Below are 56543 nucleotides of genomic sequence, written 5' to 3'. Positions count from 1 at the left end.
TGAGGTTGGGGCTGTTTTGTTGTGTAAATCCGCTTAACCAAAGCAATACTATAGCTAACCAACATAGGGGAAAAGAGGGATGGACATGATATCGGCCAAAGATCGAGGACGAATTCAGGCGCAGATGCAGCGCGACGAAAGCAAGATCGTCAATATCGTATTAAGCGATGCCCAACAGGTGGCGGGAGAAATCGAAAAAGCCACCCACGAGGGCATTTTCATGGTGGATGGCCGTTATTACGGTTATGACAGTATAAAAGAAATCAACGGGCTGTAAAGAGAAACAACCATACTAGAGTCTGGGGGCAGGGAAGAAGTGGCGAAGACTGTCTGGCAGTTCCTTTTGCCACAGCCCCCAGACATGATTACCGGGCTTTTCCCGGTAGGACAGCTCAGCATACTTGGACTCCAGGATTTGCTTGGCTTCCCGGTTCCATTGAACAAAGTCGAAGGTGCCCATATGCGTTTCTACAGCGAGCTCATCCAAGCCCACCACCATCCATATTCGCAGCCAGGACAGGCTGGGTGCATTTTGGAGCTGATCCAGGGTTGGCTGGAAGAAGGCACCGGATAAAGCCAGTACCCGCGTAAATACTTCAGGGTGGTCCAAAGCGAGATGGAGAGAAACCGTGCCGCCTAAAGAGTCGCCGGCCAATATGCGTGAGGCGGGATCACGACGAACAGGATAACGCTCTTCGATAAAAGGAACGAGTTCCTCTGTGAAAAATCGTTTGTACGCAGCGTTGCGCGAGCCCACCGGGGAGTATTCGCTGGTACGCTTGCTTCGCTCAACGGAGACGCCTACGATCAGGAAGGGCTCGATGCCTTCCTCTAGGATTAACTGGTTTGCGATCGTCGCGATCCGCCCCATTGTAAAGAAGTCATTTCCATCCTGGCAATACACAACCGGATAGGAAAGCAGCTCATTATAGCCGGGCGGCAGATAGACTTTCACAGAGCGTGGAGTGTCCACATGGATGCTGGGCACTTCTTCTTTTATGATCGTTCGCTTAACATATTCGGACATGAATTCCACCACCAAAATTTACTTTTTCAAAAAGAAAGTCCTTGAAATAAACTGATACAGCTACTATAGTAAATGATAACAGAACGGAAATAAACCCTGTAATATCAATACTATAACACATTGAACAGACATTTTGTCTGCAGTATAACAGGGTGTGCAGGAATATCTGGAAACGGATTTTCTGCATGTTCCAGCTGTTCTTTTCCTTTTCTTACAGGGTATCCACCGGCAGGATCCATGATTCTTGACTGAACGGACAGTCGACCTATCAGTCTAGTCCAGGAAAGCCTAGCCAAGGAGCCTTTAATTCCAGTGACGAGGTGAATGAGATGAGCGTAACCACTGCTGTTGAACAAACAGAGAACAACGCCCCGCTGCAAATTCTTGCTCCGGACGGAACGGTTGTTCGTCCTGACTTGATGCCTAATCTCTCCGATGATGAATTGCGTGAACTGATGCGTAAAATGGTATTTACCCGTGTATGGGACCAACGTGCAATCAGCTTGAACCGCCAAGGCCGTTTGGGCTTCTATGCACCAGTAGCAGGACAAGAAGCGAGCATGATCGGTTCTGAAGCTGCACTGTCAAAAGAAGATTTCATCCTGCCAAGCTACCGCGATATTCCGCAAATGGTATGGCATGGTTACCCAATGCACAATGCGTTCCTGTATTCTCGTGGACATATTGAAGGCGGACGTATTCCTGAGGGTGTAAACGTTCTAATGCCACAAATCATCATCGCTGCACAATGTACGCAAGCAACGGGTGTTGCTATGGGTTACAAGCTGCGTGGTGAAAAACGTGTAGCGATCAACTACTTTGGTGACGGTGCGACTTCCCAAGGTGACTTCTACGAAGGGATGAACTACGCAGGGGTTTACAAACTGCCCGTTATCTTCTTCTCGCAAAACAACGGCTATGCGATCTCCCTGCCGTTCGAAAAACAAACAGCTTCCGAAAACATCGCTGTCAAAGCGGTTGCTGCAGGTATCGCAAGCGAGCGCATTGATGGTATGGACATCATGGCTGTCTACTACGCAGTTCAAAAAGCAAAAGAGCGCGGCGTAAATGGCGAAGGCGCTACCTTGATCGAAGCACTGACTTACCGTTATGGTCCACACACCATGGCTGGTGACGACCCAACTCGTTACCGTACAGGCGAAGAGCAAAGCGAGTGGGAGCTGCGCGATCCATTGATCCGTTTCCGCAAGTTCCTCGAAGCAAAAGGCCTGTGGAACGAAAAAGATGAAGAAGCAGTTATTGAAGAAGCGAAAAAAGCAGTTGCAGACGCGATCAAAAAAGCGGACGAAACTCCGAAAATGAAAGTATCTGAGCTGATCGATGTAATGTTCGAGACACTGCCACCAGCATTGGAAGAGCAAAAGGCAGAATACCTGGCAAAGGAGTCGAAATAAGCCATGGCACAAATGACAATGGTTCAAGCCATTACGGACGCGATGCGCGTTGAGTTGAAACGCGACGAGACCGTACTTGTCTTCGGGGAAGACGTAGGGAAAAACGGCGGGGTATTCCGTGCGACAGAAGGGCTGCAATCCGAGTTTGGCGAGCAGCGCGTATTTGACACTCCTTTGGCTGAGTCCGGTATCGGTGGACTGGCTGTAGGCTTGTCCATCAACGGTTTCCGTCCAGTAGCGGAAATCCAGTTCTTTGGATTCGTATTTGAAACCTTCGATGCGATTGCTTCCCAAGCGACTCGTATGCGTTACCGTTCTGGTGGACGCTTCCACAGTCCAGTGACTTTCCGCTCCCCATTTGGTGGCGGCGTAAAAACTCCTGAGCTGCATGCGGACTCTCTGGAAGGCTTGATGCTGCAAACGCCGGGTCTGAAAGTGGTTATCCCTTCCAACCCTTACGATGCAAAAGGTCTGTTGATCTCCGCGATCCGCGACAACGATCCAGTTGTTTTCCTGGAGCACATGAAGCTGTATCGTTCCTTCCGTCAAGAAGTTCCAGAAGGCGATTACAGCATTCCGCTGGGTAAAGCGAATGTAGTAAAAGAAGGAACAGATGCAACCATCATCACTTATGGTGCAATGGTGCACACCAGCTTGAAAGCTGCAGAAGAAATTGAAAAAGCTCGTGGAGCAAAGGTAGAAGTAATCGACCTGCGCACCATCAGCCCACTCGATATCGACACCATCGTGGAATCCGTGAAGAAAACCAACCGTGCAATCGTTGTGCAGGAAGCGCAAAAAACTTCCGGCGTAGCAGCGGAAATCATCACGCAAATCAACGAACGTGCGATTTTGCACCTCGAAGCTCCCGTTCTGCGTATCACTGCACCGGATACCGTTTATCCGTTCGCACAAGCAGAAGACGTATGGCTTCCAGATGTGAAACGCGTTGTGGATGGTTTGACACAAGTGCTGGATTTCTAATTAACCAAACATAATCGGCGGAAAGATGTGAGCTTTCCGCCTTCTTTTGGCAGAGACAATATGGCGAAGAGTTTATAAGGAGGAGATATCGTGAGTCGTTTTACATTCAGACTCCCGGAGCTCGGCGAGGGCATCCATGAAGGCGAAATCGTCAAATGGCACGTACAACCGGGAGATTCCGTAGAAGAAGACCAAGTCATTATGGAAGTGCAAAATGACAAGGCGGTTGTAGAAGTACCATCGCCTGTTAAAGGGAAAGTCCTCGAACTGAAAGTAACAGAGGGTACTGTTTCCGTAGTAGGTGACCCGCTGATTGACTTTGAAGTGGAAGGCGAAATTCCTAACCTGCCAGACCACGGTCATGGCGAGGCTCCTGCAGCTGAACCTCCAGCAGCACCAGCAGCTGCTGAGAAGATGGAACCAGGCTGCGATATCGGCTCTCAAGTGAGTGCGAATGCGAACCAAGCATTGGAAACGCCTATGGCTCAAGCAACTGCGACAGCTGTAGCAGCTCCAATCGATCGGAAGCATGTTCTCGCAACTCCATCCGTACGTAAATACGCTCGTGAAAAAGGCGTGCAACTGGCAAATGTACCTGGAACAGGCAAACTGGGACGAATTACTCGCGAAGACGTAGATCGTTTCGCAGCAGGCGGAGTGGCACCAGCAGCATCTGCTGTAGCTGCAGCACCAGCTGAAGCGGCGGCAGTAGCACCAGAAGCTGCAGCAGCACCAACTGGCGTGGCTCAAGCATCGGCAGCTCCAACTGTTCACTACACGCCATCGGCAGCTGGTGAATTGGAAGAGCGCGTACCACTCAAAGGCATGCGCAAAGCGATCGCAAAAGCTATGGTGAAATCTGCTTACACGGCTCCACATGTAACCATCTTTGATGAAGTGGATGTAACTGCACTCGTGGCTATGCGCAAAGACGCAAAACCATTGGCAGAAGAGCGTGGCGTGAAGCTGACTTACCTGCCGATGATCGTAAAAGCGGTAGTAGCTGGGCTGAAAAAGTTCCCAGAACTGAACGCATCCATCGATGATGAAAAACAAGAGGTTATCTATAAAAAATACTACAACATCGGTATCGCTACTTCGACAGAGGACGGCCTGCTGGTGCCTGTAGTGAAAGCTGCAGACAGCAAATCCATCTTCCAAATCGCTGGTGAAATCGGCGAACTGGCGAAGAAAGCTCGTGATCGCAAAGCGACTGCAGATGAGCTGAAAGGTTCTACTTTCAGCATCACAAACATCGGATCTGCTGGCGGTATGTTCTTTACCCCAATCATCAACCACCCAGAAGTGGCGATCTTGGGCGTAGGACGCATCAGTGAAAAACCGATCGTGAAAAACGGAGAAATCGTGGTTGGCCAAATGCTGCATCTGTCTCTCAGCTTTGACCACCGCTTGGTTGATGGCGAACCGGCTCAACGTTTCGTCAACTACGTGAAGCAGCTCTTGGAAAACCCAACGCTGCTCGTCATGGAGGGGTAATCAACAATGGTAGTAGGTGAATTTACTACAGAAGTAGACGTGCTTGTAATCGGTGCAGGTCCAGGCGGGTACGTGGCGGCTATTCGTGCCGCCCAGCTGGGCAAAACCGTTGCTGTTGTGGAAAAAGCGGATCTGGGTGGCGTATGTCTGAACGTAGGCTGCATCCCGTCCAAAGCGATGATCCACGCTGCACATACTTATGAGCATGCTCAACATACCGAGTCCATGGGGATCACCATGGAAAACGTGAAAGTCGACTTTGCCAAAGTGCAAGAGTGGAAAAGCGGCGTTGTGAAGCAACTGACAGGTGGCGTAGGCTCCCTGTTCAAAGGTCACAAAATCCAGGTAATTCCAGGTGAAGCCCTGTTCGTAAGCGAAAACGAAGTTCGTGTCTTCCATGGCTACGATGTAAACCGTTACCGCTTTGAGCATTGCATCATCGCGACAGGTTCCCGTCCGATCGAGCTGCCAGCGTTCCCATTTGGCAAACGCGTTCTGTCCTCGACAGAAGCCCTCAGCTTGACTGAGCTGCCGAAGAGCATGGTTGTCATCGGTGGAGGATACATCGGAATCGAGCTGGGTACCGTGTTTGCCAAGTTCGGAACGAAAGTAACCATCCTGGAAGGTGCCGATCAAATCCTGCCAGGCTTTGAGCCAGATATGCCTCGTTTGGTGGAACGCAAGCTGAAAAAGCTGGACGTAACCATCCATACAAAAGCACTGGCACAAGGCATGGAAGAAACCGAAAACGGTGTGGTTGTTACCGCTGAAGTGAAAGGCGAACAAAAACAAATCGAGGCAGAATACATCCTCGTCACAGTGGGTCGCCGTCCAAATACAGACGAACTGGGTGTACGTGACATCGGCATGAACCTGACTGACCGTGGCTTGATCGTGGTAGACAAACAAGGCCGCACCAACATTCCAAACGTATATGCGATTGGTGACATCGTAGCAGGTCCTGCACTGGCTCACAAAGCTTCTTATGAAGGGAAAGTGGCAGCGGAAGCAATCGCTGGACACCCGTCTGAAGTAGACTACAAGGCCATTCCTGCTGTTGTTTTCTGCGACCCTGAAATTGCAAGCGTAGGAATCAATGAAAAGGAAGCGAAAGAAAAAGGAATCGACTACATCGTGGGCCGTTTCCCATTCGCAGCAAACGGTCGTGCGCTGTCCATGAATGCCGGAGAAGGCTATGTGAAGCTGATCGGTGAAAAAGGAACCAACCTTGTGTTGGGAGCGCAAATCGTGGGTGCTGAAGCATCCAACATCATCGCAGAGATCGGATTGGCAATTGAAATGGGAGCGACTCTCGAGGATATCGAGCTGACAATCCATGCCCATCCAACTTTGGGTGAAGTAACGATGGAAGCGGCTGAACTGGCATTGGGTCATCCGATTCATGTCATGAAGTAATCATCCTTTTGAAAAGATCAAAGCCTTGCACATGTAGCGTGCAAGGCTTTTTTCTTCCACATCTTACCCTTTCCACCGATTCTTATATAATGTAAAATAGTGGGAGACTTAAGTTGGGTGGGGGTCGGCAGCATGGAAGCTACGAATCGGATGATTGATGACTTGCGCCGCAAACTGGAGCGTGCAGCAAAAGATGCAGGCTACAATTTTCTTGACCCTGAAATTGTCAGGATAAGTCAACAATTAGACAAACTAATTGTCGCTCATATGCTACATGAAAAACGCCCTTCATAGGGCGTTTTTTGTGGAAGCGGTTGGTGGCGAAAACGAATACAGCAAGTGTGCATTTTTCCCCTTTTTAGTCAGTAGGGGTTCAGCAAAATAATAATAGCTTGGATACAGGATTAGCTGCTGTACCTCAGCTGGTGGACAGTCGATTGGACAGTAGAGGCAATGCTCGGCTTCCTCATAGCGGAGCGCAGGAAAAATGGATTGCAGCAGTTCAATAGCAGTTGCTGCGTTCTCTAAAGCGAGATGGATTCTCTCTGCTTCTTTGACGAAGAGGGGGGCGATGGTCTCCCAGTTTGCTTCAAAGGAGAGCTGCCAGTAGGAAGAAACAAACAGACTGAAACGTCCCTTCACATAGTCAGAATCGTCGAGCAGATCATCGGCTACCTGTGGACGAATATGATGCTGATTCCACTGCTCCAGAGCGGGAGAAAGACTGCGTACAAACTGATCGGTAGGAAGTGTCACGAAATACTCGTACTGATCATTGACGGCCATGACGCCTTTCGTTTGAAAAGGATCAAAGCTGTCCGGAATCCCGTAGCGAAAAAGAGGAAGCAAATACTCCCAATCTTTCATCAAGCGTGCTATTTGAATGTGGGATATTTTTTCTGTACACCAATCTGCCAATCGCTCGGGAGGATTCAGCTGTGCAAGAGTGTGCAGACTGGCTGCAAGCTCGTATAATGGTGAGACGCTGTAGCTGAATGTGTGCGAGAGTGGGCTTGCAATCGGAAGCGGAATCTTGATCATCTTGATACCTCCAACAAGGATACTGCCTTCATCATAGTCCATCCTTGTGGGACAATTCAATCTTTTTGGTGTAAAATATAGGAAAAAGGTACTACCCGACTCCGGATGGGCAGTCGGGTAGTTTTATTAACGTGTAGGAATTTATAAGCGTTCACGTTTATGAATTCCGGAGCGCATGGCGAAGTGCCTCAGCGTCCGCTTCTGGCATTACTTCGGTAAAACTTTCCGCTAAAACGCGGTCGCTCCTCCTTGAACAGGCCTCGATAGAAGTTTTCTTAACCTTCTCTTGTTTTAATAGCGCGGCTGTGGTTTTCCTGCTTCACTTTCTTCGAGCCCGGCATCGGTTCACCCGTCTGCTCAATTCCTCTTGCTTCATTATTATACGTTTGATGTGGGTTCTCATCTAAAATATGATCTTTTTCCATACAATCAGCTCCTTCGCTATGTATCTTTTTGTAGTTTGTCGCAATCGAAGGATGACGAACCATAGGAATAACTGGTATTCTAGAAAGAAGCATGTCCACGAGCAAAGGTTGCTTCGATTGGCAATAAAACAAGGTTGGCACAAGAGTAAATGTCACACATAATATTTATTATGTAAACAAAGTGGAACAAGCATAATTTAGGTTGGCTACGCAATCAAAAAGGAGAGAATCTATGCCACGTCTGATCGCACCTGTGTTTAATTCGACTACGCCGCAATCTGTCCGGATTGATATGCCAAACTCCTTTACGCTTATTTCAGGTGCAGAAAAGCCGTATCAGGTAGCCTCTCGTTATTTGCGCAACGAAATGGATGAGAACAGGCGCATGTTCGACAAGCGTGTGGATATGTCCAGTCTGTTTCTCGTTGGCGATTACCCTGAAATGAGATTATCGGATGACCGTGACTGGATCGAAGAAATCGAGAACAAGCTGAACCTCGCCACGACCAGTGGAACCTGTTCGATCCCCTATGTCATTACTGCACAAGCAAACCTGTATGGAATTACGTATCTGAAGCGCTCGTTAGACGGCGGCAAATACATGTTTGACGAGGATGCGCAACGGATCTTCCTTGCCCTATTGGAGCGAAACCTGCCCACGTTGGCATTTCGGAGATATTCTCTTTCCTTGGAGAAGAAAAGCTACGAGGACCAGCTGCTTGATCTGTGGATTGGCCTCGAGTCGCTTTTTGTTCCAGATGGGAAAAAAGGAGAAATCACCTATAAGCTGCGTCTGCGTATGGCTTATTATTTTGGCGAAACGTTGAAACAGCGGGAAAAGATTGCACAGTTGATCAAAAAATCGTACAATCATCGCTCAGAGATCGTTCACAGCGGGAAAGTATTTGGAAACTCGCTGGAAGAGGAAGTAGGAATCCTTCGCCTTATGGCGCGTGCGGCGATATTGAACGTAGCGATGGAAGGAATCACCCTTCAGGATTTACGTGTGCGTCTGGACCAGTTAATTTTGACAGGCGATAGTTATTATGCCCACTATCAGCCGTCATTTTTTGAAAGAGTATCTTTGTAAACCTTGCAGAGGAATCAGAATCAGGAGGAAGAACATGAGCGTTTTGATTGTTGAGAATTTGTCCCATGGTTTTGGGGATCGCATTTTGTTTCGGGATGTATCCTTCCGTTTGCAGCCAGGGGATCACGTAGGGCTCGTAGGAGCAAATGGGACCGGTAAATCCACCATGATGGGGATTTTGACGGGACAAAATATGCCGGACAACGGTCGGATTGAATGGATGCCAAAGATCCAGTACGGATATTTGGATCAACATACGAAGCTGGAAGCAGGCAAAACGATCCGTGACATTCTGAAGGACGCTTTTCTGCCGTTGTTGGAGCAGGAAGCAGAACTGATGGTCATCGGTGAAAAGATGGCAGAGGCCTCCCCAGAGGAGCTCGAGGAACTGTTGGAGCGCATGGGCGAGATTCAGGATAAGCTGGAAACCAGCGGCTTTTATTTGATCGATGCCAAAGTAGAGGAAATCGCAAATGCATTGGGATTAAGTGCGATTGGTCTGGAGCGCGACGTTGCTTCCCTGTCAGGGGGACAACGGACAAAAGTATTGCTGGCAAAGCTGCTTTTGGAACAGCCAACTGTCCTTTTGCTGGATGAGCCGACCAACTACCTGGACGAAGAGCACATCGTTTGGCTAAAAAACTACTTGAAGGAATACCCGTACGCTTTCATGCTGATTTCCCATGATACTTCCTTCATGAACGAAGTCGTTAACGTCATTTACCACTTGGAATTTACCAAGCTGAACCGATATACCGGTAACTATGAGTCCTTCCTGGCTCAATCGGAAACGAAGCGCAGTCAGCACTTCGATGCGTTTGAAAAACAACAGGAAGAAATCGCGAAAATGGAAGACTTTATCGCTCGCAACAAAGCACGTGCGTCTACAACGGGACGAGCGAAAAGCCGGCAAAAGCAGCTGGATAGAATGGATCGCATCGACAAGCCAGAAACAGCGGCGAAACCGTCCTTTATTTTCAAAGAATCCCGTGCTAGCAGCCGTTTCGTCGTGGAAGCGGAGAATCTGGAAATCGGTTATTCTCATCCGCTTCTGCCAAAGCTGAGCGTCTCGCTGGAACGCGGGGAAAAAGTGGCGATCGTGGGAATGAACGGCGTCGGGAAATCGACCCTGCTGAAGACCTTGCTCGGCGTAATCAAGCCGCTTAACGGCAAGCTGGATCGCGGTGATTTCCTCCATCCTGCTTACTTTGAGCAAGAGGTAAAAGCCAAGCCAGTGACGGCTCTCGAAGAAGTGTGGAACGAGTTTCCATCGATGAACAATCACGAGGTGCGCGGAGCTTTGGCACGCTGTGGCTTGAAAAACGAGCATATCAACCGAAATATGAATGCACTCTCTGGGGGAGAGCAGGCAAAAGTGCGTCTTTGCAAGCTGCTCCAGCGCGAGAGCAACTGGCTTGTATTTGACGAGCCGACCAACCACTTGGACGTAGTGGCGAAGGAAGAGCTCAAGCGTGCACTCAAAGAGTTCAAAGGTACCGTTCTGCTCGTTTGCCACGAACCTGAATTCTTTGAAGATTGGGTTACTCAGGTCTGGGATGTAGAAAAATGGAGTTTGGAACAAGCTAAGACACCGATCAAACTGTAAAAGAAACAAAGAAAACAGGCAGCCCACGGTTCAGTGGAGCTGCCTGTTTTAGCGTGCGGTTATGGCCGCGCATTGCGCATACGGATCATGGAGAATTGCAGTGTGCGAGGAAGTAGAAATTCCCGCAGGGGAGTGAGCGACGGTGTCAATCTCAGCTCTACGTTTATGACCATCTCGGCTTGAGTCTGATCAAGGAAATAGGCTTTGTCCTCGGCGCTTGTATCCTCCTTCAACCGAAAGGCAATCCGTGGGCAATCACGGGGAAGGTAGTACATTGGCGCATGCGCTTCATCGATTGCCCAGACAGCAGGAGGAAGGCTAGGGTGAGAAGGATGGAGCCGCGGAACAAACGCTTGAATGTTTGGGTCCTCACTGAAATGATAAAGCAAGCTCATGGGACAAATTCCCTCCAGTGGTCATTCTTCCTAGCGTTAGATGACTGCCCAGGCATTGGGTAGATAACGCCCCCGATAATACGGACAAGACGTTTTCGTAATCGCTTCGCCATTGTGGAGCATCATGGAGCTGGAGCCGCCGTCCATAGCCATCGCTGTGACGATGCCCCGTTCTTCCAGCAGTTCAGCCAGGTCATTCATGCTGGCGCCAATGGAGTGACCGGGCTGTCTGCCGTCGATGACGACAAAAACGATGGTGCCGTCTTCCTTTTGACCAATGGCTGTCCGAGGCTGGATGCCCCAGCTACGAGCAGGTTTATCCGTAAAGAGGTTCTTGCCATTGACAATCAGCTGCGGGCGGAAGCTCATCGCATCGCGAACGCCCATTTTTACTAGCTGTTCTGCGGTATAGCTCCCTGTAATGAGTTTGCCTTCGTAGGTGATGCCCAGAGCAGTTTCGCCACTTTTTGGATTGTAGCCCTGCAGTATTTTTCCATCATGAATCACGACGCCGTATGCCTTCGCCCCTTTGCCGTAGCCATCTGGATCAGAAAAACCGCTCGCATTGACAATGCCAATCGCATTCGATTTTTTCACGAACTCATCGAGCAGATCCCCGCGGTCCTTGCGATTGGTTACGAGCAGCTGCACACGTGTTGGGTCATGGATGTACATGATCTTGCCCTTAAAGTAGTAATTGTCTTTTTTTACGTTGATTTCTTCAATATCAACGAGTTCTTTTGGCTTTTCTGGCAGTGGTACAACATTCGGTTTGGTTGCAGGTAGTTCTGTGGGCTTCGTGTCTGCCTCGGAGTTTATGACTTCCGGGTGCCTGATCTGGTCCTTCAAAGCCTGTAATTTGTCATCCGGAATAAACGTATAAGGTGCCCAGTAATCATGCTGCGTGGTTAATAACGTGCCGGCTGCCCATTCTCGCAAATCCTCTCCCGTGTCTGTTCCAAATAAAAAGACGAGACCACCGAGGGAGAAGAATAGAAAGGTTGAGACCGTTACGAGTAGCAAGGTTTTGACCCAACGCCATGGTCGTTTTGCTGTCCGTCTATGGGAGCGTGCCCGGGATAAGGATTGCATGTCATTTTTCACCCTGCCATTCAATAGGATTCTCTCTATTAGAATGGACGTAGAAATAGGTAAAAAGTTTCAGGGAAATAAATGAGATCATCCCGGGCAGAATAGCAAGAGGGGGTGAGCCATGTGCGAGGCTACGATAAAGAATTTCAAAAGGAAATAGAGGCTTACCAGGAAGGTCCAAAAGGGACTCGTAATCAAACAACCAGCCGAGATCGCCAGGATCAAGGGGAAATGCAGGAGACCCGTAAAGACTCCAACAACGGGTAATACACGAGTAGGCGAGGTCCAGCTGGATTTCGCCTACTTTTGCATAGGTCTTTCCTCTGTTCCCCTCGGGCAAAGTGTGGTAAGCTTACCCAATGCATGATTTTTCAAGCCAGGAGGGTTCTTGTGAGCACCACGTTTGCTGATTTACACATTAGCGCGCAGCTTGTCGACATTTTGCGCGAACGAAATATGGAAACACCTACGCCGGTTCAAGTGGAAGCGATCCCGCTTATTTTGGAAGGCCGGGATGCATTGGTAGAATCTCCGACAGGGACGGGCAAAACGTTTGCTTATCTTCTGCCGTTACTCACGAAAGTCAATATGGACAAAAAAGACGTGCAAGCGATTGTACTGGCTCCGACACATGAGCTGGTCATGCAGATTGCACGTGAGGCTGAACGCCTGCTGCCAGGAAGTGATACTGCCGTCGTGCCGATCATTGGCGGGGTTGATGTCAAGCGTCAGGTCGAGCGTTTAAAAAAGAAGCCTGTTCTCGTTGTGGCCACACCAGGCAGACTATTGGAACTCATCGATCAGCGTAAAATGAAGGTCCATGAGGTCAAAACGGTAGTGGTTGACGAGGCAGACCGGATGCTGGATGCAGGCTTTGGTAAGCCCGTGACAGAAGTCATGAAGCGTACCCTGCGCGATACACAGCGATTGCTTTTTTCTGCTACGCTGCCCGCTGGGGTAGTGGCGGCATCCGAGGTCTTTACCAGAGACGCAGCTGTCATCCGTGCTGCTGCTCCAGAAGGGGCACAAGGAGTCGCTCACATGTATTTGATCACCGATCCCAGAAAAAAGGTGGATACGCTGCGTCGCTTGCTCCGTCTCGTTGATGTACGGTCTTCCATCGTTTTCGTAAACCAGATTGAGAAGGTCGATGAAATCGTCTCCAAGCTTAATTACCACCACCTCCCAAGCAGATTGCTGCATCGCGATGCGACAAAAGAAGAGCGGGCTCGTACGCTGCAGCAATTCCGGGATGGCGTATTCCCTGTTCTGATCACGACAGATGTGTCTGCACGCGGGATTGATATTCCAGAAGTGGAGTGCATCGTACATTATGACCCGGCCTCGGATGCAGATACCTATGTGCATCGCAGCGGCCGGACTGGCCGGATGGGGCGTGCTGGGCTTGTCTTCTCCATCGTCAGTACTCAGGAGCGCTTCATTATCGAGAAGTTCTCCAAGCAGACGGGTGTGCCTATCGCAGAGAAATTTATGTCTCACGGAGCTTTGGAAGACCCAAGACCGTTACAGAAGCCACAAGTGAGAAATGGGAAGCCGGCAAATGGAAAACCGGCTAAATCCGGAGCCAAGCCATCGAATCCAGCAAAACGCGTACATAAGAAGGGCGGCTTTGGAACAAAGTAGGACAAGAAAGAACCACTCTTGTCAGCAGGAGGTTTCCATGCGCAAAGATCGTTTGTACGAAGAGGATTTATTGGTGAATGGTACAGTAGGTGGCGAAGTTCTCTCCAAGCAGGAGCGGCAGACACTAAAGCGTGAAGCTGGGGAACTGAAGGAAAAGATCGAACAAGCGAAAAACGAGCCAATATCCGAGTAAAAGGCAAAAAGAGCTTGGGCTGCTGCAGGAGGAAACTCTGCGGCTGCTCAGCTCTTTTTTACTGACTCCATGGCCGGATGTTCGAGTGGTTGCTTTCTCTCAGATAGTCCTCCAGATCGCAAAGAAACTGCTCGACCGTGTGGTAAGGCGGATCTAGCTGCAGAAGACGGCGAATCATCGCATGGATGGCAGGTGATAAAGACAGCTCCTGCTCCCAGCTTTGTTCAGACGCATTTTCATCTGGCGTATAGCTTGAATACAACAGGAATAGAAAGAAATGTCCTAGTGCAAACAAATCGCTGGAAGGAGCGACCTCCCGTTTTAGCTGCTTTTCGGAATGATAATCAGATAATGCCTCGGCAGAATAGGTAGGACTGTCTCCGAGGAAACGTGCCAGTCCAAAATCAATGAGATATGGCTCATCATCATGCCAAATAACATTGGGTATGCGTACATCCCGATGGATCAGTCGATGCTCGTGCAAGTGCGCGACGATCTCTGCGATTTTTTTCATCAAGCGGGCAGCTGAGTATTCATCGACCGTAATCATCTGATCAAAAAGGGCTTCTTCTAGCGTAGGCCCATCGATAAACGTCATGACGAGAAAGGAATCCCTCCTGTAGGTAAAGGAATGCAGCCAGCGAGGGATTTGCGGGTGAGAGAGGGTGGAGAGCACTTTCTGCTCATAGGCTTGCATGGCTTCTCCTTTAGGGGAGTGACGCAGACTGGGCTTCACCTGTTTAAGCACGACTTCAGAGCCATCGGTCAGGTCTTTTGCGAGATAGGCAATGCCGTAGCTGCCCATACCTAGCACTTTGGTAATCTGATAACGGTCGATTCGCCGTCCAGGCGCATATGGACGGTCCCGCATCGTGCTATTCCACCATGTAACGATTTTGTTCCACATTGTCCGTTTCCCCCCTGACTCCCATCTTACCATGTTTACCAAAAATGGCTGACCGCTTTTTCGTGAGGTTTGCTATAATCGATTCGTTACATGTAGACGGGAGCGGAATGAGATGAATTTTACCATTGATTGGCTATCCTTTTTTCTGATTGAACAGCCGGAGGAAGAGGATGGCGTAAAAAAAGTAAAGATGACCCGCTATTTAAGCCATGATGAGTATCAAAAAAGCGAACTGTGCGATTTCCTGGATGGAGAATTCGCTCGCATAGCCAAAAGAAAAGTAGAGTTGAATCCAAAGTCGGAAGGGACCCCGACGAAGCTGGGGCAATTTATCGTGGAACCCGGTCATCCCTTGGATTCCAATCCTAACTACGCCCTGCTTGGGCGACTGCTGGTAGCGGAAACATCCGGCGAAAGCAAGGATCCTTGCCAGGAGCTGATTCAGTCGTATTTGCGTACGTCTCAAGTACGCGGCGGCGTGATGATCATCGTGAGGACGCGTTTGGAGCTTTTGGACGAGCGTTATGTGTTTATTTTAAAATGTGATTTCGAACAAAAAACAGCGGTGATCACAGATGAGAAAAGCTTGATCGCCAATGTGCAAATGGCAATCAATGCGAAGAATATGAAATCGTTAATGTATCCGTATATGATCGAATCCGGAATGAATGATCCTTATCACGTGAAGATCCATCAATTTTCTCATGCGAGGTATTTTGAAGAGTTTTTGCGGTTCATTGAATATCCGCAAACGGTCACGCAAATCGTCTCGGAGGAAGTCATTTCGCTCGCCAGACAGCATATTGAGTATGCGTATCCGGAAGAAACGGAAGAGCGTCTGCGCGAAGAAGAAGCGATCGAGCTGATAGCAGCAAGCCCCAAACGGGAGCTCGCTGAGAAGTGGGAGCACGAAACCGTCATGGAAGCGATGCAGATTATTACCGATCGTCAGCCAGAGGTCGAGCTGAAGTTCAAGCTGGATCATATGCAAATTCGCACGCTTTTGGCCGATTACGGTACCAGCTTGCATATTGCAAAGGTTAATGGCCGCTATCTGGTCCTGCTGGAAGGGGAGCAGCTTCAGTTTGAACGAGGGGTATCCCCGGTTGAATTCGTGAAGCCAAAGGCTCTCACAGACCTTGTCCGTGAGATTGAGGCACGCAGCTACGCGGTTCCGGAAGTGGCCACAGCGAGATCAGCAGAAGAAGATGAACGACCACCTTGGGAGTAGGGAGTGGAGGATAAAAGTATGAGTGAAAATAAGAAACAAGCAGCTCCACGTCCTTCTGAACACAGCCTGAATGGGCAGGAACGAAATGTGTATCCTGTGCTGCGTCACTCGTCCATGATCGCGAAATACCCAGATCGCTGGGTGACCAGAGAGCATACAGCGGATACGGCCGTGTTGTACGCTCTGGATTTAGGGGAAGGGTATCTCCTGATTGAGCGTGAGATGCTTGCGCAGGCCGGCTGGAGCGAAGAACAGCTGCATCAGGCTGCCATGAAAAATTTGCAAGGATTGCCTTACTCGGTCAAAACACAGGAAGTAGCGGGAAATCGCATTCACTTCATCAATCCGACAGATGGCTATGCCGCCAGTCGGGTGCTGCTGGAGACTTTGCTGCAAAGCTTTGACCAGCAAAAGCAAGGGGATCAGCTAGGGGTGGCCATCCCTCATCAGGATGTTCTCATCGTCGCCGATCTTTCTGGCGATACAGGTGCACACCTTTTGGCGCGACTGACTTATGATTTTGCCTCAAAAGGACAGGTTCCGATCTCTGTTCTGCCCTTTTTCTGGGAGGAGGGGGAGCTTACACCCTTTCTGGTCGTATCGCAAGGAGGAGACCCGGAAATTCAGCGAAAGAAAAAGTGAAAAATCGATATTCAACGAAAAGCTGCCTTTAGAAGGGAGCTTTTTCTATGGGGACGGAGCAGGAGGGCAGTATGCACAATTTCATGATTGGGCTTTATGGGGGCTTTGAAGAAGAGAAGTACCGAAGAGATTTTCGAAAAGGCTTCTATGGAATCGAGGCGTGCCTCTTTGAAGCAGAGGAAGAGGTAGAGAAATTGATCCGGGAAGCAAAGCGAAATGAATTCAAAATCGGAATCCATTTTCCCATACGAAGCGACGAAACTAGACTGCGTGATGCCTTGTTTCTCGCACAGGATGAGCGGGTCAGACAGGATGCCTACGATTATATCCAACAACAGCTGGATATTATTGGAAATATAGACCCTGATTACGTCCTGTTTCATTATCCAAAGCCAGTCCTGCTCGATGTTCGGGTAAACTGGGACAAGTGGCGGTTTGCGGCTCGAGAGGAGTATGCGTTTGAGAGCGAGTACGATTATTCGGAGCTTGTAGTAAAAAGCGAGCAGTTGTTTGCGTGGCTTCATAACAAAGCCAATGAGTATTCCTTTACGCCTGTTCTCGAATTCGATGCCTTAAATCGGTATGTATACGAGGAAGACTTTCTGGAGTCTCTTCTGTGCCGCTATCCAAATATAAAACTATGCCTGGATACGGGAAGGCTTTTCATGCAAGAGAAAATCGACCCTTCTTTTGATGCGAGAGCTGTATTGAATCGGTACGCTAAGTACGCGAAACTGGTTCACTTATGGAACGTACAGTTCACGGATTCATTTGCTTTCAGCCGTTATCCAGCCTTGCCCCATTGTCGACCAGAGGACGGATGGGCACCGATCGAAGACTATCTGAATCTGATAACGGCGCACAATCCTGATATCACAATTATGTTTGAGCATCGTTCTGACTGGATCACAGAAGAGGAATTGCAGACGTGTTACCAATGGATCGATCAGATCGTGAATAAAAAAAGTCCGCTGCCTGCAGGAGAACACTGACAGGAAGCGGAACCGTTCAGACTCGCTCAAGAGGGCGATGGGGCAGAGCGGGATGCTCGACTTGGATCGGATCACCTGGGCGCACCTCACCGCCAGCGAGCACGATGCCCATGACTCCTGCTTTTCGAATAAGATTGCCCTCTGCATCGTGATCCAGGAGGGCATCCATCAGCCCTTTTTGGAAGCCGTTCAACTGGGGACAGGGATTACGAAGCCCTGTGATTTCGACGATCGCGGATTCCCCTATACGCAAAATCGCCCCTGTTGGCAGGGTAAGCAAAGAAATGCCGCGCGTAGTAATGTTTTCCCCGATTTGCCCCGGAGATACTTGAAAACCGGAATCTTGCAATTCCTCAAACAGTTCTGCATGGATCAAGTGCACCTGACGCAAGTTTGGCTGCGTAGGATCTTGAGCGACGCGCGAACGATGCTTGACCGTCTCTCCCAAATGAGCGTCTCCTTGTACGCCAAGACCTTTTATAAGGTGAATCGCGTCTGTGTTCTGCTTGCTGAACGTGTGAGTATCGCTTAAGCTAACCGCTACGACTTCTCCAGTGGATGGAGACATGGCAATCACCTCCTGTACATATTGTAAGGGATTCGGTGTGCGCTGGACGAGTTTTCCTTGTTAAAAAAGTGTAATGTTTTCAGAGTGGCCGTGAAAACAGAGACAACTCCACAAATCGTCCCGATTCATGAATCAGCCAGTAGGGGGATCTCGGCCCGAATATGTACAATTCAGCCGCCGTTGTAAGCATAGAGTCGACCCTGCGCCAGTCGCCCATGAGCCGGGCACACTCACCCATTGCCATCCACGGGTACAAATCGCCGGTTTGAAACGTATCGAAGTGAGGAAAGGCCTTCGTTATTTTCTCATACAAAAGTACGTCTTCATCGGGGCGGGCCATTTGATAAAGGATCGGGAATGCTTGAGAAGTTACGTCCGGATACCATTTTCTCCAGCCTGGATAGGACCTGTCATAGACAGCATAGGATTTGCGCAGCGCGCTGTACATGGATTGGATGCCTGCTCGGCAGGCCGCAGCTCGCCTGTTTGCCTCCTCCGCTGCTTCATCGCAGCCCAGCATGGAAAACACATGGGCAGCATCTGCAAATCCTTTGGCGACCTCACAATTATCCATCAAGTATTTGACGCGATAGGATCGCTTTGCCCATGTCAAACCATCCTTTTGTTGCAGCCTTGCCACTGCCTGCATCAAAACAATCAGCTCATCTTTGTAGGGCTCGACCCAGGCCGTTTCCTCATTCGCTCGCATCATTTCGGCCAGCAGGCTAAACAATGTTGTGTGATAGCTATCTTCGCTGTCCGCTTTTCCTGTATCGACTTCGAGCGTCCCCTCAAGCCGATAGTCATTCACATACCCATCAGCGTTGACATGGTGCAGATACCATTCGATATGGCTTCTGACGCAATCCCATTCTTGCATGCGGACGAGTGCGATCAACGCTAGATTCGTAAAGTACGGATTGATCTGGTTGTTTTTCGGAGCAAGACGAAAAGTCCCGCTGGGCAGCCAGCAGGAGAGGAGATAAGCCTTTTGATTCTCCACGATTTCATTCATGGCATGAATCATCCTTTCTTTTCGCATTTCTACGTGAGCATTGTGACAAGCTTGATACCATACTCCATCCATTGCAAAGCGCGAACGTAATCTTCACTTGTAATCGTCGGCAAATCACCGGACTGATCCACCAGCTCGACCCATTTTGGATCGCGAAACCAATCGACTCCGTCCGCAGCCGTGTGAGCAATATCCTTCCAAGCAGCGCTGAGCGGGGGGCTATACAGCTTTTTTTGGCCATCTCTAAGCTCGGCCCCATGCAAGTGCAAATGATAAGAGTCTTGCGTAGCAGCGCGGGGCAAACGGGTGGTAAAAATCTGAGGCCAATAGTCAGCTCGGGAGCCGGAATGCGGGATTCGGCAGGCAAACTGGCGGATTTGCTCAAATCGCAGGGGATCTGCATAGAGAAGCTTGTAGAGCGTTTTTCCGGTAGCGATCCGCTGCTCCACCTCGGGAAAGTCTTGAACATCCATCCCGATGAGACGAAGCCTGCGGTCTGTCGGGTGCGCCTTGTACGGAAAAAGCACCTGACTGAGGGACAAGGCTGATTGGGTAAAGTAGGCGAACGTAGCAAATACACGATGCACGGCCATTGGCTTATGTATCACACGCTGCTCGATGAACTGCTGTTCATTTACAATCATGGCGTGCGTCAAACGACGAGAATCACCGGTCGACAGAAACTCTCTCCAAAAGCGCTGCATAAAAACGGATACGCCGAGAGGGACGAGAAGGGGAGTGAGATCTTTTTTGGTGCGCTTCATTTCCGCATAGAGCAATAACTGCGCATAAGCATCATGAAAGATCAGCCAGTTACTCCTCTCCAAAAACCAAAAAAATGGCTGGATTGCTTGCTCGTCCATCAGCAGCGGTAGCCATTCCCCTTTTAAATCGGTCATATTCCAACCGCCATTTCGAGATACGAGATGGGCAAGCAGGGCCCAATGTATTTCCTCATGCTGGCGATAAAATTGTAAATAGGCGTTGGTTCGGGTGAGATTGTTCCGATTGGCCAGGGCAGTCTGCTGGCGAATGCTGGAGATCAACGTTTGTTCATCGACCGCTGCTAGTGTATGGCTCATGAAGTAGCTCCTCTGCTCGATGGCACTCTGAGGTTGAAAAAAGCAGGTCTTGGTGGCGACCCGCCTTCACTCATCCAATCATTTCTAATACGAGAAGTCTGACAAACAGTTTCTCTTTTGCTTCTTCCCATGTATCCGCAAAAATGACAACATGCTCCGATTGGAATTCTGTTTCTGCGACAAATATACCATCTCGCTCGTAAATGTTCATAGAAGATCGTCCTTTCTGCTGCCTTTCAAGCATTGTATGCTATCATGAAAGAAAAGATGCATCCCAATTATTAATTGGGCAAACGGAAGGGAAGATACAAGCCATGCAAGTAACCATTACCCAAGAAGCCAAGGAACGAATCATAGCAGCCAGCCGCCCAGATCAAACCATTCGGATCAACGGTGAACTCGTGGGTGGATGCGGAATGAATGTGGAATACGCGTTATGGTGGGACGAAGCAAACCCAACGGATCAAGTCATCAAAATCGGGGAGGTAACACTCGCCATCGATTCGCAGACCATCGAACACATGGATACCGACAAACTCACCATCGATTATCGGCCCCAGCAAGGTTTTCGCCTGGTTACCCCAGCACAAATCCTGGCATATGGCATTCAGCTCAAAGATCGCTGGGTATAAGGCATTACTTGGGGATAAATTGCAGGATAAAAGCGAGGATTCCTGCAGCAATGAGCGGTCCTACCGCAACCCCTCGAAAGAATGTCACGCCGATGATGGTTCCTAGCAGTAGTCCGGTGACAATAAAAGGGTTTGCAGACATGAGTGACGTACCTTTTCCAGCCAAGTAAGCGACGAATATCCCTACGAGAACAGCTAATACCGATTGCCAGTTGGTAAAGAGCTGGTAAATGGATTCCGGTTTGATTTTTCCGCTGGCCAGAGGACTTAGGATCCCAATGGTCAAGACAATGATTCCGACATGGAGGCCGTATTGCTCCAGAAAGGGAAAGAATCGCTCGAGATGAAGAAGCCGCATTAAAAGAAGAATCCCGACGGCAATCGAGACAGTCGCGTTGTTGCCGAAAACCCCTAAGGCCAAGAGAACGAGCAGGGTGACATTGATCCAGTCCATGGTTCTTTAGCCCGCTTTCGTTTTTGTTAGTATATCCAGATGGAATAAACGCCGTGCTTGCTCGGGCGAAATGAAAAAAGGACGGGAGAGAGCTCCTGTCCTCTTCTATATTCTTCCTCAACCAAACCAATCTTCCAGCATTCCCACAGGAAAACCGGTCTGCTCATCTGAATCGGGAAAACGGCCCCACGCAAACACCCCGTTAAAATAATCGATGGTGAAAGGCTGATCGTATTCAGGGACACTGTATTTGCCGCCGATCCGAAACTCATCCGTGCCGAGGTAATACGATTTCGCCATAAAGTATTTTTGCTGGATAATGCCAAATTGAGAATCGTCGCCCGCGTTCTTTTTCTCCTCTGCCTGCTGACGGAGACGCTCCATTTCTTCCTGTAATTCCGCTAACGTCATTTGACTGTACAATCGCACGCTCCTGCCTCCTTCCTGACAGGTATATTGTAGCAAAAGACAAGGGAAATGGCGATGGATAGAGAATTCACTACAGGACCGAAAGAAAGGGGAAGACGCAATATGACACGTTTTGATTTGACTGGCAAGACTGCAATTGTAACAGGAGCGGGGAGAGGAATCGGAAAAGCATTGGCACTGGGCCTGGCTGAGGCTGGAGCCGAGGTGGCTGTCGTTGCGCGTACCCAGAAGGATCTGGACGAGACCGTGCAAGCCATCGAGGCAAAAGGCGGCAAGGCGTACCCGATCACAGCTGATTTGACAGCGTCTGGTGCCGCAGAGCAAGTGGTTGCCCAAACCATAGAGGCATTGGGAGGGCTGCATATTCTGATCAACAATGCAGGAATGAATATACGAAAAAAAGCAAATGAAGTGACAGAGGAAGAATGGGATCGCGTGGTAGACCTGAATTTGAAGGCGTCCTTCTTCATGTGTCAGGCAGCAGGGAAAATCATGTGCGAGCAAAAGTATGGACGCATTGTCAACATCGCTTCTGTAGCAGGGGTAGTCGCGATGCGCACAGGAATAGCATACGGCTCGAGCAAAGCTGGAGTCATCCAAATGACCAAAGTGCTGGCACTGGAATGGAGCAAGTTCGGGGTAAATATCAATGCGATTGCGCCGTGGTATTTCCGCACTCCACTGACGGAGGCTTTGCTAAGCGATGAAGGATATCTTCAAGAAATTCTGCAGCGTACACCGAGCGGGCGCATTGGAGATGTAGAGGATTTAGTTGGGCCGGCGATTTTCTTGTCCTCGGATGCGGCAGCGTATGTTACGGGCCAGACGATCTCTGTTGATGGCGGTATGTCTGTCTACGGGTTCTAAACAAGAAAGTAAAGGGATGGACAGCATGATAACGATCAAAAAGGCAGCAGCCGAAGAAGCGCAAACCATTACCAGGCTGATGCGCGAGGCATTTCGCCAAACGACTCCTCCATCCAGCTCTCTCTTGGAGACAGCAGAGCAGGTCCATCAGCAATTTGGCGTCAGGAAATAAGCTGGCCGCGATTGCTCTGCAAAACACGCATACATGAAGAAAGAGCTAACATAGGGCATCTAAGCAAAAAAAGAGGCATTCCCTTTTGGGGAATGCCTAAGTATTGGGGGCGATTGAGAAAAAAACCGATCGATCCAGATAGCATGCTTTGCTCTCACCCAAAGCATAGCAAGGATCAACATTCAAAGTAGAACATCGGGCTTTTTCTCAATGCGTTGAAAAAGTGCTTACGATTCAAAGATAGCAAGCAAAAGTAAAATACAGATTAAATAAAAATAAAGTATTATTAAATTTTTCTGCTCTTACCTTTTCAACTTTTGTTTTGACCTCTTTATCTGGCAAATCTATGATTTCCGATGACAACCGTTTGTGGTCTCGACCAAATCCACTTGGACGTAGCTGTATCAGGATTGAAGAAGTAAAGGGATCCATTCGTTGGATCTTTTCCATTTACCGCATCTTGCACTGCTTTTCGAGCACTTTCATTTGTCTTCTGAGAGAGATGATCGCCATTTACTGGCGAAAATGCATTGGGAGCAAAAATGACCTCCCGAACCGAATTGGGGAATTCTGATGATGCTACCCGATTCAATACGACAGCAGCAATTGCTACTTGCCCCTCATACGGTTCACCACGGCTTTCCGCATAAACAAGCCGGGCGAGCAGTTCCATTTCGCGCTCCGATACTTTCACCTTACCATTGCGTATCAATTTTGGCCGCTGATCTCGGCTTACCGAGACACTAGGGCTCTTTCCGTTTGTGTCTGGAGCAATCGATTTTGCTTTTGTTTCCGGTATGGCAACACTTTTGGGGGTGGATGATTTGTCTGCGAGTGCAGGTGCTGCTACCTTGAAATGTGGTGCGGTGGCACTTGTCGGGGTGACGAAGAGGCATAAAAGCATGAAGCCAAAACCATTGATCCAGAATAAAAAGCGCAATCGCGCTTCGTGTGTCAACATACGGGAACCACTCCTTATCGCTTTTTGCTTTTGAATGCGGAAGCGAATCGGGACTTATGCAAGTCTATCGGCATTGTCGGAATGGTTCAAGAGGGAAATGGTTCCATGGAACTACAAGTCCATTGCACAAGAATCATTTTGGACTATTTTTCTGTAGATTTCGTCCGCGTCATTGCTGAGGGAATCAAGCGAAAGGGAATACATGGAACAAGCCAGTCGAAACACAAATGGAAAGTGTTGACTGGCTTGGCGACAAAGCGATCCCTATTGCAGCAATGACCAAAAGGCCGCCAGACTGAAATAGCCCATTCCTGCTCCTATAGAGTCGAGAAAAAATGTGAGCAGAGCGAGCATCGCTAATCGAATCAGTGTTCCAACAGAGCGAAAAAAGCTCATGATCCTCCCCATAAACTGGTTGTGCAGCAGCTCCATGTAAAGTGTCTGGCGAACCAGACGAGTGGAAACGTTGCCCCCGCCTAAAATGGTGGATAAGAGAACAAAAATCCAGCCGTAGGGTAGAGTAACCGTCAGCACGAAGGCAAATGCCATCAACAAGTAATGCGAAACCATGTATGAAAAAGCTCCCATTTTTCGAGTGAGAAAAGGAAACAGGAGGCCAGCTGCTACAGCTCCTACCGAGTAGGTAACTTTTCCCAGAGAGTAAATTTGCACGTCTGCGCTGATCGTTTGACTCACAAATATCGGGTTAAGTAAATTTGCTTCTGTCACTGTTTCTTCAATCCTTGGTGAACATATTTCAAGCTAGCTGACATAAAAACACCACTGCACAAAAAGCAGTGGTGTTGTCATGCGCTCGCTTATTTCTCCGTGATGGTCACAGAATTGATTTTAATCGTTTGTTCCGGAGTACTAGGCTCTCCTGTTTCTGGGTTGTTTTTGACTTTGGTTGCCGCGATTTTTTGAACGACATCCATACCGCCGCTAACTTTACCGAAAATGGTGTAGTTCGGAGAGTTTTTCAGTCCCTCGACATCTTTCCCCGTTCCGATGAAAAATTGGCTGCCATTCGTGTTCGGGCCTGCATTTGCCATGGCGACAACGCCAGCCTCGTATTTATGGCCGTTGTTCAGCTCGTCCTCGAACGTATAGCCTGGACCGCCAACCCCAGTACCAAGCGGGTCGCCTGTTTGGATCATGAAATCTTTAATGATTCGATGGAAAGTAACTCCGTCATAAAACTTGTCCTTTGCAAGGAAAACGAAATTATTTACGGCAATAGGGGCGTCCTTTGCAAACAAATCAATCGTAAAGTCACCCATGGTTGTAGAGACCTTCGCTTGGTATGTTTTCGCTTTGTCAATTTGCATAGCAGGAGCTTTCTCATACTTTTTCGCACCGGTTGGTCCAGGTGGTTGGGCAGGCTCCTTCGATGGAGTCTCAGCTGGAGCTGTCGGCTGTGTCGGTGGAGCACTCTCGTTACTTGCGCTGGAGCAACCTGTAACCAAAGCGATCGCGGTCAGACAAGCGAAAATGGTAGGTATCAGTCTTTTCATCTCAAGCACCTTCCTTTGCTTCTTCCTGAATAGGAGTTTACGGTTCCGAATTATAGCACACCTGATAGGGAGAACGCCAATCGTCTATTCTCTAGTATTGATTCCTTTTCTCGTGATATGATGGGAGAAAAAGGGTTGGGTGATCAGCATGGGGGAAAGATTTGAAACAAAAACCGTACATATCGGGCATCAACCATTGCGGCAAGTGCAGAGTAAGTCAACGCCAATCTACCAGACATCCGTTTTTGCATTTGAAGGCTTGGAAGAAGTGGAAAAATATTATACAGGTGAAGGAGAATACCTGTATACACGGAACGGCAACCCCAATCAGGCGGAGCTTGCGGACGCGATTGCAGCCTTGGAAGGCGCAGCTGCAGGTGTGAGTGCATCCTCTGGGATGGGGGCTATCATGGCAGGACTTCTCGCTGTACTCCAGCCAGGCGATCATGTGCTGGCTTCCCATGAAATCTACGGCGGTACCTATGCTTTGCTCAATAAAGAGCTCACCCGTTTCCAGATCGAGCTGGAATGTATTAACTTGAACGAATTGGAATCCCTTTCTGACCATATTCGTTCAACGACCAAACTCTTTTTCATGGAAACGATCACGAACCCGCTATTGACCGTTGCCGACATGCCTTTTTGGATCAAACAGGCAAAAAGCCACGGACTTACAGTGATGATAGACAATACGTTTGCGACTCCTTATCTGGTACAGCCGCTGTCCCTTGGTGCGGACCTCGTCGTTCATAGTGCCACCAAGTACATCGGTGGTCACAGCGACGTCACTTCTGGCGTTTTGGTCGGGAATGCGGAGCTGCTGGGAAGAGCACGGGAGATTGTGAGCAATTATGGCGCCTCGCTCAGCCCGTTTGAGGCTTGGCTGACGTCCAGAGGCTTGAAAACGCTGGCGCTGAGAATGGAGCGTCAATGTGAGAACGCCCGTGAAGTTGCGAATTTCCTGAAACAGCATCCAGCTGTGAAAACGGTGTACTACCCTTCTGAGGAGTCGACTTCCTTTTTCGCGCGTCAAAAGCAGGGAGCGATGGTTTCCTTTACCCTCGCTGACGAGAGCGGTATCTATGACTTTTACCGCGCGCTGGAATGGATCAAATTTGCACCCTCACTGGCCGGTGTGGAAACGTCGGTATCGCATCCAGTTACGACTTCGCATCGTGCCTTTACCGAAGAACAGCGACAAGCTACAGGGATAACCATGGGGCTGGTTCGATTGTCTGTTGGGATTGAATCGGCAGCAGACATTATAGAAGAACTGGATCGCGCCCTAGGAAAATAGTTGGAAAAAAATTTCCCGCAGCTTGTTACTTTCTTCTTGTTCAAAACGTATTACCTAGTTAAAGTAGAACAAGTATGTCTGAGCCGGGAAATCGATTTGGGTAAATCGAAAGCTGTGCTGTCAGGCTGGAGGAAAACGCAATGGGAATGGCAATTGAGCGTTCCGCGCAACCATCGGCCCAATCAAACGGGGACTTCTATGAGTCACGTCCATTTACAGAACTGTATGACGAGTATTTTGATCGCGTCAATCGTTATTTGCGATGCCGTGTGCAAAATCCCTGGGATGCAGACGATTTGACCACGGTGGTATTTTTAAAAGCGCTGGAAAAATTTGAACAATACAGCAGAACAAGTCCGTTCGCTTCCTGGATCTTCCGCATCGCTCACAACACGTTTGTGGATTTCGTGCGGAAGAACAGGGAGCTGCCCGTCGATCAGGAAGATTTGCTTGGGGCAGAACAGGACGATACATGGCAGCCGGAGAGGCAGGCGTTGACCAAGGAAGAAATACGCCTGCTTCGAGACCGGCTTGATTTGTTGTCCCAAGATCAGAAGGACGTTCTGATGCTCCGCTATTTTGCCGATCTCAAAATTGCGCAAGTGGCAGAAGTCTTGGGCAAGACTGAGTCGAGCATAAAAATGATTTCATACAGAGGGCTTCAAAAACTTCAAAAGATGTACGAAAAGGGGGAGTCCGAATGAAAGAAGAGGATCGAATCCCCCGGGACCGAACGGACGAGCAGACGGTCACATCGCTGCTATCCCATTTGCAGGAGATGCGCCAAGCTGTTCCGGTCAATTATCAATTAAAAACGGAACTGAAAAAGCAGCTGCTCCAGAGGATGAAGGAGCTGGAGCTGCAAAAAACGGATTCGGTTGTGGTGAAAATGCCGCACAGCCGGAAAAAGCTGCTTCGTGTTTGCGCCGCAGTCATGATTGCTGCGATCACGGTTGGGGTCTATTCGTGGTGGGAAAAAGACGTTCTAGCCGTAGACAAGCAAGGCTTACTGACGTTGCCTGCACATACCACGGAGGAGCAGGTCGATATCGATCCTACGGGAAAAGAGGTTGCCTACCTCGTGTCTCCATCGGTGATTCGTACGGTTTCCGTAGATGAAAAGAAACATCCCGAGAATATCTCTTTACCAGCTACGGACGGAGAATATCGCGCTTTATCTTGGGCCAATCACAATGAACAGGTCGCTGTCGTCGAGCAGAGCGGAAAACAAGCGAGGATCTGGATCGTCGACATTCCTGACCAAAATAACGTGAGCAGCAGTCGCTTGCTAAAGGAAGAGGAGAACGTCACCTATCATTCTCCTGCATGGTCTCCAGGCGACGAGACGATCGCCTACACGAGGATAAAAGACGGGGTCGAGGAAATTTGGGTGAGCAGTACCGTTTCTTTTCAGGAGTGGAAGCTGGCGGAGGGCTCGCAGCCGGAATGGTCGCCGGATGGCCGTTTTCTGGCTTATACGAAGGCGGGAAAAGTACAGGTCATGGAAGTGCGGACAGGAAATATTTCCGTTCTAGGAGATGGCAAGTGGCCGTCTTGGAGTCAAAATGCTGCTCTCACGTACACATCGCCAGAAGGGGGATTGGTGGAAGCTCAAGTGGACGAAAAACCATTCGCTTCAAAAGAGCTGGAGCTGTTGAACCTGTTTGGAGAGCAAGTGGTGAGAGGAAGCTGGTCTTCAGAAGGGAATCAGTTGCTCGTCGTGCATCGTGACGAACAACCGAAGTCGCTGGTCATTTCTTTGGCGTCAAGATAATGAGCGGAGGAACAAAGATGAGAGGGAAATGGATGTTGTTCTTCGCTGTTTTCTGGCTGTTATTTTCAGTAAAGCCGGTTGAAGCAGAGAGCAACATAGAAATAAACGTAAACGCTCCATTGGGCGGATTAAGCAAATACAACGCATGGACGAGAGTAGAAGTGAATTTGGCGCCTCAAGAAACGCCTTTCCATGGCTTTGTTGATCTGACAAAGGATAAGTCGGCGAAACGCTTGCACGAATCCGCATGGCGCCAGCAGGTTAATATCGAAGCGGGGAAGGATGCTACGATTACCTTTGACATGCCGTCACAGGTATTGCTTGATGATTGGTATGTACGTTTGACGGAAAATGGTCAAGTGGTTCAGGTGGAGAAGCTGCGATTGCCTTACCCAAAAGACGGCCGAACCATAGGTGTTGTCCATCAAGGGGGAAGTGCCTTTCATTTTTTGGCGTTGCAGCCTTCTCAAGTGACGAAAGGAATTCCTTACACGATTCAAAATCTCGCGGTAGACAAGCTCCCTGACAGTGCTTGGCTCTATCAGAATCTGGACGTGCTGGCGATGGGAAGTGAGCTGGTGGGGAGCCTGCGAGCTGAACAGGTCAACGCGATCCGGGATTGGGTTCAAACAGGCGGGCTGCTCATTTTGTCGGCTGGCCCCGGACAAGATGAGGTGGTAGAACCGTTTCAAGCAGACATGCCAGTAGAGACAGGTCGCAGCGGGCAGGCAAACCTGAAGCAGGCCATTGAACGCTATACGGATGAAAAGGCCATTCCGGAAGGCAGCCTTGCTGTTTTTAATCGCGACCTCCCTTTGTTCAGCGCAAAAGCGGTTGGCAAGGGAAGGATTCTTTTCGTCAATTACGATGTCACTGCCGAGCCATTGGCGTCCTGGCAGCACAACTCCCAGCTTTGGCAAAATGTGATGATGCAGCACGGGGCACTTTCCCAGCTGGAGAATAGTCCTTTCCGCGATCAGATGCTACATCCCTTTTTGGAGTTAAGCAAGCAGATCCCCGGAGTACAAACGCCAGCCCCCGTCTGGATGGTTGTACTTTGGTGCGGTTATATCGTGGTCATCGCTCCCGCTGTCTACCTTTTGCTGAAACGAAAGGGCAGAAGGCAGTGGGCATGGGGCGTGATTCCGGTTACTGCTGTTTTAATGACGGTAGGCATTTATCTGTTTGGGAAACCACTCGTCGTAAAGTCGAGTGCAAGCTACGAAATCTCGGAGGTTCAAATCGTAGATGAGCAGCTCGCGCAAACCCGGACAGCTGCTACTTTTTTAGCAGTCGATCAAAATCAGTACGATATCGATGGACAGTCTTTGATGGTCGCATTGCCGCTATCCATGGGGAAAAATGACTACGTGCCAGAAGGAATTACGGCAGGGAATCAGCTGATTTCGTTTCGAAATGTCCCCTATCTTACGCCGAAGCAAGCCATCGGTTTCGGAACTCTGCGGGATGCAGGCTCTTTTACTGCGCATTTGACCGTAAATGCAGACCGTTTGCAAGGCAGTGTGACCAATCATACCCGTTTTGCCATGGAGTCCGCTTTTGTCGAGGTCGGTTTGCAGCGAATTCCTATCGGCGCACTGGCGATCGGCGAAGAAAAACAGGTCGACATCCGGCTCGATCCTTTGTTGATGCCGCGTACTGGAGAGGGGAATAAAAAACTGTCGCCTGAAGAGCGGCTGGAGCAATTAAAAGAGAATGTGATCTCATTCAGTCGTGAAAACAAGCTGCGCGTAATAGGAGTGAATACAGAGCCGTTGCCTTTGCTCTCCATGCAGGAGCCGCATCTCGCGCACTATTGGAATGTCGTCCATCAGACCGTACGTCTGGAAGCGGACGAGAAGGGAATGGTCACCTATCCATACGGACTGTTGGGCATTTCCGTAAGCGATACGAGCGGTGAAGTAGATTCGAATTCACCTTATCTGTGGGAGCTGGGAAAAGGCAGCATCACATTCGAACTGGATGCAGCCGGAACTGGGCTGAAAGTCGAGCGCTTGACGGTTCCTTTGGATCACAGTTCATTTCGACCCTTTCATATCGAGGTCTTTTCTCAGAGAACAGGCAAATGGATAGCGCTCAAACGAGGGGAACGACTTGTAGTGGACAAGCAGCTGCAAGAAATGATGACGCCAAGAGGTACTCTCCTCCTGCGTTTTACCCATCATGCTTCACCTCGACTCACACTGCCAACGCCTTTCTTTCAGGTAGAGGGGAGGGAGCAGGCTTGGTAATTGAAATGGTTCACATCAGTAAACGATATGGTCAGCTTCATGCGCTGACGGACTTGAATTTTTCCGTGAAGCAAGGAACGGTATATGGCTTCATCGGTCCAAATGGTGCAGGAAAATCAACGGCGATGCTGATCCTGTCTACCCTGCTTGAACAGTCAGAGGGAGAAGCGTTCGTATGTGGCGAAAATGTCCGGAAAAATCCCAAGGCGGTGCGTCAATCGCTCGGTTACATGCCAGATTTTTTCGGTGTGTATGACAACCTGACAGCGGTAGAGTATTTGGAGTTTTACGCAGGCGCATTCAAGATCCCTGCAAGGAAAAGGCCAGCCCTAGTCGCTGACCTGCTGGAGCTCGTCAACCTTTCGCATAAAGCGGACGCCTACGTGGACTCCCTCTCTCGTGGTATGCAGCAGCGGCTGAGCTTGGCGCGCAGTCTGGTGCACGATCCGTCTGTACTGATCCTGGACGAGCCCGCTTCCGGTTTGGATCCTCGGGCCCGCATAGAGCTGAGAGAGATCATCAAGCAACTGCGTGGCATGGGCAAAACTATTCTGATTAGCTCGCACATTTTGCCTGAGTTAGCTGAGCTCTGTGACGAGATCGGTGTGATTGAGCAAGGGAGGATGATCGCAAGCGGTCCCGTCCGTGATATCAGTCAACGAAACCGCAGTCGAAAGCAGATGATCCTGCGAACGTTGTCAGAAGAAGAATTAGCCGCTCGTATCTTGGACGAATGCCCATTTGTCAGCCAACTGAACGAGTATGTCGAGGAGTTTCGTTTTCGCTTTGACGGAACAGAGCAGCAAAAAGCCGGATTGCTGCATGAATTGATTGCGGCAGGCGTTGACGTAGTCTTTTATGGCGATGCCAAAGAGAATTTGGAGGATGTGTTTCTGGCCATCACAGAAGGAGTGGGTGGGTGATGGAGAGCTTTTTCTTCAATCCGATTCTCGTGAAAGAAATGCGGGAGAGATTTCGCTCGAAAAAAACGATGTTCATTTTAGGGCTCTACTTGCTCATCATGGGTGGGATTCCTTTGGGGTTTTTGCTCATGGATCCTGTACGGGCGAGTGCTCTAGGGGAAAATCGCAGCTTGTTCCTCCTGTCTGCCAGTATCCATTACGCCATGGTGTGCTTTGTTGCACCTGCTCTCACGGCGGGAGCGATCAGTGGGGAGAGGGAGCGACAGACCCTGCAGATTTTGCTGACAACCCAGCTTTCCCCAAGTACGATCGTCTTGAGCAAACTCATCACCTCGCTTGCCTTTTCGGCGTTGCTGCTTGTGGCATCCATGCCGTTATACAGCATTGTCATCCTGTACGGGAGTGTCTCGCCAGAACAAATGGTTCAGCTGGTCGTCTTTCTCGGGGTGAACATGCTGTTTCTAGGGACACTCGGCCTGTTTTGTTCGATCTGGATCAAGCGGACTTCAGTGAGTACGATTACCTCGTACGGCATTGCGTTTTGCTTTATCGTCGGAACAGGATTGCTCTTTTATTTTATGGGGCAGTCCTTGCAGCAAGCGTATCCTGAGCAATTCCCAAACAACGAGGTGTGGAATCTGCCCGGACTTCAGATGCTGGCCGGGATCAATCCCGTCGTCGTTTTGTTTGGGATTCTTGGGGAATCACTCGCCGATATCGATCAGCTTGCCTTTTCCCCATGGCTTTTCTTTTCTTGTTTTTACCTCGTGCTGACGGTCGTGCTAATCTGCTTGAGTGCGTATTTGCTGAAGCCGATCCGGAGGAAATGGTGGGGTTGGAAGAAACGCCCGAATCGTGTAAACTAAGAGAGTTGTGTTGGAAAAAGGAGGTTTTATGATGAGCAATCAAGAGGTACAAGTCATCGACTTTGAAGAAATGCTGCGTTTTATCGAGAAGCGCCTCGCCTCTGCTGGGACATATGTCAAGCGAGAAGCGATCATCACCATTTTGCAGGCAGAGGAAGCATTTTTGCTGGAAAAAGGTGTATTGGAAGAATACAACGAGTAGACACTGGACAACCTGCCCATTGAGGTAGGTTGTTTTGATGAAGGGGCATGCTATATAGGATTGTTATATTCGCCTGTTTGCTTATACCGGAAAAAAACGGTATGATGGAATCGAGAACCTATAACATCGTAAGGACGTGAACGCTTTGACGGAAGAAAATAAAGACCTTGAATTGGGCGACATCATTACTCTGGATGACGAAAATGGTGAACCGTTGGGTGATTTTGAAGTAATCGCTATGTTCGACCTGAACGGTAAAGAATATATTGCCTTGACTGAAGCCATTGAAGATGAAGAAAGCGAAGAAGAGCTGGACGAGGAAGTAGACATCTTCGTTTTCCAAGTTGACGGCGGCGAAATGGTTCCACTCGAAGAAGACGAGGAAAGCACCGTGTATGCGAAGCTGAACGAAGTCCTCGAGGGAATCGAACTGATCAAGGAAGACTAATCGATTCATTTCAAAGGCAAAGCCACCGCTTGGGTTGATCCAGGCAGTGGCTTTTGATTTTCCCTTTGTCAGTCATTCATCTTGATGATATTGTCCTTCAGATCACGAACGACCAAGAGACATGTGTAATCCGTGTCCTGAAGCTCCCGCACGAGGGACGAGCATTCGTCTTTGGTCAGGCCGAGCTTTTCCAGACGTGTGCGCAGTTCTTCTCCGCCGTTGTCAAAGAAATGCGCTTTGCTGTCGATGTCACCGACGGCACTTTCAAAGTGGGTGCTGTATTTATAAAAATTGTCCCTTTGGTTCGAATGGTTTTTATCCGGATTCCACTTTAGAACCCAAATATCGTCTTTGTGGTAGCCCGATGAATTCAACGCTTGAATATCCGAGACAAGCTCTTGATCATACCGGTGGAATTTCACAAATGGCTTGGTTGCACTTATCACGATTGGTTCCCCCCTTTTTCACGTCAGGAATCGATGCCTTACTAGGTTGCCCAGCCTTTGCAGGTGGATGAATGGAAAAAGTTGATGCATTCTCTTTGACCTTTCTTTACCAGTAATGCTACACTATATCTTGGTTATCATCTGTTGAAAATCGGCCATCTCGCACGGGGCGAGGTGGCTTTTTTGCCCCATCTCGATACCAGGATTGAATACAATGGGAAGCATACGGTACAATAGCGATTAAGTGTTCGCTTTTTTGGGCACATGAAATGGAAAAACAGGTACCTGGTATTGTTTTGCCATCTTCTCAAGAAGAAACCAGCTTCTGGTAAAGGGAGCTTCAGGAGTAGAGGCTTTTTAGGAAGTTGCTTAATGTAGAGGGGAGAACGCGATTGAAGGAAACAGACACACTTCATACGTTAACGTATACCGAAGAAGATATTCAGGTCCTCGAGGGCTTGATTGCCGTTCGCAAACGGCCAGGCATGTACATCGGCTCTACCGGAAGCAGAGGACTCCATCACCTCTTGTGGGAGATCGTGGACAATGCGAAGGATGAAGCGCTGGCAGGCGTGAACGATAGCATCATTGTGACTTTGTACAAGGATGGCAGTGTAAGCGTAGAGGACCACGGTCGTGGGATTCCTACCGGTATGCACAAAACAGGCCGTCCTGTGCCAGAAGTCATTTTTACGACTCTGCACGCCGGGGGGAAATTTGGCGGCGGCGGGTATAAAAAAAGCGGTGGCTTGCACGGAGTTGGCTCCAGCGTGGTTGTGGCTTTGTCCAAATGGCTGGAGGTCGAGATTCACCGCGAAGGGAAAATACATAAGCAACGCTTTGAATATCAGGTCGATGCAAAAGGAATCGAGCATGTCGGTAAGCCGGTGACAGACCTTGAGATTATTGGCAATACGAAGCGCACTGGGACGACCGTCCGTTTTTTGCCGGACGAAGCGATCTTCGGCAGCGTTCGCTTTGACTACGAAACGATTCGCGACCGTTTTCGCGAAACCGCCTTCTTGCTGAAAAAGCTGAAGATGGTTTTGATCGATGAGCGCGGACCGGAGAAAAAGCGTGAGGAGTTTTACTTCGAGGATGGTCTGAAATCCTATGTCGCTTATTTGAACGAAGGCAAAAATGCGCTTCACCCGATCGTGTACTTCGAAGGGGAAAAGGATAACGTCTACGTGGAGCTGGCATTCCAGTACAACGACGGTTACGCTGAAACGCTCGTTTCCTACGTCAACTCGATTGTCACCAGCGACGGCGGAACCCACGTAACAGGCTTTCGCAACGGGACGACCCGGATCTTTAACGAATTTGCCCGTAAAAAAGGGTATCTGAAAGACAAGGATCCCAATCTCACGGGGAATGATCTGCGTGAAGGCTTCCTCGGTGTTCTCTCGCTGCAAATGGCTGATGTCCAGTTTGAATCGCAGACCAAGGACAAGCTGGGGAATGAAGAGGCGCGAGCCATCGTGGAGCAGATCGTATCCGAGAAGCTGGGCTTCTTCCTGGAGGAAAATCCGGAAATCGGAAAGCTGTTGATCGACAAGGCTTTGCGCTCGGCAGAAATTCGCGAAGAGCTGAGAAAGCAGCGGGAAGCTTTGCGTGGAGACAAAAAAGGCAAGACCTCCAAAAAGCGCAAATCGATCTCGGAGAAATTCACACCGCCCCAGTACAAGGATTCCAAGCGAAACGAGCTGTTCCTCGTGGAGGGGGATTCTGCGGGCGGTTCTGCCAAGCAGGCGCGCAACTCCGAGTTTCAGGCACTATTTAGCCTGAGAGGAAAGCCGCTGAATACGGAAAAGGCAAAGCTATCGGAGGTCTTGGCGAACGAAGAGTTCCGCACCATTCTGGAAGTGCTCGAAACGGATATCGGGGAAGAGTTTGACATCGAGAATTGTGCGTTTGATAAAGTCATCATCATGTCTGACGCGGACGTCGATGGTTCACATATTCAGACTTTGCTGCTGACGTTCTTCTTCCGCTACATGCGTCCGATGATTGCAGCAGGACATCTGTATATCGCTCAACCACCGCTTTATCAAGTGAAAAAGCAAGGCCGAGGCGGCAAGCAAGCAGAGGGCGTTTATTGCTGGAGCGATTACGACCTAGAGCAGGCCTTAAAGCAAGCGGGCCGTGGGGCAGAGGTACAGCGCTACAAAGGTCTGGGTGAGATGAATCCGGATCAGCTGTGGGAGACCACGATGAACCCGGAGACACGCAAACTGATTAAAGTGCAGTTGGAAGACCTCGCTCATTCGGAAAAACTGGTCACCGTGCTGATGGGTGACAAAGTTCCCCCACGACGTGAGTGGATTGAGAGTCATGTCACCTTTGAGATGGGGGAGGATGAATAAGCATGCTGTCCAATCAGATTATTGAGCAAAGCTTTGCTGAAATCATGGGCAAGCGCTTTGGAGATTATGCCAATCTGGTCATCCTGTCCCGTGCGATTCCGGATGCCAGGGATGGTCTCAAGCCTGTACAGCGACGGATTCTTTATGCGATGTACGAGGAAGGCAATACAAACGACAAACCGTACCGCAAATCGGCCAAAACAGTCGGTTTCGTAATGGGTACCTATCACCCGCACGGCGACTCCGCCATTTATGAGACGATGGTACGGATGGCTCAGTGGTGGAAAATGCGCCACGTGCTGATTCAGGGACATGGTAACTTCGGTAGTCTGGACGCGGACCCGCCAGCGGCGATGCGTTATACCGAGTCCCGTTTGTCGGCTTTGGCAAACGAGATGACGCGCGATATCGAAAAAGATACCGTGACCTTTATCCCGAACTACGACAACTCGGCACAGCAGCCAGCCGTTTTGCCATCGCGCTTTCCCAACCTGCTCGTCAACGGAGCATCAGGGATCGCGGTAGGGTTTGCAACGGACATTCCGACGCACAACCTGGGGGAAATCATCGATGCGGCTGTCGCGCAGATGAAAAAGCCAACCATCACGCTGGATGAGCTGATGGAGCATGTAAAAGGCCCGGATTTTCCGACAGGTGCGATCGTACAAGGTGTATCCGGCATCAAAAAAGCGTTTGAAACCGGACGAGGGCAGTTTATCATCCGTGCGAAGACTCATGTGGAAGAGCCAAAAGGCGGCAAGGTGAAAAAGATCGTCGTTTCCGAGCTCCCCTACGAGGTCGTGAAGTCCAAGCTTGTCGCGCAGATCGATGAGCTCGTGATGGAACGAAAAATCGAGGGTGCGATCGCGGTTCGTGACGAAACGGGCCGTAAAGAGGCGGAACAGAAAAAGGTGCGCATCGTCGTCGATATTCGCAGGGAAGCCGATGAACGGGCGATTCTCAACTACTTGTACAAAAATACCGATCTGCAGATCTATTACAACTACAACATGAACGTGATCCATGAGGGTACGATCAAGCAGATGGGCCTCAAAGCGCTGCTGGGTGCGTACATCGATCACCAAAAAGAGGTCGTCACGAGACGTTCCCAGTTCGATCTCGATAAAAAACAGCATCGGGAGCATATCGTCGAAGGTCTGATTCGTGCCAAATCCATTTTGCGACAAATCGTCGATACGATCATGGATTCCGAGGATCGTGCTGATGCCAAGCGCAACATCATGGAGAAGTACGGGTTTACCGATCTGCAGGCAGATGCGATTCTGGCAATTCAGCTCGCGTCTTTGACCCGGCTGGACATCGTGAAGCTGGAGAAGGAGCTGGCGACCTTGGCGAAAGAAATCGAGGAGCTCAAATCCATTCTCGGCAGCGAAAAGAAACTCATTCAGGTGATTACGGGCGAGCTGAACGAGATCAAGAAAAAGTATGCAGAACCACGCTTAACCGAAATTCAGGGTGAGATCGAGGAGATCAAAATCGACATTGCCATGCAGATCAATGCGGAGGATTGCATTGTGACGCTCACCAATGAAGGCTACATCAAGCGAACCAGCCCTCGTTCCTTTAAGTCGGTGGGGGGAACGCTCGAGACCTGTGGTGTCAAAGAAGGCGACAGGGTAAGGTACTTCGTGGAGACCAATACGTCCCACACCGCGCTGTTCTTCACACAGGACGGCAAATACTTTGCGACCTTGGTCAATTCCTTCCCGGACGACAAATGGAAGGATATCGGTTCGGCCATCGTCAACGTGATTCCGCTTGAAAAGCAGCAGAAGATCGTAGGCTTTACCATTGTCGAGAACTTCAAGCAGCCTCTGTACGTGTACCACGTGAGCAGACTGGGCCTGATCAAGAAAACAGCCTTGTCCGAGTACGAGACCAATCGTTCCGGAGCGCTTGTGGCCGCGAAGCTCAAATCCGAGGATGATGAGTTCATCGCTGCCTTCGTGGTAAATGATGAGGGTGGTATTCTGGGTGCGACACGAGACGGCATGGGAATCCGCTTTCTGCGAACAGAGGTAAGTCCAACAGGACGAGCTTCCAGCGGGGTAAAAGCCATTGCGCTTGCCACGGGTGACGATGTTATCAAGATGATGCCAGTTGAGGCCGATGACACGCGGGATTTCAGCCTGCTGACGACTGAAGGAGTGGTAAAACGGACGGCGATTTCCGACATCCCGCTTCAAGGCCGTGCGGGTAAAGGTGTCACACTGATTCGCAAACGGAAGAACAACCCGCATCAACTGATTGCTTGCAGCATCGAGGAAACGATTTATGCCTGGACGGCGCAAAACGAATGGTCCCTGGTGGATACCGATCAAGTGATCGTAAACGAACAGGGTGGAATCGGCCGCGCGATCGTCGAGGGCGGAGCCAAAGCAGTTGCATTTGAAACGGTTTTGCCAACGGAAGAAGGGAAAGAGGAAGCATCGCCGAAAAACCCGGGCGAAGGAGCACCTCCCCAAGGATCCGGACAGAAAACGACAGATAATCAATTCAGCTTGTTTGATCAGCGATCTGCCGAGGAGAAGGAGTGATAGCGGCATGTCTCGTCCGTTTGAAGCGTTTGTATCCCCACTAAACTGGCAGCAGCTGTCCTTGCTCCTGGATACGGTACAATATTTCGAAGATGCGCCGAAATGGCTCTCGATTCCGAGTGAAGCGGGAGCCAGTGTGCCAGTGCCTATGACGTCCGAGACGTTGCGTGCCATGCTGGTATGCACGAATGAGGACAATGCCTTCACACGTGTACCGTTTTCTATCGACTGGGAGGAAAAGGAAGAGGGGGAAGGCAAGGGTGTGCTTCTCGTAGTCTTGCCTACCGGGGAAACCGTTCGTCAGGAGACGGTGCTATCCGAGTTTTCTCCTGTCTAATTACATCGACACAGCCTTGGTATCGGAGCATCCGAGCCAGGGCTGTTTTTCTTCCTGACGTTTTGGACTGGTCATAGGCAAGTGGTGGGCGTAAAATGGGGAGAGCAAGCAAGAGAAAGAAGGTAGCAGAGAATGGAACGCATGTTGGTAATCAGTGATATCCATGGGGAATTGGAGAAGTGGGAATCGCTCTTGGAACTAGTAAACTACGATCCGTCAAGGGATCGATTGATTCTCCTGGGAGATTATGTAGATCGTGGGCCAGCTTCCAAAGGAGTTTTGGACAAGGTCATGGAGCTGCACGACAAAGGAGCCATCGTCCTGATGGGAAATCACGATCATATGATGATCAAGTCGTTCGAACAGGACCAAGTGTTCATCGAGCGTTGGTTTCGCAATGGAGCCTATAAAACGATGGAAAGCTACGGGCATCCTGCAGCGGAGCAAGAAAACGGCGCGCCGCAGACACTGGAGCTGACACCGGAGCTGGAGCAGCATCTCTCCTTTTTGAAAGGTTTGCAATGCTACCACGAGACAGAAGAGTACATTTTTGTTCACGGTGGCGTGCATCCGACGACCCCGATCCATGAAACAGATCCGTACACACTGATGTGGATTCGCGAGGAGTTTCATAAAGGCTACAAAGGCGAAAAGACAGTTGTTTTCGGTCATACCCCGACGGAAGGTCTGCACGGGAAAAATGACGTGTACTTCGGGGAAAATAACATTATTGGCATCGATGGTGGCGCTGTTTTTGGCGGCCAGCTGAACTGCCTGGAATTGCCGAGCAAAAAGGTATATTCGGTTAAATAACGATCGTGCAGCATTAGGGATGTGCCCGCCATTCTTTCTCTCGTTTCGGACGAGCAGGAATGAGCGGGCATTTTTGGTTTTCATTGGGATTTATGAAATTTCCGCTTCCACTTCAGGCTCAGCGGAAAGCCGTTTTTCTTTCAGGATGCGGGGTTCCGTGCTTTGATACATCCGATAGACGCACTCGATGATCTCAGCAAATCCCAAAAGCAGTATCAGACCCAGAATGGAGGAAAAAATGGTAGACCAGGCTTGAAGAAAAAAAGAATCGTCCAGTAATAGCAAAAATCCAAGGAGCCCACTCATGATCGCAGCCGTCTTAGCCATGGCTCGTACCCATCTCGCATATTTGTTGGTGTAGCGTTTAAACAAAAGGAATCACCATCCTGCTATATTTTACCAAATAATAACATTTTTCTGGCTCATATAGCTAGAAAGAAAAAGAACCCTTCTGTCATGCCCACCACATCTCGTGCAGAGGCTCGCTGATCAAGACTTGCTGCAGGTTCTGGACTGCCCGACGAAAGCCTTCCTCGATGGACATCAAGCCGTCCTCGTGCTCGATACTCACCACATCATCATAACCGACGAGGCGCAAAGTGCTCATGATGTCTGCCCACGTTTTCAGATCGTGACCATAACCGATTGTGCGGAACTGCCAGGCTCTATCCAGCATTTTCGTATAGGGCTGCATATCGGTGACCCCATGCATAGGCAAATTGATCGGATCAATCGCTGTATCCTTGGCGTGAAAATGGTGAATCGCGTCGGCGCGTCCGAGTATGCGAATCGCCTGTACAGGATCAATGCCCTGCCACCATAAATGGCTGGGATCGAGATTGGCTCCGATGGCTTCACCTGCACGCTCTCGCAGTTTCAGGAGAGTGCCAGGCGTATGGACAGAAAAGCCGCCGTGGAGCTCCAGACCGATTTTGACATGCCGGGACTGTGCGACCTGACCAATCTGGGTCCAGTACGGATAGACTTTTTCCTTCCATTGCCAGTCGAGCAGCTCCTGAAAGTCGTGGGGCCAGGGAGTCACGGGCCAATTCGGATACAAGGCGTGGTCGGAATCCCCAGGGCATCCCGAGAACGTATTGACGACGGGCACTTCCAGCTGCTCTGCAAGCTGCAGCGTTTTATGCAAGAGCTGATCTGCTTCCTGCGCGATTGCCTTTTGGGGATGAAGTGGATTGCCATGGCAGGAAAGAGCACTAATACGAAGCCCCCTCGAGTGAATGGCCGCAAGAAATTGCTGCTGCTTTGTCCGACTGTCTAGCAATTCGTCGAGAGGGCAGTGAGAGTTTCCCGGATAGCCGCCGGTTCCGAGCTCAACTGCTTTCAAGCCATGGTTTGCGACGAGATCGAGCATATCCTCCCATGATTTTTGGGAAAAGAGAACGGTGAAGACACCTAGATGCATGCAAATCACCTCCGCATTCGAATCAAAATGAAATCGATTACATGAAACATACTAGATCAAGAGAATCCGAATCGTCAATAATATAAAAATATTCAAAAAACTTATTGACACTTAGGCTCTGCGTCCGCTACATTATCCTTGTAATCGATTACAATTTTGAAGGGATACTCCAGACATATGGTAACTATTCAGGAAGTAGCAAAGGAAGCGGGCGTCTCCGTTGCGACCGTCTCTCGTGTCTTGAATCATCACGCCTCCGTTTCTGCGAAAACGAGAGCCAAGGTCGAGGATGTCATCGAGCGCCTTCAATACAACCCGAACATGCTCGGGCGAAATCTCCGCTGTGCGGAAAGCCGAATGCTCCTCGTCCTCGTACCAAGCATCTCCAATCCGTTTTACTCTAAAATCGTGCAGGGAATAGAAGACATCGCACGACGCAACCATTACAACACCCTGTTATGCACCACAGATTCCGATCCGGATCGTGAAAACGTCTATCTGGATCTTTTGCGAAATCGCATGGCGGACGGCGTCATCTCGATGGATCCTGCGGTTGATCTGGCGAGTATCAGACAGCTGGGGGATGAGTACCCCGTGATTCAATGCTGTGAATACAGCGAGACTGATCAGACCCCATACGTGTCGATCGACAACCAGACAGCAGCGTATAAAGCCGTGAAGCACTTGCTAATGATGGGACACAAACGCGTGTCGATCATCAATTCAGATGAACGTTTTTTGTATGCGAGACTTCGCCAGGAAGGCTATCTGCGGGCATTGCGGGAGTTTGACATCCCTGTGGAAAGCCGTTATATCGTTCATACTGATTTGCATTTTGAAAGTGGCCATCGAGCGATGAAATCTTTGCTTGCACTGGAGGAACGTCCCACTGCCGTTTTTGCTGTTTCCGACACGTTAGCGATCGGAGCCCTGCGCAGCATCAAGGAAGCGGAGCTGAAAGTGCCTCATGACATAGCTGTTGTAGGCTTTGACAATATTCCATTTGCGAGCATGATGAATCCCAGCCTGACGACGGTATCGCAGCCGATGTACGAGATGGGGTGTGAGGCAGCACGCATGCTGATCAAGCGGATCGCATCACCACAAGAGCGAGTAGATAGCATCGTCATGGACTACGAGCTGATCATCCGGGAATCCACGATGGGGTGAGGGCTGGCTGCCCAAGAGAAGGGCTTTATCCCGGGTTTCTTGTAAACGCTTGCAGCTGGGTTGACCCGGGTTATCTTTTATAAACAAAGGGGGAGAATGCATGAAGCGCTTTCATGTAGGCAAATGGGCAACTGTGGCACTCGCCGGTATGCTGATGCTGGCAGGCTGCGGAGGAGGTGGCTCTGCTGGCGGGGGAAACACTTCTAGCGGTCAAGGAAGTGGAAGCACTCCAGCACCAGCAGCTGCAGAGAAAGTCATTGGGATGTCGTTTCCCGCTGCTGACCACGGTTGGCTGGGGGCAGTCATCAAGAATGCGGAGGACGAAGCAAAAGCAGAAGGTCTCAAGTATGTGATTACCACTGCGGCTGATCCTAACAAGCAGACGAATGACATCGAAGACCTGATTTCAAAGAAAGTGTCTGCCATCGTCATGCTGCCGATCGAATCTGCTGCCATGACCCCGGTCGCGAAAAAAGTAAAGGATGCGGGCATTCCGCTGATCGTAGTGGACCGGGAACTGGAGAGTGACGATTTCACTGCGCTGGTAAAGGGCGACAACAAAGGCATTGGGTCCCATGCAGGAGCTTATTTGGTCGACAAGCTTGGGGGCAAAGGCAAGATCGTCGAAATCATCGGAGTACCTAGCTCCGTTACGACGATGCGCAGCGATGGCTTCCGGGAAGCGATCAAGGACCATCCAGACATGCAAGTCATCGTTAGCCAATCGGGTGACTTCCAGAAGGAAAAGTCTTTAAACGTTATGCAGAATATTCTGCAATCTCAGCCTCAGATCGATGCTGTATACACGCATGACGACGAAATGGCCCTCGGTGTGCTGCAGGCGATTAAAGAGGCAAAACGCACCGACATCAAAGTCGTAACAGGTGCGGGTGGTCATAAGGATGTGTATAAGCTGATCAAAGACGGCGACCCACTGATGCAAGCCACATTTACGTATTCGCCTCTGATGGTGAAAGACGCTGTCAAGCTTGCCGCAGATATCGTGAATGGAAAGACTCCGGCAGAGAAGGTCACCATGCTGGAGGCTACACCCATTACGAAAGACAACATCGACAAGTTCTACGACCCGAATGCAAATTATTAGATTTGCCTGATACACACAGGAGAGGACGGCCACGCAGAGGAGTTGTCTGACAGTTGCCGTCCTTTCTAACTGGTAGTGAGTTTTCTGGCAGGAGGTGCGCTTGTGTCTGACAATGGCCTTCACATGCAGGGAATACACAAAGCTTTTGGTGGGGTTCCCGTATTAAAGGGGATAGACCTGACCTTACGTCCGGGAGAGATTCACGCCCTGCTCGGAGAAAATGGTGCCGGGAAATCTACCTTGATGAACATTCTTGGCGGCATTTTGCATGCAGATGCAGGGGAGATCTCTATCGATGGGAAACGCATTCAGATGACCGATCCCCGGGTTTCCCAACAGGCAGGAGTCCGCTTTATCCATCAAGAGCTGAATGTCGTCGGTGATCTTATGGTCTATGAAAATATTTTTCTGGGAGCGGAGTGGACGGATCGGTTCGGATTCTTGTGCGTAGAGGATATGTGCCGGCGCACGGTGGAGCTGTTGGGAAAAATGGGGGCAACGATTCATCCGAAAAGGCTGGTTCGAGATCTGGAGCCCTCCTACAAGCAGATGGTAGAGATTGCGAAGGCACTTTTAACCGATGCCAAGCTGATTATTATGGATGAACCGACGACTTCCCTTACAAGCTACGAAGTCGAAAAGCTGATGGAGACGATGCGCACGCTACGGGATGGCGGAGTGGGCATCATCTACATTTCGCACAAATTAAAAGAAGTGCTGCAAATCTGTGATCGCTATACGGTTTTGCGAGACGGACAGCTAGCGGGAAGCGGGTTGATCCGAGATACAAATGAGGAAGAGCTGACGAGACTGATGGTCGGAAAATCAGTCGGGAACGAACCGCGCAAGGAAACTGTACGTGCGGAGGAGACGTTTCTGGAAGTTTCCAATTTGAGCAGCGGAAAATGGTTTCAAGGCATTCAATTCGCTTTGGCCAAAGGGGAGATTCTCGGCTTTACCGGTCTTGCCGGAGATGGAAGGACGGAATTGTTCGAAGCCATTTTTGGTTGTCGCCCGTACACAGGAGAGATTCGTGTGAAAGGACAGCAGCACAGGCTCCGTCATCCGCGACAGGCTCTGGCTGCTGGCATTGGGCTCGTTCCGAAAAATCGCAAGGAAAATGCCATCATTAAAGACATGAGCATTATGGAAAATCTGAGTCTTACCGCACTGAAGAACTTTCAGAGCAAGCTTCTGCTGGATGGGAAAAAGGAGAGTTCTGCATTTGAGCGATACCGCGAGCTGCTATCCATCAAGGTATCTGATCCCAATTTGCCCATCGTCAGTCTCAGTGGGGGAAACCAGCAAAAAGTCGTCCTGGCAAAATGGCTGGAAGCAGATCCGGAGATTCTCATTTTCGATAATCCGACGCAGGGAATCGACGTTGGGGCAAAGGCGGAAATCTATCAGATTATTACGGAGCTGGCGAAAAAAGGCAAGGCGATTATCATCCTTTCCTCCGAGCTGCCGGAGATCATGAGACTGTGTGACCGCGTCATGGTCATGTACCAGGGAGAGATTACCGGTGAGCTGATACGCCAGGAGGTAGACGAAGAGACAATCATGCTCTATGCGACAGGCGTGAAGAGGGGGAAACAAGCCGGATGATGAATCTGCCACCAACTGCACAAAACACAAAAGCATCCTCTTGGAAGGCGCGAGGACAGTGGCTCTGGTCGGAGTATAGCGTCATTGTAGCTTTTGTCGTCATTATTCTGATTGCATCCATGCTCGATAGCCATTTTGTCAGTTTAGACAATCTCACGAACATATTGCGTCAAGTTTCCATCATCGGCATCATTTCGTTGGGCATGACCGTCGTGATGCTATCCGGAGGAATCGATCTTTCAGTAGGTGCCGTACTTGCTCTGTTGGGAGCCTTATCCGTCAGTGTCCTGAATGCGACGCAAAGCGTGCTCCTCGCTCTATTAGCCGCTTTGGCAGCGGGTGCGATCGTGGGAAGTCTGAATGGCCTGATGGTGACCAAAGGCAGGATTCCTTCCTTTATCGCAACACTAGGCATGATGGCGTCTGCCCGTTCCATCGTTCTTTACTTCGCAGAAGGCGGGAGCCTTTCAGGGAGAGCGGAGGGGTATACGGTCATTGCCAACACGGAGTGGCTTGGCCTCGCTCTGCCCGTTTACATTTTTCTGTTCATGACGCTGCTGGTGTACGTCTTGATGCACAAAACGCGCTTCGGTCGCTACGTCTATGCGATCGGGAGCAATGAAAAGGCAGCTCTTCTGTCTACCATTCGTGTCAATCGGGTAAAAATGGGCGTTTACATGCTGTGCAGCATATTCGTTGCTGCAGCAGCTGTGGTAGAATCGTCCCGTCTTAACTCGATTTCGTCAGCAAGCTCGGGTCTCTCCTACGAGCTGGATGCGATTGCAGCCGTAATTATCGGCGGGACGAGAATGTCAGGGGGACGAGGAAAAGTGATCGGCACCTTCTTTGGCGTGTTGATCCTTGGAGTTTTGAATAACATGCTGAACTTGATGAATATATCGCCCTATTTGCAAGGATTGGTCAAAGGGCTGATCATTATCGCAGCCGTCCTGCTGCAGAAAAAAGAACAGCAATAGCGAAAGGTCGAGGAGGTAGATACGATGACGATCAAAGTGGGTATTATCGGGTGCGGTTCAATCGCTACTCATCGCCATGCACCGGAATACGCGAATCATCCACAAGCAGAAATCTACTGCGTGTACGATCCCAACCCAGATCGCGCCAAAAAGCTGGCAGAGCGTTTCGGTGGACAGGTAGCTGCGAGCTGGGAAGAGATCGTTAATCACCCGGAGATTGATGCCATCAGTGATTGCTCGACGAATGAGATGCATCATCTGATTACAACCCGTGCGCTGCAAGCAGGGAAGCACGTCCTCTGCGAGAAGCCAATTGCAACAACGCTGGAAGGGGCCAGACAGATCGTGGAAGCGGCCGAACAATCAGGCAAGGTGCTCATGATCGATCACAATCAACGTCTGGTTGCTGCACACCAGATGGCCCGCCAGCTGCTTCAGTCGGGAGAGCTGGGCAAGGTGCTTACCTTTCAGACTAGCTTTGGCCACAAAGGACCGGAGTATTGGAGTGTCAATGCATCGAAATCGACCTGGTTTTTCAAAAAAGATCGCTCGACTCTCGGCGTCGCCGGTGATCTAGGTATTCATAAAGTGGATCTGCTGCGGTTTCTCTTGGATGATGAGGTAGCGGAAGTGAGCGCGTTTGCAGGAGTTCTCGACAAAAAGGACGAGCAAGGGGAGCCGATCCAGGTGCACGACAACATGGTGTGCCTCCTGAAGCTGGTTTCGGGAGCAATCGGGACGGCCTCCTTTAGCTGGACCTATTACGGAGACGAAGACAACAGCACGATTTTGTACGGAGAAAGAGGAATCATGAAAATATTTGCGAATCCGGATGCGGATATCGAGGTCGTAAAATCAACGGGAGAGCGCATGGTATATAAGGTAGGTGCGATTCAGACAAATGACAACCAGACGAGCAGCGGGGTGATCGATGCATTCCTGGAAGCCGTCCAAGGGCAGAGGGCACCTGTCGTGACAGGAGAAGACGGAGTGCGGGCTTTGCAGATTATTCAGGCGGCAGTCGAGTCAGCAAAAACGGGGAAATCGGTAGCGATATTGCCTAATCATGGATAATGAACGGACAGATCGGTCACACTATGGCAGGAGGTGACCACTGTGGAACGAAACATGAATGTAAACGGTAGGGAATACAATTTTGCCACCACGTATGACGGAGATTCTCAGTACAATGTGCAGGTACGCAGCGGAAACAAGGTGGTTACGATGTTCAAGATCGCAGCAGATTCGGAGAGCGATGTATTTGACGCTGCGCTTGCCCATTTCTCCGCGGATGTAGAAATGGGCAACATCAACGTGTAAGGAAGATCAGAAGGCGCAGCCTCAGCAGGGGCTGCGATTTCTTTTCACAGGCGAGAAAAATGGACATTGCAAATGCGTATTTTTCGTGATAAAGTATGAAAAGTTTCCAAGGACACAAAAAGGAGCTGTACTGGTAAGTGGATCTGAAGCAAAAAATTTGGGATCAATGGGTTTTAATGCTGCACAAGCAGGAAGATCGTGCCAAGCGTCGTGAAGCTCTTCTACTGGAACAAATCCGGAAGAGCATGCCTGACTATGACGAGGTTGCCGATCTGTCTATCACGGAGCTTCACGTCATTCAGTCGATTGGGGAGAAAGGGAATGTAAATGTGACTTCTCTGGCTCAACGTATCGGGGTAACAAAAAGCGCTATTTCCAAAATAACGAGCAAGCTCCTGAAAAAGGGATTGATCGATCGCTTTCAATTGGAGGACAACCAAAAAGAGGTGTTCTTTCGACTGACCAGCGGTGGGGAATCCGTTTTCTCGTTTCATGAAATCTTTCATAGACGTTTGGAGCGTCAAATGCTTTCCTTTCTGTCGCAGTACAGTGATTCGGAGCTGGAGTTTTTACAGAGAGTCATGCGAGATGCGACTTTAGAAATGGAGAAAAATTGGAATAATCAGTAATTTTTATGTTGCTCTTATGTTTTTTATACACCTATTGTTTCCTTGGACACAAAAATGCAGTTTGGGGTGATCCTTCTCGTGAATGCAAACAGAATTCTATTCTTACTTGGGTCTTCCATCTTAGTCGGAACGTTCGCCCAAAACTTGTTCATGCCTATCATGCCTGCGATGCAGCAAGAGTTCCATACTACTTCCACCATTATCAACTGGACTGTGTCCCTGTTTACGATGGCACTCGCGATCATGCAGGTGGTCTATGGTCCGTTGGTGGACCAGTACGGACGCCGGAAGATTCTCCTACCTGCCTTGGGATTATACGTGTTGGGCTCCCTTGGCTGCTATCTGGTTGACACGATCCAAGGACTGCTCTTTTTCCGGGTTTTTCAAGGAATAGGCTTTGCAGCGATTCCGATCGTGGCGGCTACTGTCATTGGCGATATTTTTACTGGGGCGAAACGTGCTGAGGCGATGGGGACGTATCAGATGATGCTGGGAATTGGACCTGCTATTGGCCCGCTGCTAGGCGGTTGGATTGGAGGCTTTGGCGGACATAGTGCGGTCTTCTTGTTTCTTACCATCACGGCTATTGGCCTTTTGGCAATGAATGCGATCTGGCTCCCGGAAACGAAAAGCGAGCAGCCTGGCGCCAAAAGATTTGGCTTAGGCTCATTCCGGGATATTCTATTTCAGCCAGTCGGGGCATCTGTCATCTTGATTGGATTTACGCAGATGTTTGCGTATCATGCCTTTCTCCTGTTCTTGCCCGTGTATCTGAATGAAACCTATCATTTGTCTGCGGGTCAGATCGGTCTTGTTTACATGTTGATCTCCGCTGTGTTTGTGCTAAGCAGCAAGACTTCCGGTCGTGTACAAAAGAAATGGGGGACGCGCAAGGCACTGGTTTTGACCTCCGCTTCTCATGCTGTCGCAACTGTCTTGTTCATGCTCGCAACAAATATCTCCCTGCCTGTAATGCTGGCAGCAAGCGCCCTATTCGGGTTTACTCTGGGGATCGGGATGCCTACGCACACGACACTTCTTTCCGAAGTCTTTGAAAAGGAGCGTGCGACCGCGATTGGGGTATACAACTTCATTCGCTACATCGGGATGGCGGCTGGTCCTGTTGTAGGAGCTGCTCTGTACGGTTTAGGAGGAAATTGGCTGGAATTCGGACTGGCAGCCGTTGTTATTGCAGCTGCGGTACTGTTTGCACGCGTACAAATCCGCAAACAGCAGCAGCGAAGCATCGCACCCACTGCCTAAAGTGGCACGCAAATCTTTTCATGCTCCTCTAAATATGCTACAACAAGAAGGATAGTCAGGTTCGGGAGGAGCAAAGACAGGTATGCATCAGCAGCATGAACAAAATCCATTACAAATGCTTGAGAGATGGACGAAGAACCCATCTACGATACAAAACGTCACAGAAGGCGAATGGCTTGGCTTACTGCGGGAAATCGAGCAGCAGAGGAATGCGGAGTTCAGGGACGAAGAGCTTGACCATGCAGAGGCGGTCGTGCTGACAAAGCTGGCAGCCCTTCGCATGCACAAAAAAGGCGGTGCAACCCTGGCCGAGGAATGGCTGGAACGTGCTGCAGCGGTAGATCCATCCTATCAGCCTGCCTGGGAATCGCAGTTGCAGCTCTATTATTCGTTTTTACGTGAGCATGTGTTTGCCAATGCCTTCCCTGTGATCCGAGAGACAGACAACGTAGTGACGCGGCGGCGAACAGTGGAGGTACTCAGTGCACTAGCTTCTTCAGAAATCGCCGAAATAGGAAAGTGGCGTTTGATAGCTGCAAATGCGACATCGGCAGCGCGTAAATTGCAGGATGCCGAAAAGGAGGCGACTGCACAAGAAGTAGAGCAGCTGTATGCAGAGCGAGAGCGATTGCTTCTGGAGCTGACCGAAAGAGTCCAAGCGTATGGAAATTCTCTGTCTGGCGTGTTCTTTTCCACTGAGCTGCTCTCCCAGCTGCAGGAGACAATCCGAAAATTGGCTGAACAGCACGAGTTAAAAACGCGTCTTTTGTCAAAGGAAGAGCCAGTAGACAGTATGCAGGAGAAAAAAGGGGATAAGGTTGCTCTGGAGCAGCTGGAAGACTTGATTGGACTGGAAGAAATCAAGCAGCGGGTTCGCCAGCTTGCCCAGTTTTTGCAGTACCGCCAGCTTCGTGAGGAAAAAGGCTGGCATATGCAGGATGAATTGCCCCTGCACCTCGTTTTGATGGGGAATCCAGGTACGGGAAAAACGACGCTAGCGAGGTTGATTGCCCGTCTGTATCATGAACTGGGTTTACTGGAAAAAGGGCAGATGATTGAGGTGGATCGCTCCCATCTGGTCGGCGCTTATGTGGGTCAGACAGAGCAGCGTGTCATGGAGCTTGTAAAGCAGGCAAATGGCGGGGTTTTGTTCATTGATGAAGCCTATAGTCTGAAACGACCAGACAGCTCGGGGAGTGACTATGGACAGGTCGCGATCGATACATTGGTTTCGGCGATGACCAGTGGGGAGTACGCGGGTCGGTTTGTTGTCATTTTGGCAGGATACCCCGAAGAAATGCGTCATTTTCTGCAAGCCAATCCAGGACTCTACAGCCGGTTTCCACAGACAGGACACTTCCTTTTGCCGAACTACTCTGCTCAGGAATTGATGCAAATCGCCGATCATGTAGCCTTGCGCAACGACTTTTCCTTGACAGAGCAGGCGAAACGAGCTCTTCTTGCTCGCATCGAAAAAGCCCAAGTGGACGATACCTTCGGGAATGCGAGAACGGTTACCAACATCGTCTTGGACGCGATTTTTGCAAAAGGACGTGCAGCCGCTGGAAGAAAGCTGGGCTGGGAGGATTATACCATCCTGCTTCCTGAGGATGTGGCGGAGGAAGAGAAAGCTTCGACAGAGGATTCGGCGACAGCACAGCTGGAGGGCTTGATTGGCCTTGAGCAGGTGAAGGCTGAATTGAAGAAAATCGCCGCATTCGTAGCCGTACAAAAAGAGCGTGGCACTCTGGGAATGCCGATGAGCCCTGTCGAGCTGCATGCCGTTTTTGCAGGGAACCCTGGGACAGGCAAGACCACCGTCGCCTCGTTGTACGCCCAGATCCTACAAGAGATTGGCTATTTGAAAAGAGGGCATCTGGTGCAGGCGAGCCGCGCAGATCTGGTGGCAGGCTACGTTGGACAGACAGCTGCTTTGACCCGCAGAAAAGTGAGAGAAGCGCTCGGCGGTGTTTTGTTTATCGACGAAGCTTATTCCTTGCTAGGACATGGCGAGAACGACTTCGGTCACGAAGCCATTCATACGTTGGTGGAGGAAATGACCAGACATGAGGAAAATCTGGTTGTCGTCCTCGCAGGATACCCGCTGGAAATGAATCAGCTGCTTGCGAGCAATCCGGGCCTGCTTTCGCGCTTCAAAAAATACGTCCACTTCGCTGATTACTCGGTAGATGAATTAGTCCTCATTCTGGAGCAGGCAGCCTTGCAAGCTGGCTACCAAATCGAGGCGAGTGTCGTCGTGAAAATCAAAGACAGCTTAAACGAAGCGAAAAAAACACGCCACTTGGACGGGAATGCCAGATTTAGCCGAAATCTGCTGCAGGAAGCCATGCAGAACCAAGCGCTGCGCTTGATGGAAGTACCAAAGCAGGAGTGGGATCAGGCGCTGCTGACCAAGCTGGAATGGGCTGATTTTGCGCCGCTGCTCGAATGGATCGGGGAGGAAAAAGGGACAGAAGTCTAGCTTTTTGTCCCTTCACCGGTTCTTCCTGCGCTTTTTTCATAGACACTCTTTCCCGTATAATGGAAACATTACGCGATTTCTGGGAAGGGTGTTTTTGTATTGCATAGATATTGGCAAACAGGGCTTTCGACGGTAGTTGCCCTTACTCTTTTGGCGATGACGCTCCCGATAGATGCAAAAGAGCGGGTAGGACGACTGGGCCATATTGAGATCGAAGTGAAAAAACAAACGATGTGGCAACAGACTGCGGGATCGTCTGCGCTCGTCATCATTCAGTTAAGTGGACCGGTACAAGAAGAGTGGAAGGAAGAAATCGAAGACCTCGATGTCAAGCTGGGGGATTATTTGCCGGATTTTGCTTTCGTGGCAAAGCTCGCACGCTCTTCGGATCAAAAGAAGCTGGAAAGGCTGTCCTTTGTGAAGAGTGTCAAGCCATTCTCCCCAGTTTCGAAAATCTCACCTGCACTTCGATCTGCTTTCAGCAAGGAACAGGCTACAGAAGTGGCGATGATTCGCTTTGACGACAGCAGAAACAGCCGAATGAGTAGCGAGGCGGGGCAACGAACAGAAGATAGCAGCCATGAAATGGCAAGGATGACACGAGAAAAGAAGAGTGGACAAGCCTTGGAGGAGTTCGCTTTGTCCGAGGATATCGTTGCGCTCGTGCCCATTCCTCAAAATACGCTGCGAAACGATGTGGCTTCCACTATTCTGCATGTGGACGAGCTTTCCTCCTCGGGCTATCACGGGAGAGGGCAGATCATCGGTGTAGCCGATACAGGGCTGGATACCGGGGACGAAGCTTCGCTGCACCCGGATTTGCAAGGGCAGGTCGAGCGTTTGCATACGCTGGGCAAGCCAGGGGATGCAAGAGATTTGAATGGGCATGGTACGCACATCACGGGCTCCATTCTCGGGAGCGGTGCTGCTTCGGAAGGAAAAAGGAAAGGGATGGCGACAGAGGCCAAACTCGTCTTTCATGCCATCGAAAATGAAGAGGAGGGTCTGGAGACAGACGTAGAGAGAATTTTGAGCGAGGCATACGAAGACGGGGCACGGATCCACTCCGATTCCTGGGGAGATGACGATGAAGGGGAGTACAGCTATACCTCGTACCTCTTTGACAAATTTTTATGGGAGCATCCGGACATGATTGCCCTCGTGGCCGCAGGCAATGTCGGCGATAACGGCTACCAGACCATAGGCAGCCCGGCAACAGCCAAAAACGTCATCGCTGTTGGAGCGACGGAAAACGAGAGGCCACGCTTCGGATCACAGTCTGACGACGCGGATGATGTCTGGCGGTTCAGCAGCCGGGGATTGACGGAGGATGGCAGGATCAAGCCCGATCTTGTTGCACCAGGTACCTCTATTCTCTCCGTTCGATCTTCACTCGCTCCAGGGAAAAACTTCGATCAAATGTACGATGAACATTACGCGTATATGACGGGCACGAGTATGTCGACGGCGATCATGGCAGGCGGAGTCGCACAGGTACGCGAATTTTTGAACGAGCAGGGCGAGAAAACGCCGAGTGCTGCATTGATCAAAGCCATCCTGCTTAGTAGTGCGGATGAGCTGAACGAAGATATGCGCTTGCAAGGATATGGTCGAGCCAACCTTGAAAACGCCATTCAAACAAACTACTGGGATGAAAAGAAGGGCTTGCGGACAAAGGAAAAGGCGTCATTCGCCATCGAAGTGTCAGATGATTCAAAACCGTTGGCGATTACACTCGCTTGGACGGACTATCCTGCCTCTCTGGCAGCCAAACGCGCATTGGTTAATGACTTGAATCTGACGGTGACCACGCCCAAAGGCAAGAAGCTGAATGGGAATGACTTTTTCCAGGCTCCTTTCGATGACGAGGTAGATAATCTAAACAACGTCGAACAGATATGGATCAAGGAGCCGGAAATAGGAGAATACAAGGTGGTTGTGCAGGGCTACAACATACCGAAGGGTCCACAGTCATTCGCGATTGCGACGACGGGCAAATGGGCGGAAAAACCAGCGCAGCCTCCTGCAAAGACACCGAAGGAAGTTACGTACAGAGGGACTGTCGATACCGAGAAGAATTACCGTGAGTATACCATCCGGCTCATGCGCGATGGTGACGTCAAGCTGACAGCCGAATGGGCGGAAAAATGCGGATGTGAATCTGTTTCTGTACAATCGGAAAAAAGAGCTGATTGCCGCAAGTACAAGCAAAGCCAATCCAGAGAAGCTAGAGGTAGAAAGCCTGAAATCTGGTCTGTACAAAATCAGAGTCGAGCTCAAAAAAGGCGAGAAAGCAAGGTTTTTGTTATCGCTTCTTTATCCAGGCAGGTGGTAGATTACGCACAGACAAAAGGATCGGTCCTTCAGAATGCTTCGGGCCGGTCCTTTTTTTATTGGATTCGCACGTGTTCCTTATTGGTGAGAAGGCGCTGTAACCTGTTCCGTACTTTTCAGCCAATCAAGCGCCCGCAAGGCAATTTCCAAACACAATCGCCGGTGGGGGAGCATGTAATCTTCCCCGAGGCATTCTGCGATTTTGTCGAGTCGATGGTACAGCGTTTGTCTGTGGATGTATAGCTTCTCCGCTGCCTCTTGCTTGGACAGATTGGTATCCAGATAGACGCGCAAGGTGTGCACCAGCTGTGATCCATGCTCTCGATCATGTACGAGGAGCGGTTCGAGGTAATCATGAATGAAGCTTTGCAGCACAGGCTCGTGCGGGATGTGGAAAAGCAGGCGAAATAGGCCAAGGTCTGCGAAAAACGGGCTTTGTGCTTCATTTTGGAAAGCGAGTGCTTGTTCTGCCTCTGCCAGATGCTTGCCTGCATCCGCCAGCTTTTTTCCGGTCCTTCCTATGCCAAACCAGATATGGGTATCTGCTCCGAGCATTTGCTTCGTGATGCGTGTCAGCTCTTTCATTACCTTTTCCAGGAAACGCCGTGAATCTGTCACTGACTGTTTTTCGACGAGGAGAAAGGTAAACCGTTGTCCCGTACAGCGAACAAAAGGGCGGAAGCCTAGGCGGGTCAGGGCAGAGCGAAATACAGCTGTCAAGTCGTGGGGTGGCTGCGCATCGGGATGATCTCCTGGGCTTCTTTGGAAAGAGAGCAGCAGGGTGTGATACGAAGGAGGCTTGCCAGTCATGGGAAGACCCATCACAGATCGCATCCATTCTTCCGGGACTGGTCGGTTGGCAATTAAATCATCGAACAGGCGATTTTCAGAGGCCAAAGCCTGTTCCTCTACAAACATTTTGCGCATCATGATTTGAGCGAGTGTGCTGACCGTACTGTCTAAGGTCAGAAGCAGGTACTCATCGGATTGACGTTCAAAGAGAACAAGTCCTACGTAGGCTAGCAAGTGACCCATCGCCATCACCGGGTGATAAATTATTTGCTTCGTATCGGTCAGGGCAAAGGAGCCTGCTGTCGTGATCGGTTCCTCCCTTTGTCCAAAGTGTGTACGCAGCAGCTCAGTGAGCTCGGATTGGACGCTTTGAGGGAGGGGAGGAACGTAGAGAGGAGTGCTCTCTGGTGTATAGAAAAACACCTGTGTTTGGACTGCCGTCTGAAAATGCTGCAAAACTCTGGGGATCCCCTGCGTTTGCAGGCTGATCTGTTGAAGGCTGCGGGAGTAAGTCTCCAGATCGCGCAATGCTTGCATTTGGCGGTTGACCAAATGCTCGTGCAGGTCCTGGGTAATATCGACAAAACGGACCGGCTGATGAAAGACGATGAGCGGAAACTCGTGGTGATTAGCCAGTTCCAGCATGTCTTGGGGAATCTGCGGGATGTAATCTCCGAGCTCCATGCACAAGCCGACTGCTTTCCTGCGAATCAGCTCGGACAAGTAAGCCAACCGCTTTTCCCGATCACCGCCAAAACCAAGGCCAGTCGCGAGGATCAGTTCTCCTCCGTTTAAATATTGGCAGGAATCTGCAGACTCGATGACGTGGACCCAGCGTATCGGGCGTGCTAGCCCTCTGCTGCCAGCCACCACCTCCGCGTGTTTGAACAAGGGACGTCTGATCGATTCCGCAACAGTTAAACGCCAGTCATTGCTCATAAAATCCCTCCTCACGTGTCTGCATGAAAATAGGTGGGTTCTCATTTTTTTGAATTTGACATTCTGTATGATTCAGACTAATCAATGATTGTCGTTTTGTCTAGTGATGACAGGCATTGTTTTTGGATAAAATGGAATTGTCAAACAATGAACGAACGTGGAGGAGTTGAGCGGATGAGCACAACAACTGTCGGCAATCCATTAAAAAACTACATCGGAGGAGAATGGGTCGAATCCCAGACGAGTCGCTATGAAGATATTCCGAATCCAGCAACGGGCGAACTGTTATCGCGCGTACCGCTTTCTATCAGGGAAGACGTAGATCTGGCCGTTCAAGCAGCGAAAGCAGCTTTTGTCGGGTGGAGCGCGACTCCTGTTGTAGATCGGGCGCGGGTGATGTTCCGTTTTCAAAATCTCTTGTTTCAGCATCAGGATGAGCTTGCCGAAATGATTACGAAAGAAAACGGAAAGAATTTTCCGGAAGCACAAGCGGAAATTTTGCGCGGCATCGAAATGGTAGAGTTCGCATGTGGAATGCCTACGCTCTTGATGGGAGAGACGCTGCCGAACATCGCAAACCAAATCGATGGGCAAGTCCTCCGCTTTCCTTTGGGCGTCGTCGCAGGGATCACCCCGTTCAATTTCCCGATGATGGTTCCCATGTGGATGTTCCCGATCGCGATTGCTGCGGGCAATACGTTTGTCCTGAAGCCTTCGGAGCGTACTCCGATCTCCAGTGTCCGCATCGCCGAGCTGTTAAAAGAAGCAGGGCTGCCAGACGGAGTGTTCAACGTCGTCAACGGAGCTCATGACGTCGTGAACAGCCTGCTGGACCATCCAGATGTAAAAGCAATTTCATTTGTAGGCTCCCAGCCGGTAGCAGAATACGTGTACAAGACGGCCGCTGCCAATGGCAAGCGCGTACAGG

General features: G+C 50.0%; 58 protein-coding genes and 1 pseudogene (1 of these 59 only partly in view). 40 read left to right on the top strand and 19 right to left on the bottom strand.

The genetic code is table 11. The features are described from left to right. Positions 1-79 precede the first annotated feature (79 nt). Positions 80-277 carry a hypothetical protein gene (locus tag ACLIN2_RS17325; RefSeq protein ID WP_092266776.1) on the top strand — a complete coding sequence of 66 codons (198 nt, stop codon included), beginning with the start codon at positions 80-82 and terminating at the stop codon, positions 275-277. 15 nt (positions 278-292) lie between these two features. Here ACLIN2_RS17325 and ACLIN2_RS17320 read toward each other — a convergent pair whose 3' ends face one another. Then, positions 293-1027, bottom strand: a complete 735-nt coding sequence (locus tag ACLIN2_RS17320; RefSeq protein WP_411501684.1) for an alpha/beta hydrolase — start codon at positions 1025-1027, stop codon at positions 293-295. A 329-nt stretch (positions 1028-1356) separates the two neighbouring features. On the opposite strand from ACLIN2_RS17320, the gene pdhA reads away from it, so the two are divergent. The 5 genes from pdhA to ACLIN2_RS17295 all read left to right on the top strand — a co-directional run bounded on the left by pdhA (position 1357) and on the right by ACLIN2_RS17295 (position 6633). After that, positions 1357-2442 carry a pyruvate dehydrogenase (acetyl-transferring) E1 component subunit alpha gene (gene pdhA, locus ACLIN2_RS17315; RefSeq protein ID WP_327928843.1) on the top strand — a complete coding sequence of 362 codons (1086 nt, stop codon included), beginning with the start codon at positions 1357-1359 and terminating at the stop codon, positions 2440-2442. A 3-nt stretch (positions 2443-2445) separates the two neighbouring features. Beyond that, the gene (locus ACLIN2_RS17310) at positions 2446-3426 is read left to right on the top strand and encodes an alpha-ketoacid dehydrogenase subunit beta (RefSeq protein WP_092266779.1); all 981 of its coding nucleotides are present in this window, start codon (positions 2446-2448) and stop codon (positions 3424-3426) included. Positions 3427-3516: 90 nt separating this feature from the next. Further along, positions 3517-4923: a dihydrolipoamide acetyltransferase family protein gene (locus ACLIN2_RS17305; RefSeq protein ID WP_411501683.1), complete on the top strand. Its 1407-nt coding sequence runs from the start codon at positions 3517-3519 to the stop codon at positions 4921-4923. 6 nt (positions 4924-4929) lie between these two features. Next, positions 4930-6339: a dihydrolipoyl dehydrogenase gene (lpdA, locus tag ACLIN2_RS17300; protein WP_411501682.1), complete on the top strand. Its 1410-nt coding sequence runs from the start codon at positions 4930-4932 to the stop codon at positions 6337-6339. 132 nt (positions 6340-6471) lie between these two features. Further along, positions 6472-6633 (top strand): aspartyl-phosphate phosphatase Spo0E family protein, encoded by a 162-nt coding sequence (locus tag ACLIN2_RS17295; RefSeq protein WP_092266782.1) that lies wholly within the window; start codon positions 6472-6474, stop codon positions 6631-6633. On the opposite strand, the gene ACLIN2_RS17290 is transcribed toward ACLIN2_RS17295, so the two are convergent. Next, positions 6628-7380, bottom strand: coding sequence for a hypothetical protein (locus tag ACLIN2_RS17290; RefSeq protein ID WP_411501681.1), 753 nt, complete (start codon positions 7378-7380; stop codon positions 6628-6630). The two genes, ACLIN2_RS17295 and ACLIN2_RS17290, sit on opposite strands and share 6 nt — an antisense overlap. 275 nt (positions 7381-7655) lie before the next feature. Beyond that, entirely contained in the window at positions 7656-7805 is a 150-nt protein-coding gene (locus ACLIN2_RS17285) for a small acid-soluble spore protein P (RefSeq protein ID WP_092266784.1), read from the bottom strand. A 232-nt stretch (positions 7806-8037) separates the two neighbouring features. On the opposite strand from ACLIN2_RS17285, the gene ACLIN2_RS17280 reads away from it, so the two are divergent. Together ACLIN2_RS17280 and ACLIN2_RS17275 are read left to right on the top strand one after the other, a co-directional pair. After that, positions 8038-8895, top strand: a complete 858-nt coding sequence (locus ACLIN2_RS17280) for a HEPN domain-containing protein (RefSeq protein WP_122959421.1) — start codon at positions 8038-8040, stop codon at positions 8893-8895. A gap of 34 nt (positions 8896-8929) precedes the next feature. Next, positions 8930-10501 carry an ABC-F family ATP-binding cassette domain-containing protein gene (locus tag ACLIN2_RS17275; RefSeq protein WP_411501680.1) on the top strand — a complete coding sequence of 524 codons (1572 nt, stop codon included), beginning with the start codon at positions 8930-8932 and terminating at the stop codon, positions 10499-10501. A 59-nt stretch (positions 10502-10560) separates the two neighbouring features. Here ACLIN2_RS17275 and ACLIN2_RS17270 read toward each other — a convergent pair whose 3' ends face one another. Beyond that, positions 10561-10896, bottom strand: coding sequence for a DUF6886 family protein (locus tag ACLIN2_RS17270; RefSeq protein WP_411501679.1), 336 nt, complete (start codon positions 10894-10896; stop codon positions 10561-10563). Positions 10897-10932: 36 nt separating this feature from the next. Next, positions 10933-11988: a phosphodiester glycosidase family protein gene (locus ACLIN2_RS17265; protein ID WP_400585773.1), complete on the bottom strand. Its 1056-nt coding sequence runs from the start codon at positions 11986-11988 to the stop codon at positions 10933-10935. 123 nt (positions 11989-12111) lie between these two features. Between ACLIN2_RS17265 and ACLIN2_RS17260 the strand changes: the two genes are divergently transcribed. The 3 genes from ACLIN2_RS17260 to ACLIN2_RS17250 all read left to right on the top strand — a co-directional run bounded on the left by ACLIN2_RS17260 (position 12112) and on the right by ACLIN2_RS17250 (position 13825). Further along, positions 12112-12255 carry a hypothetical protein gene (locus ACLIN2_RS17260; RefSeq protein ID WP_170184286.1) on the top strand — a complete coding sequence of 48 codons (144 nt, stop codon included), beginning with the start codon at positions 12112-12114 and terminating at the stop codon, positions 12253-12255. Between the two features lie 123 nt (positions 12256-12378). Continuing rightward, complete coding sequence (locus ACLIN2_RS17255) at positions 12379-13632, top strand: DEAD/DEAH box helicase (RefSeq protein WP_411501678.1); 1254 nt, start codon at positions 12379-12381, stop codon at positions 13630-13632. A gap of 37 nt (positions 13633-13669) precedes the next feature. Beyond that, positions 13670-13825 carry a hypothetical protein gene (locus tag ACLIN2_RS17250; RefSeq protein WP_170184287.1) on the top strand — a complete coding sequence of 52 codons (156 nt, stop codon included), beginning with the start codon at positions 13670-13672 and terminating at the stop codon, positions 13823-13825. A 58-nt stretch (positions 13826-13883) separates the two neighbouring features. Here ACLIN2_RS17250 and ACLIN2_RS17245 read toward each other — a convergent pair whose 3' ends face one another. Continuing rightward, a complete protein-coding gene (locus ACLIN2_RS17245) occupies positions 13884-14732 on the bottom strand; it encodes a serine/threonine protein kinase (protein ID WP_411501677.1) in 849 nt (282 codons plus the stop codon). Positions 14733-14844: 112 nt separating this feature from the next. Between ACLIN2_RS17245 and ACLIN2_RS17240 the strand changes: the two genes are divergently transcribed. From ACLIN2_RS17240 to ACLIN2_RS17230, 3 genes are read left to right on the top strand one after another with little or no spacing between them, the layout of a single operon-like run. Continuing rightward, positions 14845-15963 (top strand): DUF3900 domain-containing protein, encoded by a 1119-nt coding sequence (locus ACLIN2_RS17240; RefSeq protein WP_411501676.1) that lies wholly within the window; start codon positions 14845-14847, stop codon positions 15961-15963. Positions 15964-15981: 18 nt separating this feature from the next. Continuing rightward, a complete protein-coding gene (locus ACLIN2_RS17235; protein WP_411501675.1) occupies positions 15982-16605 on the top strand; it encodes a DUF1444 family protein in 624 nt (207 codons plus the stop codon). A gap of 47 nt (positions 16606-16652) precedes the next feature. Then, on the top strand, positions 16653-17597 hold the full coding sequence (locus ACLIN2_RS17230; RefSeq protein ID WP_411501674.1) for a sugar phosphate isomerase/epimerase family protein: 945 nt from the start codon (positions 16653-16655) through the stop codon (positions 17595-17597). 16 nt (positions 17598-17613) lie between these two features. On the opposite strand, the gene ACLIN2_RS17225 is transcribed toward ACLIN2_RS17230, so the two are convergent. The 4 genes from ACLIN2_RS17225 to ACLIN2_RS17210 all read right to left on the bottom strand — a co-directional run bounded on the left by ACLIN2_RS17225 (position 17614) and on the right by ACLIN2_RS17210 (position 20473). Next, positions 17614-18165, bottom strand: a complete 552-nt coding sequence (locus ACLIN2_RS17225) for an MOSC domain-containing protein (RefSeq protein ID WP_411501673.1) — start codon at positions 18163-18165, stop codon at positions 17614-17616. Positions 18166-18244: 79 nt separating this feature from the next. Next, entirely contained in the window at positions 18245-19180 is a 936-nt protein-coding gene (locus tag ACLIN2_RS17220) for a hypothetical protein (RefSeq protein WP_411501672.1), read from the bottom strand. Positions 19181-19209: 29 nt separating this feature from the next. Further along, a complete protein-coding gene (locus ACLIN2_RS17215) occupies positions 19210-20262 on the bottom strand; it encodes a DUF2515 family protein (RefSeq protein WP_411501671.1) in 1053 nt (350 codons plus the stop codon). A gap of 70 nt (positions 20263-20332) precedes the next feature. Continuing rightward, the gene (locus tag ACLIN2_RS17210; protein ID WP_170184288.1) at positions 20333-20473 is read right to left on the bottom strand and encodes a hypothetical protein; all 141 of its coding nucleotides are present in this window, start codon (positions 20471-20473) and stop codon (positions 20333-20335) included. A gap of 103 nt (positions 20474-20576) precedes the next feature. Between ACLIN2_RS17210 and ACLIN2_RS17205 the strand changes: the two genes are divergently transcribed. Then, complete coding sequence (locus ACLIN2_RS17205) at positions 20577-20894, top strand: iron-sulfur cluster biosynthesis family protein (protein ID WP_411501670.1); 318 nt, start codon at positions 20577-20579, stop codon at positions 20892-20894. A 4-nt stretch (positions 20895-20898) separates the two neighbouring features. Here the strand turns inward: ACLIN2_RS17205 and ACLIN2_RS17200 are convergent, their stop codons facing one another. Both ACLIN2_RS17200 and ACLIN2_RS17195 read right to left on the bottom strand, forming a co-directional pair. After that, positions 20899-21348, bottom strand: coding sequence for a DUF441 domain-containing protein (locus tag ACLIN2_RS17200; protein ID WP_092266796.1), 450 nt, complete (start codon positions 21346-21348; stop codon positions 20899-20901). Positions 21349-21465: 117 nt separating this feature from the next. Then, positions 21466-21777: a YfhH family protein gene (locus ACLIN2_RS17195; RefSeq protein ID WP_092266797.1), complete on the bottom strand. Its 312-nt coding sequence runs from the start codon at positions 21775-21777 to the stop codon at positions 21466-21468. Between the two features lie 102 nt (positions 21778-21879). Between ACLIN2_RS17195 and ACLIN2_RS17190 the strand changes: the two genes are divergently transcribed. Beyond that, entirely contained in the window at positions 21880-22644 is a 765-nt protein-coding gene (locus tag ACLIN2_RS17190; RefSeq protein WP_411501669.1) for an SDR family NAD(P)-dependent oxidoreductase, read from the top strand. Between the two features lie 25 nt (positions 22645-22669). Further along, entirely contained in the window at positions 22670-22816 is a 147-nt protein-coding gene (locus ACLIN2_RS17185) for a hypothetical protein (RefSeq protein WP_411501668.1), read from the top strand. Between the two features lie 331 nt (positions 22817-23147). On the opposite strand, the gene ACLIN2_RS17180 is transcribed toward ACLIN2_RS17185, so the two are convergent. The 3 genes from ACLIN2_RS17180 to ACLIN2_RS17170 form a co-directional block, all read right to left on the bottom strand. Beyond that, a complete protein-coding gene (locus tag ACLIN2_RS17180; protein WP_411501667.1) occupies positions 23148-23777 on the bottom strand; it encodes a cell wall hydrolase in 630 nt (209 codons plus the stop codon). A gap of 264 nt (positions 23778-24041) precedes the next feature. Next, positions 24042-24506: a hypothetical protein gene (locus tag ACLIN2_RS17175; RefSeq protein WP_411501666.1), complete on the bottom strand. Its 465-nt coding sequence runs from the start codon at positions 24504-24506 to the stop codon at positions 24042-24044. Positions 24507-24595: 89 nt separating this feature from the next. Continuing rightward, positions 24596-25291: a peptidylprolyl isomerase gene (locus tag ACLIN2_RS17170; protein ID WP_092266801.1), complete on the bottom strand. Its 696-nt coding sequence runs from the start codon at positions 25289-25291 to the stop codon at positions 24596-24598. A 148-nt stretch (positions 25292-25439) separates the two neighbouring features. Here ACLIN2_RS17170 and ACLIN2_RS17165 point away from each other — a divergent pair, with 148 nt between their 5' ends. The 8 genes from ACLIN2_RS17165 to ACLIN2_RS17130 all read left to right on the top strand — a co-directional run bounded on the left by ACLIN2_RS17165 (position 25440) and on the right by ACLIN2_RS17130 (position 33053). Next, entirely contained in the window at positions 25440-26588 is a 1149-nt protein-coding gene (locus tag ACLIN2_RS17165) for a trans-sulfuration enzyme family protein (RefSeq protein WP_400585742.1), read from the top strand. A 140-nt stretch (positions 26589-26728) separates the two neighbouring features. Then, positions 26729-27292: an RNA polymerase sigma factor gene (locus ACLIN2_RS17160; RefSeq protein WP_092266803.1), complete on the top strand. Its 564-nt coding sequence runs from the start codon at positions 26729-26731 to the stop codon at positions 27290-27292. Continuing rightward, a complete protein-coding gene (locus ACLIN2_RS17155) occupies positions 27289-28362 on the top strand; it encodes a hypothetical protein (RefSeq protein WP_092266804.1) in 1074 nt (357 codons plus the stop codon). The genes ACLIN2_RS17160 and ACLIN2_RS17155 overlap by 4 nt, the downstream gene beginning before the upstream one ends. A gap of 17 nt (positions 28363-28379) precedes the next feature. Then, positions 28380-30614 (top strand): hypothetical protein, encoded by a 2235-nt coding sequence (locus ACLIN2_RS17150; protein WP_411501665.1) that lies wholly within the window; start codon positions 28380-28382, stop codon positions 30612-30614. Further along, positions 30608-31537: an ABC transporter ATP-binding protein gene (locus tag ACLIN2_RS17145; protein ID WP_122959412.1), complete on the top strand. Its 930-nt coding sequence runs from the start codon at positions 30608-30610 to the stop codon at positions 31535-31537. Before ACLIN2_RS17150 ends, ACLIN2_RS17145 begins: the two co-directional genes overlap by 7 nt. Next, positions 31537-32403 (top strand): ABC transporter permease, encoded by an 867-nt coding sequence (locus ACLIN2_RS17140; RefSeq protein WP_411501664.1) that lies wholly within the window; start codon positions 31537-31539, stop codon positions 32401-32403. Before ACLIN2_RS17145 ends, ACLIN2_RS17140 begins: the two co-directional genes overlap by 1 nt. 31 nt (positions 32404-32434) lie before the next feature. After that, the gene (locus ACLIN2_RS17135; RefSeq protein WP_170184275.1) at positions 32435-32605 is read left to right on the top strand and encodes a hypothetical protein; all 171 of its coding nucleotides are present in this window, start codon (positions 32435-32437) and stop codon (positions 32603-32605) included. Between the two features lie 145 nt (positions 32606-32750). Continuing rightward, on the top strand, positions 32751-33053 hold the full coding sequence (locus ACLIN2_RS17130) for a DUF1292 domain-containing protein (protein ID WP_092266808.1): 303 nt from the start codon (positions 32751-32753) through the stop codon (positions 33051-33053). Positions 33054-33121: 68 nt separating this feature from the next. Here ACLIN2_RS17130 and ACLIN2_RS17125 read toward each other — a convergent pair whose 3' ends face one another. Further along, complete coding sequence (locus ACLIN2_RS17125; RefSeq protein ID WP_092266809.1) at positions 33122-33499, bottom strand: general stress protein; 378 nt, start codon at positions 33497-33499, stop codon at positions 33122-33124. 392 nt (positions 33500-33891) lie between these two features. On the opposite strand from ACLIN2_RS17125, the gene ACLIN2_RS17120 reads away from it, so the two are divergent. The 4 genes from ACLIN2_RS17120 to ACLIN2_RS17105 all read left to right on the top strand — a co-directional run bounded on the left by ACLIN2_RS17120 (position 33892) and on the right by ACLIN2_RS17105 (position 39573). Further along, a complete protein-coding gene (locus tag ACLIN2_RS17120) occupies positions 33892-35865 on the top strand; it encodes a DNA gyrase/topoisomerase IV subunit B (RefSeq protein WP_092266810.1) in 1974 nt (657 codons plus the stop codon). Positions 35866-35867: 2 nt separating this feature from the next. Then, on the top strand, positions 35868-38423 hold the full coding sequence (gene parC, locus ACLIN2_RS17115) for a DNA topoisomerase IV subunit A (RefSeq protein ID WP_411501663.1): 2556 nt from the start codon (positions 35868-35870) through the stop codon (positions 38421-38423). A 7-nt stretch (positions 38424-38430) separates the two neighbouring features. Then, positions 38431-38760, top strand: a complete 330-nt coding sequence (locus ACLIN2_RS17110) for a hypothetical protein (protein WP_411501662.1) — start codon at positions 38431-38433, stop codon at positions 38758-38760. A gap of 132 nt (positions 38761-38892) precedes the next feature. Next, a complete protein-coding gene (locus tag ACLIN2_RS17105; protein ID WP_411501661.1) occupies positions 38893-39573 on the top strand; it encodes a metallophosphoesterase family protein in 681 nt (226 codons plus the stop codon). Between the two features lie 90 nt (positions 39574-39663). On the opposite strand, the gene ACLIN2_RS17100 is transcribed toward ACLIN2_RS17105, so the two are convergent. Together ACLIN2_RS17100 and ACLIN2_RS17095 are read right to left on the bottom strand one after the other, a co-directional pair. Further along, on the bottom strand, positions 39664-39945 hold the full coding sequence (locus ACLIN2_RS17100) for a hypothetical protein (RefSeq protein ID WP_411501660.1): 282 nt from the start codon (positions 39943-39945) through the stop codon (positions 39664-39666). 82 nt (positions 39946-40027) lie between these two features. Continuing rightward, positions 40028-40996 carry a sugar phosphate isomerase/epimerase family protein gene (locus tag ACLIN2_RS17095; RefSeq protein WP_411501659.1) on the bottom strand — a complete coding sequence of 323 codons (969 nt, stop codon included), beginning with the start codon at positions 40994-40996 and terminating at the stop codon, positions 40028-40030. A gap of 177 nt (positions 40997-41173) precedes the next feature. On the opposite strand from ACLIN2_RS17095, the gene ACLIN2_RS17090 reads away from it, so the two are divergent. The 10 genes and pseudogenes from ACLIN2_RS17090 to ACLIN2_RS17045 all read left to right on the top strand — a co-directional run. Continuing rightward, the gene (locus ACLIN2_RS17090; RefSeq protein ID WP_411501658.1) at positions 41174-42166 is read left to right on the top strand and encodes a LacI family DNA-binding transcriptional regulator; all 993 of its coding nucleotides are present in this window, start codon (positions 41174-41176) and stop codon (positions 42164-42166) included. 100 nt (positions 42167-42266) lie between these two features. Further along, positions 42267-43271 carry a substrate-binding domain-containing protein gene (locus ACLIN2_RS17085; protein ID WP_411501657.1) on the top strand — a complete coding sequence of 335 codons (1005 nt, stop codon included), beginning with the start codon at positions 42267-42269 and terminating at the stop codon, positions 43269-43271. A 102-nt stretch (positions 43272-43373) separates the two neighbouring features. Continuing rightward, entirely contained in the window at positions 43374-44879 is a 1506-nt protein-coding gene (locus ACLIN2_RS17080; RefSeq protein WP_411501656.1) for a sugar ABC transporter ATP-binding protein, read from the top strand. Next, entirely contained in the window at positions 44876-45856 is a 981-nt protein-coding gene (locus ACLIN2_RS17075) for an ABC transporter permease (RefSeq protein WP_328211571.1), read from the top strand. Before ACLIN2_RS17080 ends, ACLIN2_RS17075 begins: the two co-directional genes overlap by 4 nt. 24 nt (positions 45857-45880) lie before the next feature. Next, a complete protein-coding gene (locus tag ACLIN2_RS17070) occupies positions 45881-46930 on the top strand; it encodes a Gfo/Idh/MocA family protein (RefSeq protein WP_411501655.1) in 1050 nt (349 codons plus the stop codon). Positions 46931-46972: 42 nt separating this feature from the next. Continuing rightward, the gene (locus tag ACLIN2_RS17065) at positions 46973-47176 is read left to right on the top strand and encodes a hypothetical protein (protein ID WP_174769239.1); all 204 of its coding nucleotides are present in this window, start codon (positions 46973-46975) and stop codon (positions 47174-47176) included. 137 nt (positions 47177-47313) lie between these two features. Then, the gene (locus ACLIN2_RS17060; protein WP_092266820.1) at positions 47314-47805 is read left to right on the top strand and encodes a MarR family transcriptional regulator; all 492 of its coding nucleotides are present in this window, start codon (positions 47314-47316) and stop codon (positions 47803-47805) included. Positions 47806-47883: 78 nt separating this feature from the next. Further along, the gene (locus ACLIN2_RS17055; protein ID WP_122959574.1) at positions 47884-49068 is read left to right on the top strand and encodes an MFS transporter; all 1185 of its coding nucleotides are present in this window, start codon (positions 47884-47886) and stop codon (positions 49066-49068) included. 82 nt (positions 49069-49150) lie between these two features. Then, positions 49151-51550, top strand: a complete 2400-nt coding sequence (locus ACLIN2_RS17050; protein WP_411501654.1) for an AAA family ATPase — start codon at positions 49151-49153, stop codon at positions 51548-51550. A 156-nt stretch (positions 51551-51706) separates the two neighbouring features. Next, positions 51707-53101, top strand: a pseudogene (locus tag ACLIN2_RS17045) (S8 family serine peptidase); the annotation flags it as partial. 861 nt (positions 53102-53962) lie between these two features. On the opposite strand, the gene ACLIN2_RS17040 reads toward ACLIN2_RS17045, so the two are convergent. Next, positions 53963-55615, bottom strand: a complete 1653-nt coding sequence (locus ACLIN2_RS17040) for a PucR family transcriptional regulator (RefSeq protein WP_411501653.1) — start codon at positions 55613-55615, stop codon at positions 53963-53965. 174 nt (positions 55616-55789) lie between these two features. Here ACLIN2_RS17040 and ACLIN2_RS17035 point away from each other — a divergent pair, with 174 nt between their 5' ends. Next, positions 55790-56543, top strand: partial view of a CoA-acylating methylmalonate-semialdehyde dehydrogenase gene (locus tag ACLIN2_RS17035; protein WP_411501652.1) — the beginning only. Its footprint extends 755 nt past the window's final position; the window shows 754 of its 1509 coding nt (coding positions 1-754); its start codon is at positions 55790-55792; its stop codon lies beyond the right edge, outside the window.

Origin of the sequence: Brevibacillus centrosporus (genome assembly GCF_046622605.1) — a bacterium.
Classification (GTDB): Bacteria; Bacillota; Bacilli; order Brevibacillales; family Brevibacillaceae; genus Brevibacillus; species Brevibacillus centrosporus.
Note: the sequence above shows the minus strand (reverse complement) of the source record. Positions and strands in the feature narration are given on the sequence as shown.

What these genes read in the sequence shown, in the direction of transcription:
- ACLIN2_RS17095 (WP_411501659.1), bottom strand. Translation starts at nt 40,996, where the DNA reads ATGCATCTAGGTGTCTTCACCGTTCTCTTTTCCCAAAAATCATGGGAG.
- ACLIN2_RS17155 (WP_092266804.1), top strand. Translation starts at nt 27,289, where the DNA reads ATGAAAGAAGAGGATCGAATCCCCCGGGACCGAACGGACGAGCAGACG.
- ACLIN2_RS17190 (WP_411501669.1), top strand. Translation starts at nt 21,880, where the DNA reads ATGACACGTTTTGATTTGACTGGCAAGACTGCAATTGTAACAGGAGCG.
- ACLIN2_RS17240 (WP_411501676.1), top strand. Translation starts at nt 14,845, where the DNA reads ATGAATTTTACCATTGATTGGCTATCCTTTTTTCTGATTGAACAGCCG.
- ACLIN2_RS17280 (WP_122959421.1), top strand. Translation starts at nt 8,038, where the DNA reads ATGCCACGTCTGATCGCACCTGTGTTTAATTCGACTACGCCGCAATCT.
- ACLIN2_RS17050 (WP_411501654.1), top strand. Translation starts at nt 49,151, where the DNA reads ATGCATCAGCAGCATGAACAAAATCCATTACAAATGCTTGAGAGATGG.
- ACLIN2_RS17090 (WP_411501658.1), top strand. Translation starts at nt 41,174, where the DNA reads ATGGTAACTATTCAGGAAGTAGCAAAGGAAGCGGGCGTCTCCGTTGCG.
- ACLIN2_RS17105 (WP_411501661.1), top strand. Translation starts at nt 38,893, where the DNA reads ATGGAACGCATGTTGGTAATCAGTGATATCCATGGGGAATTGGAGAAG.
- ACLIN2_RS17320 (WP_411501684.1), bottom strand. Translation starts at nt 1,027, where the DNA reads ATGTCCGAATATGTTAAGCGAACGATCATAAAAGAAGAAGTGCCCAGC.
- ACLIN2_RS17075 (WP_328211571.1), top strand. Translation starts at nt 44,876, where the DNA reads ATGATGAATCTGCCACCAACTGCACAAAACACAAAAGCATCCTCTTGG.
- ACLIN2_RS17205 (WP_411501670.1), top strand. Translation starts at nt 20,577, where the DNA reads ATGCAAGTAACCATTACCCAAGAAGCCAAGGAACGAATCATAGCAGCC.
- ACLIN2_RS17160 (WP_092266803.1), top strand. Translation starts at nt 26,729, where the DNA reads ATGGGAATGGCAATTGAGCGTTCCGCGCAACCATCGGCCCAATCAAAC.
- ACLIN2_RS17230 (WP_411501674.1), top strand. Translation starts at nt 16,653, where the DNA reads ATGGGGACGGAGCAGGAGGGCAGTATGCACAATTTCATGATTGGGCTT.
- ACLIN2_RS17235 (WP_411501675.1), top strand. Translation starts at nt 15,982, where the DNA reads ATGAGTGAAAATAAGAAACAAGCAGCTCCACGTCCTTCTGAACACAGC.
- ACLIN2_RS17245 (WP_411501677.1), bottom strand. Translation starts at nt 14,732, where the DNA reads ATGTGGAACAAAATCGTTACATGGTGGAATAGCACGATGCGGGACCGT.
- ACLIN2_RS17285 (WP_092266784.1), bottom strand. Translation starts at nt 7,805, where the DNA reads ATGGAAAAAGATCATATTTTAGATGAGAACCCACATCAAACGTATAAT.
- ACLIN2_RS17295 (WP_092266782.1), top strand. Translation starts at nt 6,472, where the DNA reads ATGGAAGCTACGAATCGGATGATTGATGACTTGCGCCGCAAACTGGAG.
- pdhA (WP_327928843.1), top strand. Translation starts at nt 1,357, where the DNA reads ATGAGCGTAACCACTGCTGTTGAACAAACAGAGAACAACGCCCCGCTG.
- ACLIN2_RS17040 (WP_411501653.1), bottom strand. Translation starts at nt 55,615, where the DNA reads ATGAGCAATGACTGGCGTTTAACTGTTGCGGAATCGATCAGACGTCCC.
- ACLIN2_RS17250 (WP_170184287.1), top strand. Translation starts at nt 13,670, where the DNA reads ATGCGCAAAGATCGTTTGTACGAAGAGGATTTATTGGTGAATGGTACA.
- ACLIN2_RS17265 (WP_400585773.1), bottom strand. Translation starts at nt 11,988, where the DNA reads ATGCAATCCTTATCCCGGGCACGCTCCCATAGACGGACAGCAAAACGA.
- ACLIN2_RS17085 (WP_411501657.1), top strand. Translation starts at nt 42,267, where the DNA reads ATGAAGCGCTTTCATGTAGGCAAATGGGCAACTGTGGCACTCGCCGGT.
- ACLIN2_RS17170 (WP_092266801.1), bottom strand. Translation starts at nt 25,291, where the DNA reads ATGAAAAGACTGATACCTACCATTTTCGCTTGTCTGACCGCGATCGCT.
- ACLIN2_RS17185 (WP_411501668.1), top strand. Translation starts at nt 22,670, where the DNA reads ATGATAACGATCAAAAAGGCAGCAGCCGAAGAAGCGCAAACCATTACC.
- ACLIN2_RS17180 (WP_411501667.1), bottom strand. Translation starts at nt 23,777, where the DNA reads ATGTTGACACACGAAGCGCGATTGCGCTTTTTATTCTGGATCAATGGT.
- ACLIN2_RS17210 (WP_170184288.1), bottom strand. Translation starts at nt 20,473, where the DNA reads ATGAACATTTACGAGCGAGATGGTATATTTGTCGCAGAAACAGAATTC.
- ACLIN2_RS17325 (WP_092266776.1), top strand. Translation starts at nt 80, where the DNA reads ATGGACATGATATCGGCCAAAGATCGAGGACGAATTCAGGCGCAGATG.
- ACLIN2_RS17135 (WP_170184275.1), top strand. Translation starts at nt 32,435, where the DNA reads ATGAGCAATCAAGAGGTACAAGTCATCGACTTTGAAGAAATGCTGCGT.
- ACLIN2_RS17270 (WP_411501679.1), bottom strand. Translation starts at nt 10,896, where the DNA reads ATGAGCTTGCTTTATCATTTCAGTGAGGACCCAAACATTCAAGCGTTT.
- ACLIN2_RS17215 (WP_411501671.1), bottom strand. Translation starts at nt 20,262, where the DNA reads ATGAGCCATACACTAGCAGCGGTCGATGAACAAACGTTGATCTCCAGC.
- ACLIN2_RS17140 (WP_411501664.1), top strand. Translation starts at nt 31,537, where the DNA reads ATGGAGAGCTTTTTCTTCAATCCGATTCTCGTGAAAGAAATGCGGGAG.
- ACLIN2_RS17150 (WP_411501665.1), top strand. Translation starts at nt 28,380, where the DNA reads ATGAGAGGGAAATGGATGTTGTTCTTCGCTGTTTTCTGGCTGTTATTT.
- ACLIN2_RS17275 (WP_411501680.1), top strand. Translation starts at nt 8,930, where the DNA reads ATGAGCGTTTTGATTGTTGAGAATTTGTCCCATGGTTTTGGGGATCGC.
- ACLIN2_RS17165 (WP_400585742.1), top strand. Translation starts at nt 25,440, where the DNA reads ATGGGGGAAAGATTTGAAACAAAAACCGTACATATCGGGCATCAACCA.
- ACLIN2_RS17110 (WP_411501662.1), top strand. Translation starts at nt 38,431, where the DNA reads ATGTCTCGTCCGTTTGAAGCGTTTGTATCCCCACTAAACTGGCAGCAG.
- parC (WP_411501663.1), top strand. Translation starts at nt 35,868, where the DNA reads ATGCTGTCCAATCAGATTATTGAGCAAAGCTTTGCTGAAATCATGGGC.
- ACLIN2_RS17220 (WP_411501672.1), bottom strand. Translation starts at nt 19,180, where the DNA reads ATGAATGAAATCGTGGAGAATCAAAAGGCTTATCTCCTCTCCTGCTGG.
- ACLIN2_RS17225 (WP_411501673.1), bottom strand. Translation starts at nt 18,165, where the DNA reads ATGTCTCCATCCACTGGAGAAGTCGTAGCGGTTAGCTTAAGCGATACT.
- ACLIN2_RS17070 (WP_411501655.1), top strand. Translation starts at nt 45,881, where the DNA reads ATGACGATCAAAGTGGGTATTATCGGGTGCGGTTCAATCGCTACTCAT.
- ACLIN2_RS17290 (WP_411501681.1), bottom strand. Translation starts at nt 7,380, where the DNA reads ATGATCAAGATTCCGCTTCCGATTGCAAGCCCACTCTCGCACACATTC.
- lpdA (WP_411501682.1), top strand. Translation starts at nt 4,930, where the DNA reads ATGGTAGTAGGTGAATTTACTACAGAAGTAGACGTGCTTGTAATCGGT.
- ACLIN2_RS17310 (WP_092266779.1), top strand. Translation starts at nt 2,446, where the DNA reads ATGGCACAAATGACAATGGTTCAAGCCATTACGGACGCGATGCGCGTT.
- ACLIN2_RS17200 (WP_092266796.1), bottom strand. Translation starts at nt 21,348, where the DNA reads ATGGACTGGATCAATGTCACCCTGCTCGTTCTCTTGGCCTTAGGGGTT.